56 protein-coding genes and 6 pseudogenes (1 of these 62 cut by a window edge) are annotated in these 54,712 nt (G+C 69.2%); 19 read left to right on the top strand and 43 right to left on the bottom strand.

What is annotated here, in order from left to right:
* From ACIDOCELLA78_RS000000107210 to ACIDOCELLA78_RS000000107195, 4 genes are all read left to right on the top strand, one after another.
* Positions 1-378 carry the 3' portion of a hypothetical protein gene (locus ACIDOCELLA78_RS000000107210; RefSeq protein ID WP_201729004.1) on the top strand. It extends 30 nt beyond the left edge of the window, so only the last 378 of its 408 coding nucleotides appear in the window; its start codon lies beyond the left edge, outside the window; the stop codon is at positions 376-378.
* Positions 379-434: 56 nt separating this feature from the next.
* Positions 435-1,181, top strand: a complete 747-nt coding sequence (locus ACIDOCELLA78_RS000000107205; protein WP_201729003.1) for a C39 family peptidase — start codon at positions 435-437, stop codon at positions 1,179-1,181.
* Positions 1,182-1,385: 204 nt separating this feature from the next.
* Entirely contained in the window at positions 1,386-2,012 is a 627-nt protein-coding gene (locus ACIDOCELLA78_RS000000107200) for a hypothetical protein (RefSeq protein WP_249676067.1), read from the top strand.
* Entirely contained in the window at positions 1,990-2,304 is a 315-nt protein-coding gene (locus tag ACIDOCELLA78_RS000000107195) for a hypothetical protein (protein WP_201729001.1), read from the top strand. The genes ACIDOCELLA78_RS000000107200 and ACIDOCELLA78_RS000000107195 overlap by 23 nt, the downstream gene beginning before the upstream one ends.
* A 6-nt stretch (positions 2,305-2,310) precedes the next feature.
* Here ACIDOCELLA78_RS000000107195 and ACIDOCELLA78_RS000000107190 read toward each other — a convergent pair whose 3' ends face one another.
* A complete protein-coding gene (locus ACIDOCELLA78_RS000000107190; RefSeq protein WP_249676063.1) occupies positions 2,311-3,240 on the bottom strand; it encodes an SDR family NAD(P)-dependent oxidoreductase in 930 nt (309 codons plus the stop codon).
* Positions 3,241-3,277: 37 nt separating this feature from the next.
* Positions 3,278-4,147: a MaoC/PaaZ C-terminal domain-containing protein gene (locus ACIDOCELLA78_RS000000107185; RefSeq protein ID WP_201729000.1), complete on the bottom strand. Its 870-nt coding sequence runs from the start codon at positions 4,145-4,147 to the stop codon at positions 3,278-3,280.
* A gap of 179 nt (positions 4,148-4,326) precedes the next feature.
* Here ACIDOCELLA78_RS000000107185 and ACIDOCELLA78_RS000000107180 point away from each other — a divergent pair, with 179 nt between their 5' ends.
* Entirely contained in the window at positions 4,327-5,130 is an 804-nt protein-coding gene (locus ACIDOCELLA78_RS000000107180; RefSeq protein ID WP_201728999.1) for an IclR family transcriptional regulator, read from the top strand.
* A gap of 83 nt (positions 5,131-5,213) precedes the next feature.
* The gene (locus tag ACIDOCELLA78_RS000000107175) at positions 5,214-5,837 is read left to right on the top strand and encodes a trimeric intracellular cation channel family protein (RefSeq protein ID WP_201728998.1); all 624 of its coding nucleotides are present in this window, start codon (positions 5,214-5,216) and stop codon (positions 5,835-5,837) included.
* Positions 5,838-5,890: 53 nt separating this feature from the next.
* Here ACIDOCELLA78_RS000000107175 and ACIDOCELLA78_RS000000107170 read toward each other — a convergent pair whose 3' ends face one another.
* From ACIDOCELLA78_RS000000107170 to ACIDOCELLA78_RS000000107115, 12 genes are all read right to left on the bottom strand, one after another.
* Positions 5,891-6,562, bottom strand: coding sequence for a class II aldolase/adducin family protein (locus tag ACIDOCELLA78_RS000000107170; RefSeq protein ID WP_201728997.1), 672 nt, complete (start codon positions 6,560-6,562; stop codon positions 5,891-5,893).
* A complete protein-coding gene (locus ACIDOCELLA78_RS000000107165; RefSeq protein ID WP_249676060.1) occupies positions 6,562-7,119 on the bottom strand; it encodes a DedA family protein in 558 nt (185 codons plus the stop codon). The genes ACIDOCELLA78_RS000000107170 and ACIDOCELLA78_RS000000107165 overlap by 1 nt, the downstream gene beginning before the upstream one ends.
* A gap of 67 nt (positions 7,120-7,186) precedes the next feature.
* Entirely contained in the window at positions 7,187-8,119 is a 933-nt protein-coding gene (gene cysK / locus ACIDOCELLA78_RS000000107160; RefSeq protein ID WP_201728996.1) for a cysteine synthase A, read from the bottom strand.
* A gap of 100 nt (positions 8,120-8,219) precedes the next feature.
* Positions 8,220-9,239 (bottom strand): ketol-acid reductoisomerase, encoded by a 1,020-nt coding sequence (gene ilvC, locus ACIDOCELLA78_RS000000107155; RefSeq protein ID WP_201728995.1) that lies wholly within the window; start codon positions 9,237-9,239, stop codon positions 8,220-8,222.
* 168 nt (positions 9,240-9,407) lie between these two features.
* Positions 9,408-10,469: an RIP metalloprotease RseP gene (gene rseP, locus ACIDOCELLA78_RS000000107150; RefSeq protein WP_201728994.1), complete on the bottom strand. Its 1,062-nt coding sequence runs from the start codon at positions 10,467-10,469 to the stop codon at positions 9,408-9,410.
* Positions 10,470-10,540: 71 nt separating this feature from the next.
* Positions 10,541-11,716, bottom strand: coding sequence for a 1-deoxy-D-xylulose-5-phosphate reductoisomerase (dxr, locus tag ACIDOCELLA78_RS000000107145; protein ID WP_201728993.1), 1,176 nt, complete (start codon positions 11,714-11,716; stop codon positions 10,541-10,543).
* Positions 11,707-12,402 carry a phosphatidate cytidylyltransferase gene (locus ACIDOCELLA78_RS000000107140; RefSeq protein ID WP_201728992.1) on the bottom strand — a complete coding sequence of 232 codons (696 nt, stop codon included), beginning with the start codon at positions 12,400-12,402 and terminating at the stop codon, positions 11,707-11,709. The genes dxr and ACIDOCELLA78_RS000000107140 overlap by 10 nt, the downstream gene beginning before the upstream one ends.
* A complete protein-coding gene (gene uppS / locus ACIDOCELLA78_RS000000107135) occupies positions 12,399-13,166 on the bottom strand; it encodes a polyprenyl diphosphate synthase (protein ID WP_201728991.1) in 768 nt (255 codons plus the stop codon). Before uppS ends, ACIDOCELLA78_RS000000107140 begins: the two co-directional genes overlap by 4 nt.
* Before the next feature lie 9 nt (positions 13,167-13,175).
* Positions 13,176-13,742, bottom strand: coding sequence for a ribosome recycling factor (frr, locus tag ACIDOCELLA78_RS000000107130; RefSeq protein ID WP_174503631.1), 567 nt, complete (start codon positions 13,740-13,742; stop codon positions 13,176-13,178).
* A 9-nt stretch (positions 13,743-13,751) separates the two neighbouring features.
* Complete coding sequence (gene pyrH / locus ACIDOCELLA78_RS000000107125; protein WP_201728990.1) at positions 13,752-14,492, bottom strand: UMP kinase; 741 nt, start codon at positions 14,490-14,492, stop codon at positions 13,752-13,754.
* Between the two features lie 9 nt (positions 14,493-14,501).
* A complete protein-coding gene (locus tag ACIDOCELLA78_RS000000107120; protein ID WP_201728989.1) occupies positions 14,502-15,395 on the bottom strand; it encodes a D-amino-acid transaminase in 894 nt (297 codons plus the stop codon).
* Positions 15,392-15,721: a hypothetical protein gene (locus ACIDOCELLA78_RS000000107115; RefSeq protein ID WP_249676058.1), complete on the bottom strand. Its 330-nt coding sequence runs from the start codon at positions 15,719-15,721 to the stop codon at positions 15,392-15,394. The genes ACIDOCELLA78_RS000000107120 and ACIDOCELLA78_RS000000107115 overlap by 4 nt, the downstream gene beginning before the upstream one ends.
* A 265-nt stretch (positions 15,722-15,986) precedes the next feature.
* Here ACIDOCELLA78_RS000000107115 and ykgO point away from each other — a divergent pair, with 265 nt between their 5' ends.
* The 6 genes from ykgO to ACIDOCELLA78_RS000000107085 all read left to right on the top strand — a co-directional run bounded on the left by ykgO (position 15,987) and on the right by ACIDOCELLA78_RS000000107085 (position 22,111).
* Positions 15,987-16,112 carry a type B 50S ribosomal protein L36 gene (gene ykgO / locus ACIDOCELLA78_RS000000107110; protein ID WP_201728987.1) on the top strand — a complete coding sequence of 42 codons (126 nt, stop codon included), beginning with the start codon at positions 15,987-15,989 and terminating at the stop codon, positions 16,110-16,112.
* Positions 16,113-16,278: 166 nt separating this feature from the next.
* Entirely contained in the window at positions 16,279-17,739 is a 1,461-nt protein-coding gene (locus tag ACIDOCELLA78_RS000000107105; protein WP_201728986.1) for an FAD-linked oxidase C-terminal domain-containing protein, read from the top strand.
* A complete protein-coding gene (locus ACIDOCELLA78_RS000000107100) occupies positions 17,736-18,233 on the top strand; it encodes an FAD-binding protein (protein ID WP_249676055.1) in 498 nt (165 codons plus the stop codon). Before ACIDOCELLA78_RS000000107105 ends, ACIDOCELLA78_RS000000107100 begins: the two co-directional genes overlap by 4 nt.
* Complete coding sequence (locus tag ACIDOCELLA78_RS000000107095; RefSeq protein WP_249676053.1) at positions 18,233-18,913, top strand: FAD-linked oxidase C-terminal domain-containing protein; 681 nt, start codon at positions 18,233-18,235, stop codon at positions 18,911-18,913. Before ACIDOCELLA78_RS000000107100 ends, ACIDOCELLA78_RS000000107095 begins: the two co-directional genes overlap by 1 nt.
* 39 nt (positions 18,914-18,952) lie before the next feature.
* Positions 18,953-20,269: a glycolate oxidase subunit GlcF gene (gene glcF / locus ACIDOCELLA78_RS000000107090; RefSeq protein ID WP_201728985.1), complete on the top strand. Its 1,317-nt coding sequence runs from the start codon at positions 18,953-18,955 to the stop codon at positions 20,267-20,269.
* 96 nt (positions 20,270-20,365) lie between these two features.
* A complete protein-coding gene (locus ACIDOCELLA78_RS000000107085) occupies positions 20,366-22,111 on the top strand; it encodes a hypothetical protein (RefSeq protein WP_249676050.1) in 1,746 nt (581 codons plus the stop codon).
* Between the two features lie 96 nt (positions 22,112-22,207).
* Here ACIDOCELLA78_RS000000107085 and clpA read toward each other — a convergent pair whose 3' ends face one another.
* The 3 genes from clpA to ACIDOCELLA78_RS000000107070 form a co-directional block, all read right to left on the bottom strand.
* Entirely contained in the window at positions 22,208-24,535 is a 2,328-nt protein-coding gene (gene clpA, locus ACIDOCELLA78_RS000000107080; RefSeq protein ID WP_201728984.1) for an ATP-dependent Clp protease ATP-binding subunit ClpA, read from the bottom strand.
* A 220-nt stretch (positions 24,536-24,755) separates the two neighbouring features.
* On the bottom strand, positions 24,756-25,085 hold the full coding sequence (gene clpS / locus ACIDOCELLA78_RS000000107075; RefSeq protein ID WP_201729024.1) for an ATP-dependent Clp protease adapter ClpS: 330 nt from the start codon (positions 25,083-25,085) through the stop codon (positions 24,756-24,758).
* 98 nt (positions 25,086-25,183) lie between these two features.
* On the bottom strand, positions 25,184-26,179 hold the full coding sequence (locus ACIDOCELLA78_RS000000107070; RefSeq protein ID WP_201728983.1) for a lipid A deacylase LpxR family protein: 996 nt from the start codon (positions 26,177-26,179) through the stop codon (positions 25,184-25,186).
* 202 nt (positions 26,180-26,381) lie between these two features.
* On the opposite strand from ACIDOCELLA78_RS000000107070, the gene ACIDOCELLA78_RS000000107065 reads away from it, so the two are divergent.
* Positions 26,382-26,945, top strand: coding sequence for a DUF2147 domain-containing protein (locus ACIDOCELLA78_RS000000107065; protein WP_201728982.1), 564 nt, complete (start codon positions 26,382-26,384; stop codon positions 26,943-26,945).
* A gap of 52 nt (positions 26,946-26,997) precedes the next feature.
* Here the strand turns inward: ACIDOCELLA78_RS000000107065 and ACIDOCELLA78_RS000000107060 are convergent.
* Positions 26,998-28,505 (bottom strand): annotated as a pseudogene (locus ACIDOCELLA78_RS000000107060) (Ppx/GppA family phosphatase).
* 182 nt (positions 28,506-28,687) lie between these two features.
* Between ACIDOCELLA78_RS000000107060 and ACIDOCELLA78_RS000000107055 the strand changes: the two are divergent.
* Together ACIDOCELLA78_RS000000107055 and argF are read left to right on the top strand one after the other, a co-directional pair.
* Entirely contained in the window at positions 28,688-29,884 is a 1,197-nt protein-coding gene (locus tag ACIDOCELLA78_RS000000107055; RefSeq protein WP_201728981.1) for an aspartate aminotransferase family protein, read from the top strand.
* Complete coding sequence (gene argF, locus ACIDOCELLA78_RS000000107050; RefSeq protein ID WP_201728980.1) at positions 29,881-30,822, top strand: ornithine carbamoyltransferase; 942 nt, start codon at positions 29,881-29,883, stop codon at positions 30,820-30,822. Before ACIDOCELLA78_RS000000107055 ends, argF begins: the two co-directional genes overlap by 4 nt.
* A 251-nt stretch (positions 30,823-31,073) precedes the next feature.
* Here argF and ACIDOCELLA78_RS000000107045 read toward each other — a convergent pair.
* The 5 genes and pseudogenes from ACIDOCELLA78_RS000000107045 to purM all read right to left on the bottom strand — a co-directional run.
* A pseudogene (locus tag ACIDOCELLA78_RS000000107045) lies at positions 31,074-31,604 on the bottom strand (EamA family transporter); the annotation flags it as partial.
* Complete coding sequence (locus ACIDOCELLA78_RS000000107040) at positions 31,577-31,762, bottom strand: hypothetical protein (protein ID WP_249676042.1); 186 nt, start codon at positions 31,760-31,762, stop codon at positions 31,577-31,579. The gene ACIDOCELLA78_RS000000107040 and the pseudogene ACIDOCELLA78_RS000000107045, both read right to left, overlap by 28 nt.
* A gap of 70 nt (positions 31,763-31,832) precedes the next feature.
* Positions 31,833-31,994 carry a hypothetical protein gene (locus ACIDOCELLA78_RS000000107035; protein ID WP_201728979.1) on the bottom strand — a complete coding sequence of 54 codons (162 nt, stop codon included), beginning with the start codon at positions 31,992-31,994 and terminating at the stop codon, positions 31,833-31,835.
* A 138-nt stretch (positions 31,995-32,132) separates the two neighbouring features.
* A pseudogene (gene purN, locus ACIDOCELLA78_RS000000107030) lies at positions 32,133-32,752 on the bottom strand (phosphoribosylglycinamide formyltransferase).
* Positions 32,749-33,817, bottom strand: a pseudogene (gene purM, locus ACIDOCELLA78_RS000000107025) (phosphoribosylformylglycinamidine cyclo-ligase). The pseudogenes purN and purM overlap by 4 nt, the downstream one beginning before the upstream one ends.
* A 154-nt stretch (positions 33,818-33,971) precedes the next feature.
* On the opposite strand from purM, the gene ACIDOCELLA78_RS000000107020 reads away from it, so the two are divergent.
* From ACIDOCELLA78_RS000000107020 to ACIDOCELLA78_RS000000107010, 3 genes and pseudogenes are all read left to right on the top strand, one after another.
* Positions 33,972-35,066, top strand: a complete 1,095-nt coding sequence (locus ACIDOCELLA78_RS000000107020; RefSeq protein WP_201728978.1) for an AI-2E family transporter — start codon at positions 33,972-33,974, stop codon at positions 35,064-35,066.
* Positions 35,059-35,811: a DNA replication protein gene (locus ACIDOCELLA78_RS000000107015; RefSeq protein WP_249676039.1), complete on the top strand. Its 753-nt coding sequence runs from the start codon at positions 35,059-35,061 to the stop codon at positions 35,809-35,811. The genes ACIDOCELLA78_RS000000107020 and ACIDOCELLA78_RS000000107015 overlap by 8 nt, the downstream gene beginning before the upstream one ends.
* Before the next feature lie 30 nt (positions 35,812-35,841).
* Positions 35,842-38,024 (top strand): annotated as a pseudogene (locus ACIDOCELLA78_RS000000107010) (RNA degradosome polyphosphate kinase).
* A 280-nt stretch (positions 38,025-38,304) separates the two neighbouring features.
* On the opposite strand, the gene ACIDOCELLA78_RS000000107005 reads toward ACIDOCELLA78_RS000000107010, so the two are convergent.
* The 11 genes and pseudogenes from ACIDOCELLA78_RS000000107005 to ACIDOCELLA78_RS000000106955 form a co-directional block, all read right to left on the bottom strand.
* Positions 38,305-38,700, bottom strand: a complete 396-nt coding sequence (locus ACIDOCELLA78_RS000000107005; RefSeq protein WP_201728977.1) for a hypothetical protein — start codon at positions 38,698-38,700, stop codon at positions 38,305-38,307.
* A complete protein-coding gene (locus ACIDOCELLA78_RS000000107000; RefSeq protein ID WP_201728976.1) occupies positions 38,688-38,927 on the bottom strand; it encodes a hypothetical protein in 240 nt (79 codons plus the stop codon). The genes ACIDOCELLA78_RS000000107005 and ACIDOCELLA78_RS000000107000 overlap by 13 nt, the downstream gene beginning before the upstream one ends.
* A gap of 12 nt (positions 38,928-38,939) precedes the next feature.
* Entirely contained in the window at positions 38,940-39,293 is a 354-nt protein-coding gene (locus ACIDOCELLA78_RS000000106995; protein ID WP_201728975.1) for a hypothetical protein, read from the bottom strand.
* A 5-nt stretch (positions 39,294-39,298) separates the two neighbouring features.
* Positions 39,299-41,437, bottom strand: a complete 2,139-nt coding sequence (locus ACIDOCELLA78_RS000000106990) for a hypothetical protein (protein WP_201728974.1) — start codon at positions 41,435-41,437, stop codon at positions 39,299-39,301.
* Between the two features lie 2 nt (positions 41,438-41,439).
* Positions 41,440-43,323, bottom strand: a complete 1,884-nt coding sequence (locus tag ACIDOCELLA78_RS000000106985; RefSeq protein ID WP_201728973.1) for a collagen-like protein — start codon at positions 43,321-43,323, stop codon at positions 41,440-41,442.
* Positions 43,324-43,350: 27 nt separating this feature from the next.
* Positions 43,351-44,004, bottom strand: coding sequence for a hypothetical protein (locus ACIDOCELLA78_RS000000106980; protein WP_249676036.1), 654 nt, complete (start codon positions 44,002-44,004; stop codon positions 43,351-43,353).
* A 5-nt stretch (positions 44,005-44,009) separates the two neighbouring features.
* Positions 44,010-45,044, bottom strand: coding sequence for an IS630 family transposase (locus tag ACIDOCELLA78_RS000000106975; RefSeq protein ID WP_201727480.1), 1,035 nt, complete (start codon positions 45,042-45,044; stop codon positions 44,010-44,012).
* A gap of 32 nt (positions 45,045-45,076) precedes the next feature.
* Positions 45,077-46,999 carry a right-handed parallel beta-helix repeat-containing protein gene (locus tag ACIDOCELLA78_RS000000106970; protein ID WP_249676033.1) on the bottom strand — a complete coding sequence of 641 codons (1,923 nt, stop codon included), beginning with the start codon at positions 46,997-46,999 and terminating at the stop codon, positions 45,077-45,079.
* A 9-nt stretch (positions 47,000-47,008) separates the two neighbouring features.
* Positions 47,009-47,500: a hypothetical protein gene (locus tag ACIDOCELLA78_RS000000106965; RefSeq protein WP_201728972.1), complete on the bottom strand. Its 492-nt coding sequence runs from the start codon at positions 47,498-47,500 to the stop codon at positions 47,009-47,011.
* Positions 47,501-47,514: 14 nt separating this feature from the next.
* Positions 47,515-47,736, bottom strand: a complete 222-nt coding sequence (locus tag ACIDOCELLA78_RS000000106960; protein ID WP_249676030.1) for a hypothetical protein — start codon at positions 47,734-47,736, stop codon at positions 47,515-47,517.
* Positions 47,721-47,990 (bottom strand): annotated as a pseudogene (locus tag ACIDOCELLA78_RS000000106955) (glycine-rich domain-containing protein); the annotation flags it as partial. The pseudogene ACIDOCELLA78_RS000000106955 and the gene ACIDOCELLA78_RS000000106960, both read right to left, overlap by 16 nt.
* Before the next feature lie 559 nt (positions 47,991-48,549).
* Here ACIDOCELLA78_RS000000106955 and ACIDOCELLA78_RS000000106950 point away from each other — a divergent pair.
* Positions 48,550-48,750: a hypothetical protein gene (locus ACIDOCELLA78_RS000000106950; protein ID WP_249676027.1), complete on the top strand. Its 201-nt coding sequence runs from the start codon at positions 48,550-48,552 to the stop codon at positions 48,748-48,750.
* A 108-nt stretch (positions 48,751-48,858) separates the two neighbouring features.
* On the opposite strand, the gene ACIDOCELLA78_RS000000106945 is transcribed toward ACIDOCELLA78_RS000000106950, so the two are convergent.
* From ACIDOCELLA78_RS000000106945 to ACIDOCELLA78_RS000000106905, 9 genes are all read right to left on the bottom strand, one after another.
* Positions 48,859-49,536: a hypothetical protein gene (locus tag ACIDOCELLA78_RS000000106945; protein WP_201728971.1), complete on the bottom strand. Its 678-nt coding sequence runs from the start codon at positions 49,534-49,536 to the stop codon at positions 48,859-48,861.
* Positions 49,537-49,539: 3 nt separating this feature from the next.
* Positions 49,540-50,664, bottom strand: a complete 1,125-nt coding sequence (locus ACIDOCELLA78_RS000000106940; protein WP_201728970.1) for a baseplate J/gp47 family protein — start codon at positions 50,662-50,664, stop codon at positions 49,540-49,542.
* An 18-nt stretch (positions 50,665-50,682) separates the two neighbouring features.
* Complete coding sequence (locus ACIDOCELLA78_RS000000106935) at positions 50,683-51,036, bottom strand: hypothetical protein (protein WP_249676023.1); 354 nt, start codon at positions 51,034-51,036, stop codon at positions 50,683-50,685.
* A 14-nt stretch (positions 51,037-51,050) separates the two neighbouring features.
* The gene (locus ACIDOCELLA78_RS000000106930) at positions 51,051-51,599 is read right to left on the bottom strand and encodes a phage baseplate assembly protein V (RefSeq protein WP_201728968.1); all 549 of its coding nucleotides are present in this window, start codon (positions 51,597-51,599) and stop codon (positions 51,051-51,053) included.
* The gene (locus ACIDOCELLA78_RS000000106925; protein ID WP_249676018.1) at positions 51,596-52,576 is read right to left on the bottom strand and encodes a hypothetical protein; all 981 of its coding nucleotides are present in this window, start codon (positions 52,574-52,576) and stop codon (positions 51,596-51,598) included. Before ACIDOCELLA78_RS000000106925 ends, ACIDOCELLA78_RS000000106930 begins: the two co-directional genes overlap by 4 nt.
* Positions 52,569-52,763 carry a hypothetical protein gene (locus ACIDOCELLA78_RS000000106920; protein WP_201728966.1) on the bottom strand — a complete coding sequence of 65 codons (195 nt, stop codon included), beginning with the start codon at positions 52,761-52,763 and terminating at the stop codon, positions 52,569-52,571. Before ACIDOCELLA78_RS000000106920 ends, ACIDOCELLA78_RS000000106925 begins: the two co-directional genes overlap by 8 nt.
* Complete coding sequence (locus ACIDOCELLA78_RS000000106915; protein ID WP_201728965.1) at positions 52,760-53,446, bottom strand: hypothetical protein; 687 nt, start codon at positions 53,444-53,446, stop codon at positions 52,760-52,762. Before ACIDOCELLA78_RS000000106915 ends, ACIDOCELLA78_RS000000106920 begins: the two co-directional genes overlap by 4 nt.
* Before the next feature lie 16 nt (positions 53,447-53,462).
* Positions 53,463-54,245: a hypothetical protein gene (locus ACIDOCELLA78_RS000000106910; RefSeq protein ID WP_249676016.1), complete on the bottom strand. Its 783-nt coding sequence runs from the start codon at positions 54,243-54,245 to the stop codon at positions 53,463-53,465.
* A 151-nt stretch (positions 54,246-54,396) separates the two neighbouring features.
* On the bottom strand, positions 54,397-54,712 hold a 316-nt coding region (locus tag ACIDOCELLA78_RS000000106905), incomplete at its 5' end, for a hypothetical protein (RefSeq protein WP_307850912.1).

Genomic DNA, 54,712 nt, shown 5'->3' with positions numbered 1-54,712 from the left:
ACGGCGCGCCGGCGCAGCTCCCGGATCGGGCATGCGCTGGCCATGGCGGCAATTGCCCTGATCGCCGGCGCGGCAGGGCCCGCACGGGCCGGCACGGCGGGCCCAGGCGCGCCGGACCAGGCGCTGAGCCGCGCATTGCAGGGCAGCGAACTGCACGGCGCAGCACTCGGCCGGCTACGCGGCAGCGGAATCGTGATCCAGGACGCCAATACCAACGGCACCATCAGCGGCGCGAGCGTGGGGCACGGCAGCGTGACCGGCCCGGTCAGCGCCAGCAACGCGATCAACGGCAATGCCGGAATCACCACGGTCTTCCAGAACAGCGGCAACAACGCGCTGATCCAGAACTCGATGACCATCAACGTGACACTGCACTGAAGACAGCCGCGCCGCCGCAGGCAACCGGGACGGCGCGACCGGCGGAAAGGACGACGATGAGCGGGACACAAAGGCACGAGAGGCGGCATCCGGGCGGAATCCCGTGGCGGCGCGCGCTGCTGGCGTTGTTCGGCATCGCCTGCCTCGCGGGCAGGCCGGCGCTCGGCGGCGGCATCCCGGTCAACGGGCTGAGCCTCGGGGCCGGCAGCGTCCGCGTGCCGGTCGAGAGTTTCCAGGCGATGCGGTTCGCGCAGACGATCCACCAGGCCTACGATTTCTCCTGCGGCTCGGCGGCGCTCGCCACCCTGCTGACCTACAGCTATCACCGCAACGTAACGGAGAAGCAGGTCTTTCTCAGCATGATCCGGCACGGCAACCGCCAGGCGATCGAGCGATACGGCTTCTCCCTGCTCGACATGAAGACCTATCTGGCGCGGCAGGGCATTCCCTCCGGCGGGTTCGACGCGCCGCTCTCCCGGCTGGCCGGGCTGCACGTTCCGGCGATCGTGCTGATCAACGACCATGGCTATCGCCATTTCGTCGTGCTGCGCAGCATCGGGGCGGGGCGGGTGCTGCTGTCGGACCCGGCGGTCGGGTTGCGCTCGGAGAGCGTGGCGCGGTTCCGCCGGCAGTGGAGCGGCGTGTTTTTCCTCATCATGAGCGAGGCGGCACGGGCGCAGCGGAGCTTCGAGAACCCGCACCTGTGGCGCGGCAGCCCGCCGGCCCCGACCGACATCGCGCGCTACGCGCTCGGCCTCGCCCGGCTGCAGGAGGTGACAATCCCGATCGCGAACCGGTTCTAGTGTCCCGAACCTGAAATCCTCCGGATTTCAGATTCAAAGTGGACACTAGGAAAATCAATCAATCAGTGTCCTGTTCCTGAAATTCCCCCACGAATTTCAGGGACAAGACACTAGAGCATCATCCGATCAGGTGGATCGGAAACTGCTCTGGCGTCCTGCCCGGAAAGCCCGGCGCGCAGGACGGATCTTGAAAGGAGCCAGATGATGAGACGACTTTGCTCGAGTCCTCGCGCGCTGCTCGGCGGCGGGCTGCTTTGCACCCTGCTGGCAGGCAACCCCGCCATCGCGAGCGCGGCGGCGCCGGCCCTGGCCGGCAATTTCGGCGCCCTGCTGAGCGATGCGCAACTGAGCGATGCGCGGCTCGGCGGAATCCGTGGCGGGTTCGATGTCACGCCTCAGCTGACGGTGGACTTTGCCTATCAGCAGGTGACCAGCGTGAACGGCACGGTGATCGCGGCCATCGCCGTGCCGCAGATCCAGCTCACCTTCGGCGGCGCGGGCGGGCCGCAGCCGGCCAGCGTCATCGCCAGCGCCGCACCCGCGACATCGTCGTTGACGGCGCAGCCTCGGCCGGTGACGGTGACAACGCCATCGCCGGCCGGGCCGGCACTGCTCGCCGGGGTCGCCCACTACGGCGGGGCAAGCGTGGCGACGAGCCTGACCTCCGGCGGGCTGGCGACGGTGATCGCCAATACCGCGAGCAATACGCTGATCCAGAACCAGATCGCGGTGGATGTCGGCACCACCGGCATGCCGGCGCTGCTGTCCACCCAGGCGCACGCGATGATGATTTCACAGGCGATGACCGATGCGAACCGCCGGATGCGTTAGCCTGATCCGCACCGCGGCGCTGCTGGCCGGCCTCGCGGCAACGCTGTGGCAGCCCGGCGCCGCACGCGCCGCCGCGCCCGCGGCGCCGGACGGAAAGCTGGCCGGATTGCGCCTCATCGCCCTGCCGGATGCGGCGCTTGCCCGGGCCACCGGCGAGGGGTTCGCAGCGCCGGCGATCGCGATCCGGTTGCCGGATCGCGGGCGGGTCACGCTATGGGACGAACTCGTGGCGCGGCCCGGCGATGCGGGACTGCCGTCCGGCCTGGTGACGGTGACTGTCAACAGCCGGTAGGGTAGCTCAGACCGGGTCCCAGCAGAACACGTCGCCGCTGAGATCGAGCGGCGTCAGCGCCCCGCGCAAGGCGGGGAAGGCATGATCTCGGATCAGCTCCGGCGTCCAGCCGCCGTTGCGCTGCACCGAACGGGCGGGGCGGCTCTGGTCCATCACGAAAATCTCGTTACGACGGATCGCGAAAATCTGACCCGTGACGTCACCTGAAGCCGCCGAGGCCAGAAAGACCACGAGGGGCACGTTATGGTTGGGGTCGATCTGCTGCAGCCGGGAGACCCGGATCTGTTCCGCTCCCTCGTCCGCGCCGGGCCGGGGCGTGCCGGTCATCCGCGTCCAGGCGCAGGGGGCGACGCAGTTCGAGCGGACATTGTAGCGCCGCATGTCGATCGCGATCGAGCGCGACAGGCCGACGATGCCGAGCTTGGCCGCGGCGTAGTTCGCCTGTGCCTCGCCGCCGATCAGGGCGGATGCGCCGGTCATGTGCACGAAGACACCGGATTGCTGGCGGCGGAACTGCGCGGCGGCGGCGCGGCTGACGAAGAAACTGCCGTTGAGATGCACGCCGATGACCGATAGCCAGTCTTCCGGCATCATTTCGTGAAAGGCGGCGTTGCGCAGGATGCCGGCATTGTTCACGACGATGTCGATCCGCCCGAAGGCGTCCAGAGCGGTCTCGACGATGCGGCAGGCGGAATCCCAGCGGCTGACGGTTTCGCCGCAAACCACGGCGCGGCCGCCGCCAGCCTCGATGATCATCCGCGTCTGCTCGGCGGGAATCGGCGAGCCACCCTCGCCGCCGACCGAAACGCCGATATCCACGATCACCACCGCAGCGCCGGCGGCGGCCATGCCGGCGGCGACGGCGCGGCCGATGCCGCTGCCCGCCCCGGTCACGATGGCCACCTTGCCATCGAGCATCGGCGGGCCCTGGCTCATCGGCCGCCGCCAGCGCGTCGCGGGCAGGCAAGCCGGATCATGCCGCCGCCCCCGGCGCCGCGAAGCGGGCTCGGCCATGATCGACCACGACCAGATCGCGCTCCGCCACCCGGGCGCGGAAGGCGCCGTCGCGCCAGATTTCGGTGCGGATCGTCTCGCCCGGCAGGACCGGGGCGGTGAAACGGAGCGACAGCCCGCGAAATCTTGTTTCGTCGTAATCGCCCAGAACGCGGAGCAGGGCGTGCGCGACCACGCCGAGCGTGCAGAGCCCGTGCAGGATCGGCCGTTCGAAGCCGGCGGCGGCGGCCATCTCGGGGTCGGCATGCAGCGGGTTGTCATCGCCGTTGAGGCGGTAGAACAGCGCCTGTTCCGGCCGAGTCGGCAGGTCGACCACCGCATCCGGCGCACCTGAGGGCGGCGGCGGTGGCGGCGGCACCGGCCCGGGGTCGCCACCGAAACCGCCGTCAGCGCGCAGGAACGTGGTGCTGCGCGTGGTGGCATAGAGGGCGCCGGTGCCGGCATCGCGGAGTTGTTTTTCGGAAAACAGCAGCGCGCCGCGGCCCTTGCCCTTGTCCACCAGTCGGGTGCCCCGGGTGCGCCCGATGATCTCGCCCTCAGCGGGTAGAGGTTGGTGCTGTTCGAGCGCCTGTTCGCCATGGACGAGGCGAACGGCATCGACACCCGTGCGTGGATCGGCCAGCCAGAAGCCCGGATGCCCGAGCACCAGCGCCATCCATGGCAGAACATGCGGCCCGCGATGCGGATCGGCATAGGCGAGCTGGCGCGGATCGGTCGGGTCCTGCCCCATCCCGACCGAGAGCGCATAGAACGCCGCCTCGCGGCCGGTGATGCGCTGGCGAATTTCAGGGATCGGGAAATTCAGCAGAATTTCGGGATCGATCGTCACAAATCCTCCTGAAGTCCGCAGCAGGCCGCCAGATCCGGGCTAATCTCCCGCCGCGCGCCTCGCGGGCACCATATATGGCAACGACGCGAGTCTGCCCCCGGCATTCATCTGTTATCAATTACTTTGCGTTAGCAAAGCGAAATAGCATTCGGAGTCCGGAATGACAATCACTATGGCGAATGTCGATCGCTGAGCGTGAGGCGCGGGACGTGGGCGCCGTGGTTCATGCGGTCCGCATCCTGCGCTACCTGTCGGCCACAGCGACGCCGCGCGGCGTCGCGGCGATTGCGCGGGACACCGGGATCAGCCCGAGCAGTTGCTTCGCGATCCTGCGGACCCTCGCACGATTGCGGTTTGTCGCGTTCGATGCGGTTACCAAGACCTATGCGCCCGGGCTCGGGATCGCGGAAATCGCCGCCGGTTTCGTCGGGCTCGGGCTCGCCGAGGCGATCCGGCCGGATCTCGAACGCCTCGCACGGGACCACGGCGTTCCACTCGTGCTCTGGCGGGTGACCGAGGATGGACATCTCGTGGCGGCGGACCGTGCGCATGGCGGCGTCACGGTGCGGGTGGATATCGCCCCCGGGCTGCGGCTTCCGGCACTGCTCGGTGCCGCGGGGCGCTGCGTCGCCGCGGCGCTCGACCTGCCCCTGACCGAACTGGAACAGCGCTTCGCCCTGCTGCGCTGGCAATCGCCGCCCGACTTCGCGCAATATTGCCGCGAGGTCGCCCTGGCCCGTGCGCGCGGCTGGGCGATCGATGCCGGCAACGCCTATTCCTGCCTGCACGCGGTCGGTGCCGCCATCGTCGATCGCGCGGGGCGTCCGCGTCTTGCGCTGAGCGGCATCGGGCTCGCGGGCCAGCAGGATGGCGCGGCTCTGGAACGGCTCGGCGACGATCTGGGCCAACTCGCGGCCAGTGTCGGGGCGGTGCTGTTTCCGGCCGCCGGCGTGCCTGTGGCATCCACCGGCGAAACCGGCTAGATCGGCGGCGCCTCTTCCTTGCCGGTGTCGCCCGTGATCTCTCCCACGTTCCCCATGCCTGCCCCAATGACGGGATTTCGCGCATGAATCCCGCCGGAATCGTGCATCCGCTGGTTGCCGGGCTCGACATGACCGGCACGCTGGTCTTCGCGATGAGCGGGGCCGCGCGCGGCGTGCAGGAGCGGATGGACCTGTTCGGCGTGCTGGTGCTCGCCTATGTCACCGCGGTGTCTGGCGGCATCCTGCGCGACGTGATGATCGGCGCGGTGCCGCCGGAATCGGTCGCGAGCTGGCACAACCTGGCCATCGCGCTGGCAGGCGGCCTGTTCGTCTTCAGCTTTTTCCGGGTCTTCGCGCGGCTGTCTCATCCTGTGATGTTTTTCGACGCGATCGGGCTTGGCATGTTCGCGGTGGCGGGAACCAGGAAGGCGCTGGACTATGGGATCAACTGGCCGATGGCGGCGATTCTCGGCATGGTCAGCGCGATCGGCGGCGGCATGGTGCGCGACGTGCTGACCATGCGGGTGCCGACCGTGCTGCACGCCGATATCTACGCCGTTGCCGCCCTGGCGGGCGCGCTGGCGGTGGTGTCCGGCGCTGCTCTCGGCATCTCCCAGCCGCTCGCCGCCTGGAGCGGGCTCGCGCTCTGCGTGTTCCTGCGGATGATGGCGATCTATCGCGGCTGGCGCCTGCCCTCGGCGCGGTGATCCTTCGCGCCGGGCGGTGACGACGCTCATCCGCCATGGCGGGGATGATTATTTCATCCGGCGTCGTCATGCAGGCCATAGCCGACGAACTGGGCTATGGCCGCGTCGATCTCGGCGGTGCTGAGAATATGCGGATTGCCGAGCAGCAGCGCGTGATAATATTGCCTGGCGATGGTTTCGAGCTCGACCGCCCGCCACATCGCCTTGTCGAGGGTTTCGCCCAACACGATCATGCCGTGATTGGCGAGCAGGCAGCCCATTCGTCCCTCCAGCGCCGTCAGCGCATGATCCGAAAGCTCCTTCGTGCCGAAGGTGGCATAGGGCGCGCACCGCACATCGGCCCCGCCGAAGGCCGCGATCATGTAATGACAGGCCTCGATGTTGCGCCGGGCGATGGCCAGCGTGGTGGCGAAGGTGGGATGGCTGTGAACGATCGCGTTGACCTCGGGCCGGGCGCGCATGATGTCGAGATGGAAGCGCCATTCGGTCGAGGGTTTCCGCGTGCCCTGCCAGGCGCCGTATTCGCCCGCGATGGGCATGGCGGCGACCATGTCCGGCTCGATCAGGTGATAGGGCGTGGCCGAGGGCGAGATCAGCATCTTGCCGCCATGGCGGACGCTGATATTGCCCGCATTGCCCTGGTTGATGCCGAGCGCGTTCATCTGCCGGCAGGCGGCGATCAGGGCGCGGCGGCTTTCCTGCTCGCTGTCGCCCGGCACGCGCATCAGCCGGCCCGCCCGGCCGGGTGATGATCGCGCCAGAGCTTGCGCGCATACCAGGCAATGAAGACGACGATTGCCAAAGCGGTGAACGCGGTGAAGCCATGCATGAACGATTGCAGTCGCAGTGAGCTGTCCCAGGCGCGGCCGAGTCTGAGCCCGGCATAGGCGAGGCCCAGGCACCAGGGCAGCGAGCCGATGAAAGTGTAGAGCTGGAACGTCCAGAAATTCATCCGCGCGATCCCCGCCGGCAGGGCGATATACGTGCGCACGATCGGCAGCATCCGGCTGATCAGCACGGTCACCGCGCCGAAGCGGGCGAAAAACCGCTCGACCAGCGCGAGTTCGCCGGCATCCAGCAGGATGTACCGCCCCCAGCGCTCGACCAGCGGCCGCCCGCCGGCATAGCCGACCGCCCAGGCCAGGGTCGAGCCGAGATTGCAGCCGATCGCACCCGCCAGCGCCACCGGCCAGAGCTCGAAACGCCCGGTCGAGACCAGATAACCCGAAAACGGAAGAATGATCTCGGAGGGCAGCGGAATGCAGGCGGATTCCAGCGCCATCAGCGCCGCGACCCCGGCATAGCCGAGGTGGAGATGACCGCGGTGATGAGATGCGCGAGCGCGGCGATCAATCGGCCAATCCGGCAAACAGGGCGGTGGAGAGATAGCGCTCGCCATAGGAGGGAATGATGGCGACGATCATCTTGCCGGCGCTTTCGGGCCGCCGCGCCACCTCGACCGCCGCATGCAGCGCCGCGCCCGAGGAAATGCCGACCAGCAGGCCCTCCTCGCGCGCCGCCCGGCGGGCCATGTCCAGCGCCTGGTCGTTGGTCACGCGCACGACCTCGTCGTAAACCCCGGTGTCCAGAATGTCGGGCACGAAGCCGGCACCGATCCCCTGGATCATGTGCGGTCCCTTCTCGCCGCCGGAGAGCACCGGCGAGGTATCCGGCTCGACCGCAACGCAGCGGAACGACGGCTTGCGCTCCTTCAGCACTTGCCCGGTGCCGGTGATGGTGCCGCCGGTGCCGACGCCGGCGACCAGGATATCCGCCGCGCCATCGGTGTCGCGCCAGATTTCCTCGGCGGTGGTGCGGCGGTGGATGTCGGGGTTGGCCGGGTTCTCGAACTGCTGGGGAATGAAGTGATGGGGCCCTGAAGCGGCGATTTCGCGCGCCTTCGCGATCGCCCCGCCCATCCCCTCGGCGCCCGGCGTCAGCACAACTTCGGCACCGTAGCCGCGCAGCACCGCGCGGCGCTCCTTGCTCATCGTCTCCGGCATGGTGAGGATGCAGCGATAGCCCTTCGCCGCGCAGACCATGGCGAGGGCGATGCCGGTATTGCCCGAAGTCGGCTCGACGATCACGCTGTCCGCGTTCAGCAACCCGTCGCGCTCCGCCGCCTCGATCATGGCGACGCCGATGCGATCCTTCACCGAATTGGCGGGATTGAAGAATTCGAGCTTGGCGAGAACCGTGCCGGGCAGGCCTGCGGCGAGGCGGTTGATCCGGACCAGCGGGGTATTGCCGACCAGTTCGGTGGCGTCCTTGGCGATTCTCATGCTTTGCCTCCCTCGAAACGAAAGATCCCCGGCCGCAGCAGCGGGCCGGGGAGCTTTGTAGTGAAGAAGCGCGCGGCGCGAAAGCCGGCCGCGCCCTCGATCAGTTGCGGGTCTTGTCGACCAGCGCGCCCTTCTTGATCCAGGGCATCATGGCGCGCAGCTTCTCGCCGACCTCCTCGATCGGGTGCGCGGCGTTGGCGCGGCGCATCGCCTTGAAGTTGGTCTGGTTCACCTTGTTCTCGAGCATCCAGTCGCGGGTGAAGCGGCCCTTCTGGATATCGTCGAGCACGCGCTTCATCTCGGCCTTGGTCTCCGGCGTGATCATCCGCGGGCCGGTGACGTATTCGCCGTATTCGGCGGTGTTCGAGATCGAGTAGTTCATGTTGGCGATGCCGCCCTCATAGATGAGGTCGACGATCAGCTTCACCTCGTGCAGGCACTCGAAATAGGCCATTTCCGGCGCGTAGCCGGCCTCGACCAGCGTTTCGAACCCGGCCTTGATCAGCTCCACCAGGCCGCCGCACAGCACCGCCTGCTCGCCGAACAGGTCGGTCTCGCACTCTTCCTTGAAGGTGGTCTCGATGATGCCGGCACGGCCGCCGCCGACCGCCGAGGCGTAGGACAGCGCGATGTCGAGCGCATTGCCGGAGGGGTTCTGCGCCACCGCGACAAGGCATGGCACGCCGCCGCCGCGCTGGTATTCGCTGCGCACCGTGTGGCCGGGGCCCTTCGGCGCGATCATGAACACGTCGATATCGGCGCGCGGCTCGATCAGGTTGAAATGGATGTTGAGGCCGTGGGCGAAGGCGATCGCCGCACCCGGGCGCAGATTCGCGGCGAGGCTGTCGCGGTAGAGATCGCCCTGGCCTTCATCCGGCGTCAGGATCATCACAACGTCGGCCCAGGCCGCGGCCTCTTCCGGCGTCATCACCCGAAGCCCGGCGGCTTCGGCCTTGGCCACCGCGGCGGAGCCCTTGCGGAGTGCTACGACAAGCTCCTTCACCCCGGATTCCTTGAGGTTCAGGGCATGGGCGTGGCCCTGGCTGCCGTAGCCGACCACGGCGACCTTCTTCGCCTTGATCAGGTTCACATCGGCATCACTGTCGTAATAAACGCGCATCTCAAGCCTCCCTCGGGCGCTGGGTAACCGGTCCGGCGGATCGAATGGGGGAAAACACGCCGCTTGGCAACCACCCCGGCGCAACATGGCTGGCGTGACGCCGGCTGGCGACGCAATTTTCGGCCTGCCGCGCCCGCCCGGCCCGCATTTATCCGCGTGCCCGCCGCCTCAGCCGACGAGATGGGCGATGTCGTGCCAGGTGACGAAAACGATCAGGCAGACCAGCAGCGCGGCGCCGAATTGCAGCGCGATTTCCTGCACCCGCCGCGGCAGGGCCCGGCCGGCGGCGGCCTCGGCCGCGTAGAACAGCAGGTGGCCGCCATCCAGCACCGGGATCGGCACGAGGTTGATAAGGCCGAGATTGACCGAGAGCAGCGCCATGAAACTCAGCAGGTCGGTCAGGCCATGCGCCACCGCCTGGCCGGAGATCTGCGCGATCCTGACCGGGCCGCCGAGCTGGCTGAGCCCCTTGTGATGGTCGACCAGCTGCCAGAGCCCGTGCAGCGTCGTCACACTCGCCTGCCAAGTCACCGCCACCCCGCGGAGCAGCGCCCGCGGCGGCGAAAGGAGGCGCATCCGCACATCGGCGCCCTCGATGCCGAGCCGGCCGATCTGCCGCCCGCCTTCCGTCACGCTGCCGAGCGACAGATCAAGGCTCCGGGTCTGGCCGCCGCGCTCGTAGCTCAGCGCGATCCGGCCGCCGGGATGGGCGGCGACCATGGCGCTCAGCTGATCGAACGTCGAGATCGGCGCGCCGTTCATGCTGACAATCCGGTCGCCCTTCGCCAGCCCCGCCGCCTGCGCGGGCGAGCCGGCCAGCACCTTGCTGACCACGGGCAGCACCGTCGGCACACCGGCGGTGGCGAAGATCGCGCTGAACAGGACGATCGCGAGCAGGAAATTCGCCGCAGGCCCGGCGGCGACCACCGCCGCCCGGGCCGCCAGCGGCTTGGCGCCGAAACTGCCGGGATCGGCGGCGCCATCGGGCTCGGCGCCGAACTCCGCCCAGCCGCGCATCCGCACATAGCCGCCGAGGGGAATGGCGGAAACCTTCCAGACGGTGCCGTGGCGATCGGTGCGGGAGACCAGGGTCGGGCCGAAGCCGAGCGAGAATACCTCGACGGTCACGCCCCGCCAGCGGGCCACGAGATAATGGCCGAGCTCATGCACGGTCACCAGAACGCCTAGAACGACGATGAAGCCGAGAACGGAACGGAGAAGATCGGTCATGTCGCCTTCGTGTCTGCTGCCGCGGAACCCGCGTCACGATATGGGATTTCCCCGGTTCCGCGATAGGGGGGTCACGCCGCCCGGGTTCCCGACTTTGTCCGCAACTCGGCCTCGGCCACGGCGCGGGCCTCGGCATCGAGGGCGAGCACCGCGGCGAGATCGCCGATCGGCGGCGCGCCGAGGCGCTGCATGGTCCGCTCGACGACGGCGGCGATGTCGAGAAAGCCGATGCGCCGGCGCAGAAACGCCTCGACGGCGATTTCATTGGCGGCGTTGAGCACGGTCGAGGCGCCCTGACCGGCCTCCAGCGCCTCGCGCGCGAGGCGGAGGGCGGGAAACCGCACGGGATCGGGGGCCAGGAAATCGAGCCGGGCGGCCGCGGCAAGGTCAAGCCGGGGCGAGGAGGTCGCGAGACGCGCCGGCCAGGCCAGCGCATGGGCGATCGGGATCCGCATGTCCGGCGCGCCCATCTGGGCGAGCACCGAACCGTCGCGGTAGCAGACCATGCCATGCACGATCGACTGCGGATGCACCAGAACCTCGATCTCGTGCGGCGCGAGGGCGAAAATGCGCGCCGCCTCGATCACCTCCAGCCCCTTGTTGAACAGGGTGGCGGAATCGATCGAGATTTTCGCCCCCATCGACCAGACCGGATGCTTCAGCGCGCTCTCCGGCGTGGCCTCGGCCATCTCCGCGAGACTCGCCTCGCGGAACGGGCCGCCGGACGCGGTGAGGATGATCTTCTCCAGGGCGTCGCGGTTGCCATCGGCCAGCGACTGGAAGATGGCGTTGTGCTCGGAATCGACCGGCAGCAGCGTCGCCCCGGCGGCGGCGATCGCGGCGAGGAACACGTCGCCGGCGGAGACCAGCGCCTCCTTGTTGGCCAGGGCGATGGCGCCGCCATTGCGGGTGGCGGCAAGGGTGGGTTCGAGACCGGCGGTGCCGGTGATCGCGGCCATCGTCCAGTCCGCCGGCTCGGCGGCGGCGGCGATCACGGCGGCGCGTCCGGCCTCGGCGCGGATGCCGCTTCCGGCCAGCGCGTCGCGCAGGGCGGGAAAGGCGCTCTCATCGGCGATCACGGCGATCTCGGCGCGCAGCGCGCGGGCCTGCGCCGCGAGCAGGGCGGCATTTCGCCCGGCGATCAGGGCGCGGACCCGATACGTCGCGGGATCGGCCTGCAGCAGGTCGATGGTCTGGGTGCCGACGCTGCCGGTCGAGCCGAGAATGGTGACGGTCTTCACTGCCATGGCAGTCCCCCTCCGTGGGCGAGCAATGCGAGAGCGGCGGCCACCGGTGCGGCGGCGAGAACGCCGTCGAGCCGGTCGAACAGGCCACCATGGCCGGGAATCGTCCGGCCGGAATCCTTGACGCCAAGCCGGCGCTTGAGCGCGCTTTCCGCGAGGTCCCCGGCCTGGGCGACGGCGCTGAGCACCGCCGCCGGCAGGATGGCCGCCGGCGTGCGGGCAACCAGCAACCCGGCCAGCACGCCAACGGCAAGCCCGCCCAGCGCGCCGCTGATGGTCTTGCCCGGCGAAATCGCCGGGGCGAGCCTGGGCCCGCCGATGAGGCGACCGGCCGCATAGGCACCGATATCGGTCATCCAGACCACCACGAGCAGGAACAGGACGCCGGCAAGGCCGCGCGGCCCGGCCCGCAGCCAGACCAGCGCGAGGCCAGGCACCGCGGCATAGACGACGCCGGCAAGCAGGAAGCGCCGCCGCGCCGCCGGCGCGACGCGACGGCCAAGCCCGATCCACTCCCGCATCAGGCCGGCAAACAGCAGCGCCAGCAGCGCCACCCAGATCAGCCCGCCCCAGGCGAGCGCGCCCAACGCTACCGGCACCAGCACCGCGGCCGAGGCGGCGCGCAGGCCGAGATCGTGGAAGCGTCCGGGCGTGCCGCCGGGCGAGGGCATCGGCGATATCGCGCTCATCCGCCCGCGCCGGCCGCCGGCGGGGGGACCGGTTCGGGGCGGGCGCCGAAACGGCGTTCGCGCCGGGCATATTCGGCGATCGCCTGGCCAAGATTGGCCGCGCCGAAATCGGGCCACAACGCCTCGTCGAACACCAGCTCGGCATAGGCCGCCTGCCAGAGCAGGAAATTGGAGAGGCGCTGCTCGCCGCTGGTGCGGATCACGAGATCGGGATCGGGCATGCCGGCGGTGGCGAGGTGGGTGGCGAAAAGGGTTTCGTCGATCGCCGCCGGGTCGAGCGCGCCGGCCGCGACCGCCGCGGCGATGCGGCGCGCGGCGGTCGCGATTTCCGCGCGGGCACCATAGGACAGGGCGATGACGAGGTTGAGCTTGCGGTTGGCGGCGGTGCGCGCCTCGGCCTCGGCGAGTTCGGCCTGCAAGGAGGGGCCGAAGCGGTCGCGCTCGCCGATCACGTGAAGGCGAACGCCAGCCTCGGCGAGTTCGCGCAGCTCCGCGCGCAGATAGTGCCGAAGCAGGAAGGTGAGATCCGTGACCTCCTCGATCGGGCGCCGCCAGTTTTCCGAGGAAAAGGCGAAGAGGGTCAGCCATTCGACGCCATGGCCGATCGCCGCCTCGATGGTGCGGCGGACCGCCAGCACACCCTCGCGATGCCCTGCCGCGCGCGGCAGGCCGCGCCGCGCCGCCCAGCGCCCGTTGCCATCCATGATGATGGCGATGTGCCGCGGCGCCGGGGCTGGCCGCGCGCCCTGGAAGGGGGAGGACATAGGGGCGGCTCAGACCTGCCGGATGTCCTTTTCCTTCTCGACCAGCAGCTCGTCGATTTTCTTGATCGTCGCGTCCGTCAGCTTCTGCACGCGGTCCGCCCAGTCGCGGCCCTGGTCCTCGCCGATCTGGTGCTTCTTCTCGAAACCCTTGATCGTCTCCATGCCGTCGCGGCGCACGCCGCGCACCGCGACGCGCGCGCCCTCGGCATATTTGCCGGCGGCGCGGGCGAGTTCGTTGCGGCGCTCCTCGGTCAGCAGCGGCAGCGGCACGCGGATGATCTGCCCGTCCGGCTGCGGGTTGAGCCCGAGTCCGCAATCGCGGATGGCGGCGACGGTCGCGTTCACCATGCCGCGATCCCAGACCTGGACGGTGAGCATGCGGCTTTCCGGCACCGCCACGGTCGCCACCTGGTTGAGCGGCATCAGCGTGCCATAGGCCTCGACCTTGACCGGATCGAGCAAAGCGGGGTTGGCGCGGCCGGTGCGCAGGCCGGAGAATTCGCGCTTCAGCGTTTCCATCGCGCCGTCCATCCGGCGTTGCAGGTCGGCGAGCAGGGTATCGAGATCGGCGTCCATGGGAGGCTCCTAGCGCTGTTCCACGATGCGGGTGAACTTGCCTTCGCCCCGCATGACGCTGGCGAAGGCGCCGGGCGCGTGGATGTTGAAGACGATGATCGGCAGGTCGTTCTCGCGGGCGATGCTGATCGCGGCCGCATCCATCACCGAAAGATCGCGGGCGAGAACGTCGTGATAGGTGAGTTCGGCATAGCGTTCGGCGCCGGCCACCTTGCGCGGGTCGGCGGAATAGACGCCATCGACCTGGGTGCCCTTGAGCAGCGCGTCGCACTTCATCTCGACGGCGCGCAGCGCCGCGGCGGTGTCGGTGGTGAAGAAAGGGTTGCCGGTGCCGGCGGCGAAGATCACCACGCGGCCCTTTTCCATGTGCCGCTCGGCGCGCCGGCGGATATAGGGCTCGCAGACGGCGGACATCGGGATGGCCGACTGCACGCGCGTCGCCACGCCGCGCTTTTCGAGGGCGGACTGCATGGCGAGCGCGTTCATCACGGTCGCGAGCATGCCCATGTAGTCCGCCTGGGCGCGGTCCATGCCGCCGGCGGCGCCGGAAATGCCGCGGAAGATGTTGCCGCCGCCGATGACGAGGCAGACCTCGACGCGCATGGCGACGACATCGGCGATGTCCTGGGCGATGGCGGCCACGGTATCGGTATCGAGGCCGTAATCGCGCCGTCCCATCAGGGCTTCGCCGGAAACCTTGAGCAAAACGCGCCGGTAGCGCGTGTGGTCAGTCGGGTCTTGCGGGGTCATGAGGGCGTTTCATCCGATTCCGCTGAAAGACGCAAGGCGGGAGACGTTGTGCGCGGCGCCGTCGGCATGGCGGGAGAACAGCTCGAACAGGCGGCGGGCCACCGGGCCGGGCGTGCCATCGCCAACCGCCGCGCCATCGAGCCGGACCATCGGCTTCACGTAGGAGGTGGCGCTGGTCAGAAAGATCTCGCGCGCCGCGCGCAGTTCCGCCTCGGTCAGGCCGCGTTCCTCGAAGCGGATGCCGGCGGCCTCCATCAGCGCAATCACCGCGGCGCGGGTGCAACCGGGCAGGATGTGATGGTCGAGATGGCGGGTGCGCAGCACTCCCTCGGCATCGACAGCCCAGACGGTGGTGGACGAGCCTTCGGTGACATTGCCGTCGCGGTCGATCAGGATCGCCTCGTAGGCGCCGGCCTCGCGCGCCTTCTGCTTGGCCAGGCAGTTGGGCAGCAGGTTCACGGTCTTGATGTCGACCCGGCCCCAGCGGATGTCCGGCACGGTGACGGCGGTGCCGGTCCAGGCGTCGATATCGCGCGGGAAGGCGGCGCCGTGCCGCGCCGTGATGACCAGCGCCGGCGCTGCGTCGCGCGGGAAAGCGTGGTCGCGCCGGGCGACGCCGCGGCTCACCTGCATGTAGACGATCCCCTCGCGGATGCGGTTGCGGCGCACCACCTCGCGCAGCACGGCGAGCAGGGCGGCATCCTCCATCGGTCTCGCGATGGCGAGTTCGCGCAGCGAGCGGGCGAGACGGGCGAGATGCAAATCGGTATCGATGAAGCGGCCGTCATGAACGTGGATCACTTCATAGACGCCGTCGCCGAACTGGTAGCCACGGTCCTCGACATTCACCGCGGCGTCGCGCTGGGGAACGTAGCGGCCATTGACATAGGCAATGCGACTCATGGTTCAGGTGCCTTCATGATGGTGGGGGTGGGCCGGCTCTCGCCAATCCCGAGCAGGGCAATGCCGAACAGCGCCATCAGCACGCCGATGATGATCACCAGCAGCCGTAGCCGATAGGAGACGAGATTGCTCGCCAGACCCGCATCCTTCGCCACAAGCGCGGCGGCGCGGCTGAGCCCGGCGCGGTCGGGGGCGAGGGTTGCCAGCGTCTTGCGCGCGCTCACGCCCAGCAGCGGGCGCGCGGCGGCGAGGGCCGAGGCCATCGACGCGGGGTCGCCGGAGGCGGCGGCGCGGGCGATCGCCTGCTCGGCGAGAACGCCACGCATGGCCGGAATCGGCGCCGCGAAGGTGGCGAACACGCCGATCAGCGTGATCATCAGGAAGGCGGTCAGCATCAAGCCGATCCGCTGGGCCGAAATCCGCATCCGCTCCGCCATCGTCACACTCCTTGCCGGCCCGTGCCGGTTTCCGTTCCATGCGGCCCGGCCGCCGCCGCGTCAATCGGGGCGGATCTGCGCCGCGGCGGTTGACAGGGGGCGCGGCTCTTTCCATAAGCCGCTGCAACATCCTGAACAGCTCGAGAACCGTGTCATGAAAGTCCGCAATTCACTTCGCTCTGCCAAGACCCGCGACAAGAACTGCCGCGTGGTGCGTCGGCATGGCCGGGTCTACGTGATCAACAAGAAGAACCCGCGGATGAAGGCCCGCCAGGGCTGAGCCGCCGCGCCGGTCCGCCGGCGCCACACCGCTCGAGGAACGACGCCCGGACCGCAAGGCTCCGGGTGATTTCGTTCCGTATCCCCGGCGTATGCCTGAGGATACCCTCTTTCCGTTTCGGCCTCGCGGTATTATTTCACGCGCGGGTGATGGGGAGTGAAAAGCCGTGATAGCCTTGCCGCAGCCGAAGACCGATGTGCTCGACCGGCGCGATGCCGTGCATGAGGGGCTGCGCGCCCTGCTGCCCGCCCGGGCGGTGATCACCGATCCATCCCGGCTCAAACCCTATGAAACCGATGGCCTGTCCGCCTACCGACAGATGCCGCTGGCCGTCGTCCTGCCGGAATCGACCGAGCAGGTGGCCGCGGTGCTGCGCTTCTGCCACCAGAACGGGGTGCGGGTCGTCCCGCGCGGGGCCGGAACGTCGCTCGCGGGCGGCGCGCTGCCGCTGGCCGACGCCGTGGTGGTCGGGATGATGCGGATGAACCGCATTCTCGATGTGAACTACGCCGATCGTTACGCGGTCGTGCAGGCCGGGGTGACCAATCTTGGCATCACCAAGGCCGTCGAGGCGGATGGCTTCTTCTATGCCCCCGACCCCTCCAGCCAGCTCGCCTGCATGATCGGCGGCAATATCGGCATGAATTCGGGCGGCGCGCACTGCCTGAAATATGGCGTGACCGCGAACAACGTGCTCGGCATCAAGCTGGTCACCATCGAAGGCGAAATCCTGGAACTCGGCGGCGCGCATCTGGATACCGCGGGCTATGACTGGATGGGCATCGTGATCGGCAGCGAGGGCCAGCTCGGCATCGCCACCGAAATCACCGTGCGCCTGCTGCGCGCCCCGGAAGGCACAAGGGCGATGCTCGCGGCCTTCAAATCGAACGAGATTGCCGGGCGCTGCGTCGATGCGATCATCGGCTCGGGCATCATTCCGGTGGCGCTGGAATTCATGGACCGCCCGGCGATCCACGCCTGCGAGGCCTTCGCCAAGGCCGGCTATCCGCTCGATGCCGAGGCGATGCTGATCATCGAGGTCGAAGGCTCGGTCGAGGAACAGGATTCGCTGCTCGGGCGGATCAAGGAGATCTGCGGCCGGTTCGACCCGATCAGCCTCAAGGTTTCGCAATCGGCCGAGGAATCGGCGGCGATCTGGAAGGGGCGCAAGGGCGCGTTCGGCGCGATCGGACGGATCAGCCCTGACTATCTCTGCATGGACGGCACGATCCCGACCAGCACGCTGCCCGAGGTGCTGCGCCGCATCGGCGAGATGAGCGAGCAATACGGGCTGGGCGTCGCCAACATCTTCCACGCCGGCGATGGAAACCTGCACCCTCTGATCATGTTCGACGCCAACAACCCCGAGAGCATGCACAAGGCCGAGGCCTTCGGCGCCGATATTCTCAAGCTCTGCGTCGAGGTCGGCGGCTGCCTGACCGGCGAGCATGGCGTGGGCGTCGAGAAGCGCGATCTGATGAGCGTGCAGTTCACCGAAACCGAGCTGGACCAGCAGCGCCGGGTCAAGACCGCGTTCGACGCCGGCTGGCTGCTGAACACGGCGAAGGTGTTTCCGCTCAAGCCCGGCACGGACACGGCGCCGGCGCCGATACCGCACGCGGCATGATCGCCCCCTCCGACGAAGCCGGGCTGGTCGCGGCGATCGAGGCGGCGGCGGCGGCCCGCACACCGCTGACCATCGAAGGGCTCGGCTCGAAGGCCGGTTTCGCCCGCCCGGTGCAAACGGCCGAAACCCTGTCCACCCGCAACCTCACCGGGATTCCGCTGCACGCGCCGCAGGAACTCATCGTCTCCGCCCGTGCCGGCACCACCCTGGCAGCACTCGAGGCGAAGCTGGCCGAAGCCGGCCAGCACCTGATCGCCGAGCCGCCGCATTACGCCTTTCTCGGCGCCGAAGCGCAGACGGTCGGCGGCATAATCGCCACCAACCTGTCCGGCCCGCGGCGGATCGCCTGGGGCGCGATGCGCGACCACGTGATGGGCATCCGCGCCGTCACCGGCCGGGCGGAGGTAATCCGCTCGGGCGGGCGCGTGCTGAAAACGTCACCGGACTCGATCTCTGCAAGCTGTTCACCGGCTCCTACGGCACGCTCGGCGTGATGAGCGAGGTCACGCTGAAAGTGCTCCCCGCACCGGAAGCGACCGGCACCGTGCTGCTGGCCGGGCTTGATGCGGCAACCGCCGTCAAGGCGCTGTCGGCGGCGCTCGGCTCGCCCTTCTCGGTGACTGGGGCAGCACACCTGCCACAGGCCGCGGCGGCGGCGCTGGGCCATGCACGCTCGATCACCATCGCACGGATCGAGGATTTCACCGACTCCGTTCACTACCGCATCGGCCGCCTCGCCGGGATCTGGAGCGGGTTCGGCGCGGTCGAGCAGCTCGATACCACGGCGAGCCTCGCCCTGTGGCGCGCGGTGCGCGATGCCGCGCCGCTTGCCCTGCGCGACGGCGATGCGGTCTGGCGCGTGTCCGTGCAACCCTCCGCCGGACCCGCGATTCTCGACATGGCTCGCGGCGCCGGGCTCGACGGATATCTCGACTGGGGCGGCGGCCTGGTGTTCCTGAGCGGGCCGGGAGGCGAGACGGCGCACGCCGCGATTGCCGCCGCGACGCGGCGGGCCGGCGGCGAATGGTGGCTGCTGCGCGCCCCGGACGCGCTGCGCCATCGCCCCGACGCCTTGCCGCCCGAACCCGAGGCGATGGCCGCGATCCGCCGCCGCGTCGCCGCCGCATTCGACCCGGCCGGGATTCTCAACCCCGGGCGGCTTCACGCCGCCTGAGCAGGAGCAGCGGGCGCCCGCGCCCGAGGACGAGGACACATGCAAACCAATTTCACGCCCGATCAGCTGGCCGATCCCGACATCGCGGTGGCCGACCGGATCCTGCGCTCCTGCGTGCATTGCGGCTTCTGCACCGCGACCTGCCCCACCTTCGTGACCGTCGGCGACGAGGATGACAGCCCGCGCGGCCGGATCTACATGATCAAGGACATGCTGGAGACCGGCGCGCCGGCGAGCGAGCCGGTCGCCTTCCATCTCGACCGCTGCCTGTCCTGCCTGTCCTGCATGACGACCTGCCCCTCCGGTGTCGACTACATGCACCTGATCGACCATGCCCGCACGCGCGTCGAGGAAACCTATGAACGCCCGGCCCACGACCGGGCGCTACGCAGCCTGCTCGCCGCGATCATGCCCTATCCCGCCCGCCTCCGCATGGCCCTGCGCGCCGCCTCGCTCGGGCGGCTCGGCCGCGGCCTCGTCCGTGGCGAGGGGATGCTGATGCGCCGGCTGCGCGCGATGCTCGATCTCGCCCCCGCGCAACTGCCGCCGCCGAGTCCGACCGAGCGGCCCGGCATGTTCCCCGCGACCGGCGAGCGGCGCGCCCGCGTCGCCCTGCTGGCGGGCTGCGCGCAGCAGGTGCTCGATCCCGGCATTCACGACGCGACGATCCGCCTGCTCAACCGCATGGGCGTCGAGGTCGTCGTTGCTGCCGGGGCGGGATGCTGCGGCGCTCTCACCCACCATCTCGGCCGGCATGACGAGGCGCTGGGATTTGCCCGCGCCAATGTCGCCGCCTGGACGCGGGAAATCGGCGCCGGCGGGCTGGATGCGGTGGTGACCGACACTTCCGGCTGCGGCACCGTGCTGAAGGATTACGGCTTCCTGCTCCGCGACACCCCGGAAGCGAAGGACGCCGCGCGGATTTCCGAACTCACGGTCGATATCACGGAACTGCTGCTCCGGCTCGATTACCAGCCGAGCCGGACACCGAAAACACCGCTCACCGTGGCCTATCACGCGGCCTGCTCGCTGCAGCACGGCCAGCGCGTGACCGACGCGCCGAAGACCCTGCTGCGGCGCGCCGGATTCAGCGTTGCCGAGCCAAAGGACCCGCATCTGTGCTGCGGTTCCGCCGGCACCTACAACATCCTTCAGCCGGAAATGGCCGGGCAGTTGCGCGCCCGCAAGCTCGGCACGCTGCACGCGCTGAAGCCGGACCTGATCGCCGCCGGCAATATCGGCTGCCTTACCCAGCTTGCCGGCGATGGACTGCCGACGATCCACACCGTGGAACTTCTCGACTGGATGGCCGGCGGGCCTCGCCCGGCGCGGCTGCCGCAAGGCGCCGGCGGCTGACACCAGCCCGGGCTCGCCGCGTTCATCATGTATTAGGGTCCAGCATGGCATATGCCGGACATGCGCGCTTCGGCTGAGTCTTCGGAGGAGAGGAGAGTGCCGGCGGCGTCCGCCTATGCCGGCATGGCGCTGGCGGCGGCCGCGCTCACCGTTCTCGCCTCCGCCGCGACCATCCCCGCCGTCCTGCACGGAACGCTGATCGACCCTGACAGCTACATGCGGCTGGTGCGGCTCCGCCAGGGGCTGCAGGCCGGTCATCTGCTCAATGTCGTCCGGCGCGACGATTCAGGGCAATTGCTGCTGGTCGAATGGTCGCGCCTGTTCGACGCCTGGATCGTGGCACTCGCCGCGCCACTGGCCCCGCTGATCGGCTGGCACCGCGCGTTGTTCGCGGCAGGCGTCGCCACCGGCCCGCTCTCGGCGGGCCTGCTGGCCGCCGCCCTCGGATTCGCCGCCGCGCCGCTGAGCGGGGGGCGCTGGCTCTGGGCGCCGGCGATCATCGCGCCGCTTTTGCCCGGCATTCGCAGTTTCAACGGCTTCGGCGTGGTGCATTACCATATCGCGCAGGTGGCTCTCGCCGCGCTTGCCCTCGGCTGCACGCTGCGGGCCGGCCTTGGCGCCCGCCGGATGGCCTGGGCCGCAGGGTTGAGCGGCGGTCTTGCCATCTGGCTGATGCCGGAGACGATGCCCTTCGTCATGCTGGGCTATGGCGCGCTGGGCTATGCGTGGCTGTTCCGCCCGCTCGGCGCCACTTTCGCCCGTCTCGGCGCCGGTTTCGCGGCGACCTTGTGGTTCGCGCTCTGGATCGACCCGCCACATGGCGGATGGCTGTCGCCGGAAATCGACCGGCTGTCGATCGTCTATGCCATGCTCGGGCTTGCCGTCATGGTCACGGGCGCCTGCCTTGCCGGGCTCGACCGCGAGGCGCGCGGCAAATGGCGGCTGGGCCTTGGCGTTCTCGCCGCGGGCGCCGCTTTCGCAGCGTGGCTCGCAACCTACCCGACCGTGGCCCTCGGCCCCTATGCGCTGATCCCCATGCGGGAAATGCACGCCTTCTTCGGCGGCATCATCGAAGACCAGCCGGCCACGACGCTGTCGCTGGCAGCAAGCCGCCTCGGGCCGGGATTGCTCGCATTCGCCTATGCCCTGCACCGCGCCTGGCGCTGCCGCCGCGCGCCGGACATTGCGGGGCTCTGGCTGATCTTCATGGCCGGCCTCGCCCTGGCACTCGGCCTCACTGCGCGCATGATGATTTTCCAGCAATATCCTGCCGCCTTTGCCGCGGCGCTGGCGCCCCTCGCGCTGGAGGAGATTTCGCGGCGTTTCGCCGCCCGTCCCAGCCGCGCAGCCCTGCTGCGGGTGGGGCTGGTCTGGGCCCCGGTTGTCCTGGTCTATGTGCCGGGCATGGCCGCTGCGGCGCTCGTGCCGGGAACGCCGAAGCCCGCCGCCCGCTGCTCGCTCCGGTCGGCCACAAACCTGCTGGCGCCAACGGCCGGCCGGGTCGTGCTGACCGATCCGGGTCTTGTGCCTGAACTGCTATACCGCACCAGCGCCATCGGCGTAGGATCGCTCTATCATCATGGGCTCCGCGCCTTCATGCGCGATCGCGCCGCATGGCGGACGCCGGCAGGGTCCACCGAACCGCCAGCGGTGCGGGCGACCCGGGCGGAATTCGTTCTCTTCTGCGCCGCGAAAGGCGATGATTCAGCCCTTGTGCAGGGCGCTCCGCGCGGTGCGCTGTGGCGCGGCCTGGCCGCAAACGCCCCTCCGCCATGGCTCATACGGATGGGGCAGGCAGGTGGTTACCAGCTTTACCGGGTTCGACGACGCGCCGCCCCATGATGGCTGGAAAACTGGTTCATCGCCTCTGAAAGTCACGAATGACTTTCAGAGGCGGATGCTTTGGCGCCGTCCGATCCGGATGGATCGGAACGTGCTCTAATCGACTTCCTGAGGTGGTGCGGATTCTTCCTGATCGCCATCCGGCTTCGGCAGGGCCGGCTTCGGCGCCTCCGCAATGTCAAAGGCGAGTTCGCCGTCGCGGACCGTCACCTTCACCGCGCCGCCGGTGGCGAGACGGCCAAACAGCAGCTCTTCGGCCAGCGGCTTCTTGATTTCCTCCTGGATCACGCGGGCCAGAGGCCGCGCGCCATACAGCGGGTCATAGCCGCGTTCGGCAAGGAACTCCTTCGCCGCCGAGGAAAGCTCGATGGTGACGTTGCGATCGGCGAGCTGGGCCTCCAGCTGCATCACGAACTTCTCGACGACACGGGCGACGATTTCCGGCGTCAGCCCCGAGAACGGGATGATGGCATCGAGGCGGTTGCGGAATTCGGGGGTGAAGAGCCGCTTGATCGCCTCCTCATCCTCGCCGATGCGAACCTCCCGGCCGAAGCCGATCGCGGTCTTCGCCATGTCGGCCGCACCCGCATTGGTTGTCATGATCAGGATGACGTTGCGGAAATCCACCGTCTTGCCATTGTGATCGGTCAGTTTGCCGTGGTCCATGACCTGCAACAGGATGTTGAACAGGTCCGGATGCGCCTTCTCGATCTCGTCGAGCAGCAGGACGCAGTGCGGGTGCTGGTCGATCGCGTCGGTCAGCAGGCCGCCCTGATCGAACCCGACATAGCCCGGCGGCGCGCCGATCAGGCGGGAAATCGAGTGGCGCTCCATGTATTCGGACATGTCGAACCTGGTCAGGTCGATGCCGAGCGTGGAGGCGAGCTGCCGGGCGACTTCCGTCTTGCCGACGCCGGTGGGGCCGGAGAAGAGGTAGCAACCGATCGGCTTCTCGGCGTCGCGCAGGCCGGCGCGCGCCAGCTTGATCGCGGCCGAAAGCGCCTCGATCGCCGAATCCTGCCCGAACACCATCGATTTCAGGTCGCGTTCCAGCGTGCGCAGCGTTTCCTTGTCATCGGCGGAAACCGATTTGGGCGGAATCCGCGCGATCTTCGCGACGATTTCCTCGATATCCCGCAGCGTCACCGTCTTGCGCCGCTTGTTCTCGGGCAGCAGCATGCGGGAAGCCCCGACCTCGTCGATCACGTCGATCGCCTTGTCCGGCAGCTTGCGGTCATGGATGTATTTCGCCGACAGCTCCACGGACGCGCGGATCGCCTCTTCGGTGTAGCGAACCTTGTGGTGCTTTTCGTAGGTCGATTTTAGGCCGCGCAGGATCTTCACCGCATCGTCGATCGTCGGCTCGTTGACGTCGATCTTCTGGAACCGGCGGACCAACGCCCGATCCTTCTCGAAATAGGAGCGGAATTCCTTGTAGGTGGTCGAGCCGATGCAGCGCAGCGCCCCCGAGGACAGCGCCGGTTTGAGCAGGTTGGAGGCGTCCATCGCGCCGCCGGAAGTTGCGCCCGCGCCGATCACGGTATGGATCTCGTCGATGAACAGCACCGCGCCGGGCGTGTTTTCAAGCTCGGTAACGACAGCCTTGAGCCGCTCCTCGAAATCGCCGCGATAGCGTGTGCCGGCCAGCAGCGCTCCCATGTCGAGCGCGAAGATCGTCGCCTTGGCCAATACTTCGGGGACCTCGCCATCGACGATGCGCTTGGCCAGCCCCTCGGCAATGGCGGTCTTGCCGACGCCGGGGTCGCCCACGAAGAGCGGATTGTTCTTCGAGCGGCGGCAAAGGATCTGGATGGTCCGCTCAATCTCGGTATCGCGGCCGATCAGCGGGTCGATCTTGCCAGCCTGCGCCTTTTTATTGAGGTTGACGCAGTAATTCGACAGCGCATCCTGCCCGCGCTTGGGTTTCTGCTCAGGCTCGGCCTCGCTGGACTCCGCACTGCCCGAGGGCGTCCGCGGGACGGAGCGCCCCGGCGACTTCGCGATGCCGTGGCTGATGAAATTGACCGCGTCCAGCCGCGTCATGTCCTGCGCCTGCAGGAAATACACCGCATGGCTCTCGCGCTCCGAGAACAGCGCGACCAGGACATTGGCGCCCGTGACCTCGTCCCGCCCGGAAGACTGCACATGGATCGCGGCACGCTGGACCACGCGCTGGAACCCGGCGGTCGGCTTCGGATCGCCCCCCCGGTCGGTGGCGAGGCCGGCCAGCTCCTTGTCGAGGAACTCGGTCGTCTCGCGGCGCAGCCTCTCGATATCGACACCGCAGGCGCGCAGCACGGTGAGTGCATCGGCATCGTCGATCAGGCCGAGCAGAAGATGCTCCAGCGTGGCGTATTCGTGCCGGCGTTCCGCGGCGAAGCCAAGGGCCCGATGCAGCGTCTGTTCAAGGTTGCGAGACAGCATATCCGAAACTCTCCAAGTCGGACTTCCGTCGGGCCGCCCTTGCCGCCCTGGTCAAGCCCGATGCGGCCGAAACCGCGTTTACATCGCCGGACCAGAGGTTCTGGCCCTCCGCCCGGCCTGTCGCACTACTGACATGATAGACCGAAAAACTTTCGCAATGGTGACTGCGGACAACACGCCCATGCCACAGCCGCGACCCGGAATGGCGGCATCAAGCGCGCTATTCCTTCTCGATGGTGCATTGGAGGGGATGCTGGCTCTGGCGGGCGAGATCCATCACCTGCGTCACCTTGGTTTCAGCCACCTCGTAGGTGAACACGCCGCAGACCCCGACGCCGCGCCGATGCACATGCAGCATGATCCGCTCGGCCTCCTGGCGGCTCTTGCCGAAGAACCGCTCCAGAACGTGCACCACGAATTCCATCGGCGTGTAATCGTCATTGAGCATCAACACCTTGTAGAGCGACGGCTTGCGCGTTTTCGCGCGCGTCCTGGTCGCCACCCCGGTGCCCAGCCCGTTTCCAGTGCCTCTGCGATCCGCGCCTGACATGAACGTATTCTCGAACCTCACACGCTTATCCTATCCACACGTCCCGGCGCTGGGAAAGAGAAAATTTTCGGCCCGACGCCGATTCTGCCGGCCCGCCCTCAGAACCGGACGGATGCGGCCAGCGAACCATATTCATGAATGCCGCCGGTCTGACCATGAAAGCGCTCGGTCTGGAACACCTGTGTATAGGTCAGGCGAACACCGCGCCAGATCACCGCCGCCCCAGCCTCGAAGGAGCCGACGACACGGTTCGGCCGCACCGAACGGCTGGGCTGATAGAGCGCGCCTTGGAGGTATTCGTCATGCGCGACCAGCTTGGCCCCGGCACCGGCAAAGACATACCATGCGAAATGCCGGGCGCTGTAGGCGTCGCCGCCGGACGGCCCCGGGCTGAGCAGGGGCGCCCCGAAATCGGCGTCCAGCCCCTCGCCAATGCGGAAGACCACCCCCGGCTCCGCATAGATTTCGGTCGTGCCGGCCATGGCGGACAGCTGCGGCAGGGCGTCCGCCTGCAGCCCGGCGCCCGATCCGGCCAGCTTCAACCGCCAGATGCGGCTGGCGAACACGTCGAAGGCGGGCTCGCTCGGCAACTGGTAGGCCCAGCCATGGGTCCGTCCCTGGCCGATGATCGCATGGGTGGTATTCTGCACGATCTCGGCCCCGGCATCGCGGCCGAACACGCCGGTGTCGAAACCCATGATCGTCCGGCTGCCGGCGGTGTCCTGAATCAGGCTGAAGCTCGCCAGCAACGAACCCGCATAAGGCTCGTCGTTTGCCGGCGGATTGATGAGCGTTGTCGCCGCCGGGGTGAAGATTTTCTGGGTCAGGCTGATGCTGATCCGCTGCCGGCCCTGGCCGAGCACCGCATGGCCGAACGCGGCGACCGCGCCGGGAACCTCCCCCGCATTCGAGGTCCAGCCGAGATGCACGCCGTTCACATAATAGCGATCGGTCAGGGCCTGCGTGCTGATCGAGGCGTTTTCGTCCTGAATCGTCCAGATGCCGCCCGGAAACGAACCGTCCGCACGGGATGTTGCCGGGATCAGGACGGACAGCGAGGCGGACATGGCAAGAACGGCCAGGGTTCGGTTCATCAGCTTGATCCTGCGTGGAATGCGGGCCGCGGAAGCGGTCCGGCGTTGAAGGCCTGAGCTCAAATCGTCTCAGGCGGGGCGATTGCAAGTCAAGTGCAGGAAATGGGATACAGCCGGCCGGGCAATGCCAGCGGAGACTGCATGGGACATATGACGACGGTTTCAGAGCAAAAGCATCCCGCGGCAACCATGTAAGCGAATAATGCTTTCATCATTCTCAAATATTATACGACGCGATTTACGAAGCTGGGCGAGGCTGTGCTGCCTGTCGGCCGCAGCACTCGCGTGCCTTGCCGGCATTGCCGCCGCAGCACCCGCAACGCAGGCCGTCTCACCCATCGGTGACTGGCTGACGGGCGAAGGCGGCGCCGTTGTCAGGATCGCCCGCTGCCCCGGCGTGAATCATGGCAACCACGCGCTGTGCGGGCATATCGTCGGCATTCTGCTCGATCGCGGCAGCCCGATGCCGACCGACTGGCAGGGCCGCAGCCAATGCGGCTTCGAACTGATCCGCCCCTCGGCGCCGCGCCCCGGCGGCAAGGTCTGGCACGGGCGCATCATCAACCCGCACAACGGCGCGCGCTATCATGCGGAATTCCATGTCGACCGCACCGGATCGCTGGCGCTGCGCGGCTATGTCGGCCTGCCGATCTTTGGCGAAACGCGGCACTGGCTGCCCTTCCACGGCGCAGTGCCGGCATCCTGCCGGCTCGACCAGGCGGCGATCGCCTCGGTCGGGCGCAAAGGGCACGCCGGGGCGCAATAGGGCACTTTCCGATCCATCCTGATCGGATGTGGCGCTCCATGAGATTGATCGGTCACGGCGGAGCGATGCGGGTTTCCGTCTCCAGCCCGACGAGCGAGCCTAGCCGGGCGAGCCGCCGCTCGATCGGATCGCCGGCAAACACCCCGCTCTTGGCGTCGAGAAACAGCACCAGCCGGTCGCGGTCGCGCACCAGGCGGGTGGCGGCGAGCAGGGCCGGAGTGCCGGCCGACAGCGTATAGGCGAGGCGCAGCGCCGCCCCCAGGGTTTCGGCGCGGCGGGCCGTTGCCATGTCGAGCAGGGCGCGCGAGGGCGCGAGGAACGCGCTTTCCACCGGCGCCTCGTAGCGCAGGGCAAGGGTGAGGGCGAGAAAGGCGCGGGCATGATGATCGAGCCCGACGCCGGTCTGCCGCAGGACGCGCAGGAAGGCCTGCTCGGCGCGGTATTCGGGATGCTCGTGATTGCCGATATCGGAGAACCAGCACGCCGCCTCGCGCAGCCGGCGGTGCGAGGCGGGCTCATCAGGGAACAGCGCGGCGGTCCAGGCGATCAGCGCCCCCGGCAGCGCCGGGTCGCGCAGCAACCCCACCGTCAGGTCGCGGCCGGCGGCGATCAGCGGGTCCTGCTGGCGCATCGACTCCGGCAATTGCCGCAGAAACCAGCCCTCGCGCAGGCCATTGGCGCTGAACACGACGCGGCCAGCCCCGGTCGCCCGCAGCAGGCGGCGCAGGATGAGCGCGGCATAGGGCAGATCCTCGATCCGCTTGCGCGCCACTCCCGGCATCCGCTCGATGAGCTTGCGGCTCGCATCGCCGATCACGGCGGAGAGGTCACGCGCCTCGTCCCGCCCGACCGTGTAATGATGGACCATCGCCAGTGGATAACCGGTCTGGGCGATATGGATGCGCGCCAGCGCCCGAAACGCGCCGCCTGACACATACAGATCGCCCCCTTCGCCCTCGCCGAGAAACGGAACGCTGGCCAGTTCATCCGCGACGATCGCCCGCGCCCGGGTCCGGTCCTCGAGCGCGCGCTCGGCAAGGCGGATCACCCCGACCGGCACCGTCGCGGCCGGGCCGATCCGCCCCTCGGACAGACGGACGAGTTCGAGCGAGCCGCCGCCCAGATCGGCCAGAATGCCATCCGCGCCCGGAATGCCGCACAGAACCCCTCGGCGGAGAGCCGCGCCTCCTCCTCGCCGCTCAGCACGATGACCCTGAGGCCCGGAATTTCAGCCTCGAGACGGGCAACGAACGCCGCGCCATTGGCCGCATCGCGCACGGCGGAGGTGGCCAGCGCCTCGAACGGCGCCGCACCCATGGCGCGGGCAATGGCGCCGTAGCGGCGCATCACCGTCACCGTCTCGTCCATCGCCGCGTCGTCGAGCCGGCCGGTGCGGATCAGGCCGCGGGCCAGGCGCGGCACCGCCTTCTCGTTGAAAATCTGCATCGGGTTGCGGGATTCGCCCTGAAAAACGACGAGGCGGACCGAATTCGACCCGAGATCGACCACGGCGCGGCGGCGCGAACTGTCCGGTGCCGTCTCGTGAGACATGCGCGTCATGAGGCCTGCGTAGCGCAGCACGGGCGCGGGCGGTAGAGGGGGATCGGCCCGCCGCGCAGCCCGCCGCAAAGTGCAACCCTGCCGCGCCCGAGGGGTTTCATGCGCCGATATCGCCCCCCGGCGTTTGACTTGGCGGCCCGCCTTCGCACAATAGCGTGGTTGCGAGAGAAAGTGACCACGACATGATCCCTGCCCTCATGCCGAATTACAACCGGATCGACGTGTCGTTCAGCCATGGCGACGGCGCCTGGCTGATTGCCGATGACGGCCGACGATTCCTCGATTTCGGCGCCGGCATCGCGACGTCGTCGCTCGGCCACGGCCATCCCGGCCTGACCAGGGCGATCGCCGAACAGGCGGCGAAGGTGATCCACGTCTCGAATCTCTATCGGGTGCCGCAGGCGGAGCGGCTCGCCGCCCGCCTCGTCGCGGCGAGCTTCGCCGACAGCGTGTTCTTCTGCAATTCCGGCGCCGAGGCCAACGAGGCGCTGGTGAAAGCCTTCCGCAAGACCATGGCGCGCGAGGGCAAACCCGAGCGCTATCGCGTCATCTGTGCGCAGGGCGCGTTCCACGGCCGCACGCTGGCGATGATCAGCGCGACCGGCAACGCCAAGTATCTCGAAGGGTTCGGCCCCGCGGTCGACGGGTTCGACCATGTGCCGTTCAACAATCTCAACGCGCTGCGCGACGCCATAACGCCCGAGACCGCCGGCATCCTGGTCGAACCGATCCAGGGCGAAGGCGGCATCCGCCCGGCCACGGCGGACTATCTGCGCGGCCTGCGGGAGGCGGCCGACGAGTTCGGCCTGCTGCTCGGCTTCGACGAGGTGCAGTGCGGCATGGGCCGCACCGGAAAGCTCTTCGCCCATGAATGGGCCGGAATCGCGCCCGATGCGGTCAGCACCGCGAAGGGCATCGCCGGCGGGTTTCCACTGGGCGCGCTGCTCGCGGGCGAACGCGTCGCCGCGAGCCTGGTGCCGGGCAGCCATGGCACGACCTATGGCGGCAGCCCGCTCGCCTGCGCCGCCGGCAATGCCGTGCTCGACGAAATTCTGGCGCCCGGCTTCCTCGACGCGGTGGCGCGGGCCGGAGCACGGCTGCGCGCCGGGCTCGATGCACTCGCGGCGCGTCATCCGCGGGTATTTTCCGGCGTGCGCGGCCAGGGGCTGATGCAGGGTCTGGTGTGCGCCGTGCCGAATGGCGAGGTGCAGAGCGCCTGCCTCGCCGAGGGTCTGCTGGTGGTCGCCGCCGGCGACAACGTGGTGCGCCTGGTGCCGCCGCTGATCGTGCGGGATGCCGAGATCGACGAGGCCCTCGCCCGGCTCGACGCAGCCTCCCGGCGCTGCGCGCCCTCCGGCGCGCAGGACGCCGCGCAATGAGCGCCGCGATCGAGACCGGACGGTCCGCGCCGGCGCCGCGCCATTTCCTCGACCTGTCGCTCATCGACGCGCCGACGCTGCGCCACATGCTCGACACCGCCGCGCGGTTCAAGCGCGCCGGCCGCGCCCTCGGCCAGCCGCTCGCCGGGCGGGCGCTGGCGCTGATCTTCGAGAAGCCCTCCACCCGCACCCGCGTCAGCTTCGAGATCGGCATGCGCCGGCTCGGCGGCGAGGTCATAATGCTGTCATCGCGGGAAATGCAGATCGGCCGGGGCGAGACGGTGGCGGATACCGCCCGCGTGCTCTCGCGCTATGTCGACGGCATCATGCTGCGGACCGACCGCGAGGAAAAGCTGCGCGAACTCGCAGCACACGCCAGCGTGCCGGTGATCAACGGGCTGACCGAGCGCTCGCACCCCTGTCAGGTGATGGCGGACGTGATGACCTTCGAGGAAAAGCGCGGCGCGATCGCCGGCCAGCGCATCGCGTGGATCGGCGATGGCAACAACATGGCCAAGAGCTGGATCGAGGCTTCGGCGCGATTCGGCTTCCAGCTCCGCCTCGCCTGCCCGGAGGAACTGCCGCCGGACGCGGAAGCCCTGGCCTGGGCGCGCGCGCAGGGCGCCGACATCCTGCTCACCGCCAGCCCGGCCGAAGCGGCCGAGGGCGCGCGCTGCGTGACCACCGATACCTGGGTGAGCATGAGCGACGAGGATGCGGAGAGCCGGCACGCCATCCTCGCCCCCTATCGCGTGGACGAGGCGCTGATGGCCCGCGCCGCGGCAGATGCGATCTTCATGCATTGCCTTCCCGCCCACCGCGGCGAAGAGGTCAGCGCCGGGGTGATCGACGGCCCGCAATCGGTGGTGTTCGACGAGGCGGAGAACCGGCTCTTCGCCCAGCAGGGGATTCTCGCCTGGGCGTTCGGCGCGGCCTGACCAAAGCTCAGGCCGGGTAAACTCAAGCCGGGTAAGCTCAAGCCGGGCGGGGCAGCCGCGCCGCCCGCCAGCGCGGGTAGAACACACTGATCGCGAGCCCGGCGATGACCAGCCCGGCGGCGGCCAGTTTCCATCCCGGCATCGGCTCGCCAAGCCAGACGACGGACGCCGCCATGCCGAAGACGGCACAGCAGCGCCATCGGGCTGACCGTGGCGGAGGGATAGCGCGCCAGCAGAAACGCCCAGCTGCCATAGCCGAACCAGCTATTGCCGACCGACTGCCAGATCACCGCGACCCATCCGGCGGGCGTGGCGTGGGTTATCGCGTGCAGCAGCACGGCCGGCCCCTGGCGCAGCAGCGCGACCAGAAGCAGCGGCGGCGCGGCGAACAGGCTCGACCAGACCACATAGGCCAGGGCGTTGCGAGCGCCGCTCTCGCGGGCGACGATATTGCCCACGGCCCATGAGGAGGCGGCGAGCAGGACGAGCAGCAGGCCGAACAGGGTCGTGGTACCGCCATGCAGGTGCAGCATGATGACGCCGATGCCCGCCACGGCGAGGAGGCAGGCAACAACCTGGAATCCCCGCAGCCGTTCGCCGACCCGCGCCATCGAGAGGAAAATCGTGAAAAAGACCTGGGTCTGGATCATCAGCGAGGCCAGGCCGGGGGAAATCCGCCCATCCATCGCAAAGAACAGCAGGCCGAATTGTCCGGCGCCGATCAGCAGCCCGTAGGCCGCGAGGTTGGGCCACTTCACCCGCGGCCGGGGCAGAAAGAACACGCCCGGCACGGCCGCCAGGGCGAAGCGAAGCCCGGCGAGAAGAAAGGCGGGAACTGATCCAGCGCAAGGCGGATCACGACGAAATTCGTTCCCCACACCGCAACGACGGCGAGGGCCAGCAGCGCATGGCGCGGACTCAGAACTGGCGATTCACTCACGACCGAACCTGTCAGACAGATGACGGCACGGGCGGACGCGCCAGGGGAAGCCGGCCGCCTCGGCGGGTCGTCAGCTCCAGACGGTGAACGCGGCGATCAGCAGAACCGTGACGACCACGCAGATCGTGGTGACGGTGATGAACCGCGAGAAACTGTTCCAGCCCGTCTGGCTGGACTCCTCAAGCTGCTCCAGACTGATTCGCAGCTTGTTCGGGTGTTCCGTGTCAGCCATCATTCCTGCCTTGAACCTTTCTTGCCGTCGCCACCTTGCGTGACCATTCGAAGTCCTGTCCGGTCACACGGAACGTGACGCGCCCTTGACGACGCTACACATCCTTGTGACCTTGGAAGTTGCTATAACGTCCCGACATCAAACGCAAGGGTTGAAAAGCCTGGCCGCCGGGTCGGCCGGAACCGCCGTACCGCGGATGAGATCGCGCAGCGCCATCGGATAGAGAACATGTTCCTGGGCAAGCACCCGGGCGGCCAGCGCGGCCTCGGTGTCACCGGGCAGCACGGGCACGGCCGCCTGCGCGAGGATCGGCCCCTCGTCCATCGTCTCGGTCACCAGATGCACCGTGCAGCCATGCAGCCGCACACCGGCTTCCAGCGCCCGGGCATGGGTATCGAGCCCGGGAAAGGCGGGCAGCAGCGAGGGATGGATGTTCAGCATCCGCCCGCCCAGCGCCCGACGAGAAACGGCGTCAACAGCCGCATGTAGCCGGCAAGGCAGACCAGCTCGCATCCGGCCTCGCGGAGCGCGGCATCGATCGCCGCCTCGTGCGCCGCACGATCGGCACCGAACTCCCGCCCGGGAATCGCGGTGGCCGGAATGCCGGCGCGCCGTGCGGCCGCGAGCCCGGGCGCCGCCGCCCGGTTCGACAGCACGATGGCGATTTCGGCGGGATAATCCGCCGCGGCCGCCGCACCGATCAGCGCCTCCATGTTCGAGCCACGGCCCGAGATCAGGATGCCGACGCGGCGCTTCATGCGAACAGCGTGTCCGCCGGCCCGATCGTGACCGCCGGCGCGCCGTCACCGGCCGTGATCCGGCCAAGATGGTGCGCGACGACCCCCGCGCCGGCGAGCAGGTCGAGCGCCGCCGCCTCATCCGCCGGGCGGACCACCAGCACCATGCCGATGCCGCAATTGAACACCCGCAGCATTTCCTCCGGCGCCACATTGCCGGTCCGCGCCAGCCAGGCGAACACCGGCGGCACCGGCCACGCCCTGTCGATCATGGCCGCGGTGCCCTCGGGCAGCACCCGCGGCAGATTGCCCTGCAGACCGCCGCCGGTGATGTGGGCGGCGGCGCGCAACAGCCCCGCCCGCGCCAGCGCCAGCACCGGCCGGACATAAAGCGCCGTCGGCGCCATCAGCGCCGCGCCGAGCGTCTGTTCCGGCGCGAAGGGGGCGGGCATGTCGAGCCCGATCCCGCCAGCGTCGATGATCCGGCGGACCAGCGAAAACCCGTTCGAGTGCACGCCGGTGCTGGGCAGGCCGAGCAGGATGTCGCCGGGCGACACCCCCTCGGGCAGCAGGCGCCCGCGCTCCGCCGCGCCGACCGCGAAGCCGGCCAGGTCATAATCCCCCGCGCCATACATGCCGGGCATTTCCGCCGTCTCGCCCCGGTCAGCGCGCAGCCGACCTGCCGGCAGCCCTCGGCGATGCCGGCGATGACGCGCGCCGCAATCGCGGGGTCGAGCCGCCCGGTCGCGAAATAATCGAGAAAGAACAGCGGCTCCGCCCCTGCACCACAAGGTCGTTGACGCACATCGCCACGAGGTCGATGCCGACGGTGTCGTGAATGCCGGTATCGATCGCCAGCCGGAGCTTGGTCCCCACCCCGTCGGTCGTCGCGACCAGGATCGGGTCGGCGAACCCCGCCGCGCGCGGATCGAACAAGGCGCCGAACCCGCCGATGCCGCCGAGCACGCCCGCCCGCGCGGTGGCCTTCGCCAGCGGCTTGATCGCCTCGACCAGGGCATCGCCGGCCTCGATGTCCACCCCGGCGGCGCGATAGGTTTCGCCGTTCGACCCGTCCTTGCTGGTCATGCCCGCCTCCGATGCGCTAATCTCGGTTCATGAAAGCTTCGGCCACACTGCTCAGCGGCACCCGCCCGCCCGCCGGGACATTCCCGGCCATCGCGTTGGCGCGGTTATCACCACAGCGCGCGCCTCAAGGCAACACAGCCGGCCGCCATCGCTCATGACCGGCGAACCCCAGGCCGGCTTCCGCTGGCAGCGCTTCGGCTGGATCGTGGCGGGGATCGTCCTCGTCGTCCTGTTCCTGCGGCTGTTCTCGGCGATCCTGCTGCCCTTCGTGGCCGCCGCCGGCATTGCCTATTTCCTCGATCCGGCGGTCTCCGCCCTGAACCGGCTCGGCCTGCCGCGCTCGCTCGGCGCGATCATCATGCTGCTGGCGATGATTGCCGGCGTCGGCCTCTGCGCGCTGCTGCTCTATCCGCTGATTTCCGCCCAGATCAGCCTGCTCGCCCAGCAGCTGCCCGGCATGATCGCGGGGCTCCAGCAATTCACCACCCACCAGATCAGCCTGATCCAGGCTCGCTTCGGCTCCGGCTTCGTCTCGAACAAGCTGCAATCGCTGGTCAGCAACGAGGCCGGCGCGATCGTGAATTTCGCGGGCTCGGCGGCGCGGCAGGTGCTCGGCACCGGCTTCGCGCTGTTCAACATTCTCACGCTCCTGGTGATCACGCCGATCGTCGCCTTCTATTTCCTGCGCGACTGGCCGCTGGTGATGGGGCGGCTCGATTCCTGGCTGCCCCGCTCGTATGAAAGCGTCATCCGCAACCTCGCGCGCGAGATCAGCCGGATCCTGAATGCCTGGCTGCGCGGCCAGGCGATATGCTGCCTGTTTCTCGGCGTGTTCTACGCGCTCACCCTGACGATCGCCGGCCTCAATCTCGGCCTCGTGGTCGGCCTGACCGCCGGACTGCTCTCCTTCATTCCCTATGTCGGCACGATCGTCGGCGCGGTCTCCTCCATCGTGCTCGCGCTCGGCCAGTTCAGCGGGCTCGACCACGTGCTGATCGTCGGCGGCATCTTCGTCGTCGGCCAGTTGCTCAACGACTATGTGGTGGCCCCGCGCTTCCTCGGCGACCGGCTCGGCCTGTCCTCGGTGTGGGTGATCTTCGCCCTGTTCGCCGGCGCCGAAACCTTCGGCTTCCTGGGCGTTCTGCTCGCCGTCCCCGTCACCGCAACCCTTGGCGTGCTCGCGCGGTTCTGGCTGCGCCACTACCTGCAGAGCCCGCTCTATCTCGATCCGCCCCGGCACGGTGCGTAACGAGGGGTACGAGCCGCGGCAGATGGCGCTGCCGTTCGACGAACCGGAGCGCTTCGCCGCGGCCGATTTCGTTGACGCGCCATCGAACGCGCGGGCGCGCGCCGCCCTCGCCGCGCCGGAGAACTGGGTGAACCGCCGTCTTGTCATCTGGGGCGAGGCGGGCGGCGGCAAATCCCACCTCGTCTGGCTCTGGGCCGCCCGCACCGGCGCGATCCGGCTCGACGCCGCGCGCCTGCGCGCGCCCGCCAGCCCAGGGGAAGCGCCGCTGGTGATCGAGGATATCGACGCCGCGGCGGCGCCGCTCGCCCTGTTCGCGACACTCGAACGCGCCACCCAGGCCGCCGTGCCGGTGCTGATGACCTGCCGCACGCCGCCCGCGCGCCTGCCGATCGAGCCACCGGATCTTGCAAGCCGTTTGCGCGCCAGCCTGACCATCCGCATCGAGCCGGCCGAACCGGCCCTGCTCGATGCGCTGTTGCACCGCCTCGCCGCGGCACGGCAGATGAACCTGTCGCCCGCGCTGCACCAGTTCCTGCTGAACCACCTGCCGCGGCGTCCCGCCGTGCTGCGCGAGGCCATCGCCCGGCTCGACCGCTATGCTCTTGCTCTCGGCACGGCCCCGTCGCGCCGGCTCGCCGAACGGCTGGTCGACGAACTCGCCGACCCGGACGAAGGCGCGGCGCAGACCGACCCCGCCGCCCGCATGCCCGACCCGCCGGCCGCCGCCATCACATCTTTGCTTTAGCTGTCAGGGCTTTCATGGCAATGTGCCGGCATGGACGAGGAAACCCTGCCCGAGATCGCCGTTGAGCCGACCCTGGCCGATGGAACGTCGCGCTTCATCAACCGCGAACTGTCATGGCTGGCCTTCAACGCCCGGGTCGTCGCCGCCGCCGACAACCCGCGCTACCCGTTGCTCGAACGCTTGCGCTTCGTCTCGATCAGCGCCTCCAATCTCGACGAATTCTACTCCGTCCGCGTCGCCGGGCTGATCGGCCAGGCCCGCGCCGGAGTCGCCCTGCGGTCATCGGACGGGCTGACGCCCACCCAACAGCTCGCCGAAATCAACCGCTGCGCCAGGACCCTGATGGAAACCCAGCAGCGCGTTCTTGGCAGCGTTCTCGCCGAGCTTGCCGGCGCCGGCCTGACCGTGATCGCCCCGCACGAGCTGAACGAGGCCGACCGCGCCTTTCTCGACCAGCATTTCATGGAGCGGGTCTTCCCCGTCCTCACCCCGCTCGCGATCGACCCCGCGCACCCGTTCCCCTTCGTGCAGAACATGGGACTCGTGCTTGCGCTCAAGCTGATCCGCCAGGACGATTCAGGCGTGATGCGCGCACTCATCCCGCTGCCCGCGCAGATCCGGCGCTTCATCCGCCTGCCCGACCCTCGCCGGCCACGATCCGCTTCATCAAGCTCGAGGATCTGGTGATCCTCTTTCTCGACCGCCTGTTTCACGGCTTCCGCCTCGCCGGCTCCGGCCTGTTCCGCGTCTGCCGCGATACCGATGTCGAGTTCGAGGAAGAGGCGGAGGATCTGGTCCAGTCCTACGAAACCGCGCTGAAGCGCCGCCGCCGCGGTGCCGCGATCGAACTGACCCTGGCCGCCAACATGCCGGACGATCTGCGCAGCCTCGTCATCGACGAGGTGGAAGCGCCGGAAAACCATTTCTTTATCGAATCCGGCATGCTCGGCCTCGTCGATCTCAAGGAAATGATCGTCGACGACCGGCCCGAGCTGCTGTTTCCCGCCTACACGCCGCGCTTCCCCGAGCGCATCCGCGATTTCGGCGGCGACTGTTTCGCCGCGATCCGCAACAAGGACATCATCGTCCACCACCCGTTCGAGAGTTTCGACGTGGTGGTGCAGTTCCTCCGCCAGGCCGCCTCCGACCCGAACGTGGTCGCCATCAAGCAGACGCTGTACCGCACCAGCCGCGATTCCCCGATCGTCGGCGCGCTGATCGAAGCCGCCGAATCGGGCAAGAGCGTCACCGCGATGGTGGAACTGCGCGCCCGTTTCGACGAGGAGGCCAATATCCGCCTCGCCCGCACGCTGGAAGCCGCCGGCGTTCAGGTCGTCTATGGCTTCCTCGGGCTGAAGACGCACGCCAAGCTCTCGCTCGTGGTCCGGCGCGAGGGCAGCGCCATGCGGTCCTACGCGCATTTCGGCACCGGCAACTACCACCCGATCACCGCGCGCATCTACACAGACCTGTCCTTCTTCACCTGCGACCAGCAACTGACGCGCGACGCCGCCCGCCTGTTCAACTACATGACCGGCTATGCCCGGCCCGAACAGATGGACCAGCTGGTCTACAGCCCGATCACCACCCGCCGCGCCATCGGCGCGCTGATCGACGCCGAGATCGAGGCGGCGCGCGCCGGCCGCCCGTCGGGCATCTGGCTCAAGCTGAACTCGCTGGTCGACGAACGGCTGATCGACCATCTCTACCGCGCGTCCGCCGCCGGCGTGCCGGTCTCCTGCGTGGTGCGCGGCATCTGCTGCCTCCGCCCCGGCGTGCCCGGACTGTCGGAGAACATCCGCGTCAAGTCGATCATCGGCCGCTTCCTCGAACACGCCCGCATCGCCGTCTTCGCCAACGGCGCGCGAATGCCCGACCGCGAGAACAAGGTCTTCATCTCCAGCGCCGACTGGATGGCCCGCAACATGGACTGGCGGGTGGAAACCTTCGTGCCGATCCACAATCCCACGGTCCACGCCCAGGTGCTCGACCAGATCATGGCCGTCGATCTGCGCGACGACGTCGATTCATGGGCGCTCGGCCCCGATGGCGCCTGGTCGCGGGTGACGCCGGGCGAGGCGCCGGTCTCCGCGCACGACTATTTCATGACCAACCCCTCGCTGTCCGGCCGGGGCTCGGCGCTGCGCGGCCCGCTCACCCAGCAGCAGCGCGACCAGATCCGCTATCGCAAGACCTTCCTGACCAACGACTGATGGCGCGGCGCTGGCGCCGACAAGGCACCCGGCCGGCGCAGAACGCCGGCCACCGCCGCCAGATGATTGCGGCAGATCTCGCCCGCTTCCCATAATTCCGCGACATAGGTTGCAACCGTCGACTGGCGCCGCGCCACCGGCACAGAAGGCGCCGGCGGGCATGAGAGCAGGGAGGGCGGCACCAGCGGCGTCACGACCCTGATGCGGGTAACGACCCGCGGCGGCGGGGCCGCGCATCCGGCCAGCAGCATGGACGCCACGAGGATGAACCCACCCCGGATCATGGCTTCGCCCCCGCGCCCTGCGCCGCCCCGAGTTGCGAGAGCGCGCCATCCAGCACCGGGGCCACGGGACCATCCTGTTTCGGCGGCGCGGCGGCCACGCTCGTCAGAATCCGCTGCGAAAGCGCGACGCCCCGCGCATCCGCCGCTGCCGCCGTCGTCAGCGCGGTCTGCCAGGCCGCCTCGTCGGCGCGCAAGCGGGCGAGTTCGGCGCGGTTTTCCGCATTCGTCGCCATCAGCCGTGCGATCGTGCCCTGCCCGTCCCGCACCGCGATCCGCGCGGCGCGCAGCGCGACCTCCAGATGCCAGCCATAGAGCAGCAGCCCCGCCACGAGCAGGCCGCCCAGAATCCACGGCGCGAACCGCCCGAGCACCGACAGCATCACGGCTGGCATCGCGCACCTCCGGCGAGCCTGGCCTTCAGTCCCATCCCGAAGGCACCGGCAGCGATCGCCGACCCGAGGCCCATGCCATAGGCATCGGGTTCGAAAGGCTGGCCGCGCACCACCACGGCGAACACACCGAGAAAAATGTAGCTGAGCACGCCCAGCACCGAGAGCAGGGCCATCCCGTCGGATCGCCCCGCGGCGTCCGAGACGATCTCCAGCAGAAAACGTCGCATCCGAATGTCCTTTCAGCCGATGAAACGCAACCAGTGATCGGCGACGCTGCCGATCACCGCCGAAATCACGCCGATCACCACCATGATCACCCGATGGCTGCCCGATTGTTCGCCGCGGAACTGCGCCAGTTCCGAGCGGAACTGCGCGAAGGCCTCCACCAGCTCGTCCGATTTGTCGATGAAGCGCTCCTGCGTGCCGGCCACCTGCAGCTCGAAGCGGTTGCGCCAGGCCTCGAGCGCCAGATGCCGCGCCTCGATCGCGGCGATTTCACGCCGGGCGGAGGCGATCTCGGCCTGGAGCATGCCGACATCCGAACGCAGATCCCCGAGCGCGTCCCGCAAGAAGGCAATCGTGTCTTCCGCCATGGCGCTCACCCGGGCGCGGTCGAAAGCGGAACGCCGTAGGCGGTCGCCTGCAGCGGCATGTCGATGGCGAAAGCCTCCCCCAGATCCGCCGCCATCGACCATCCGGCCGGCGGCGCGAGGCTGGCGAGATTGTCGGTCACCGCATCGCCCCGGCCGATCTGCGTACTGCCATAGGGATAATAGAGCAGGCACGACGCTGCCGGGTTCACCGGCGCGCGCTGCAACGTCACCGCGACATGCGTCGCATCCACGCGCGTGGCGGCGATGGCCGGGATCATCGGACCCGGATTTGCCACTGTGCCGCCATCCATCACCGCGAACCCCGCGCCGTTCGCCGCCTGCAGATTGATCTTCAGATCGGTGCCGGCATCGTGCCGGATGGTCAGGACGATCTGATCCGGCGCCGCCTGATACGCATGTGCGATCGCCGGCCCGCCCGCCACCGGCAACCCGCTCGCCGGCACGGCAGATGCCGGAATGGTGTCCGAAAGCCCCAGCGCCAGCGCCGCCCGCGCCGCCGCATGCGCGCCGATCCGGCCATAGCGCAGCAGGTCCGGCTGGTCCCGATGCTGCGGATCGCCACCGGAAAAAAGGCCGGTCGCCGGGTTCCAGGCCGCGTTCAGCGGGTTGGAATCCGCCGTCTGCGCGGCGAAGATCACGGCGTTCCCGGTCGGGTCGAGCGACAGATCGAGCACGCTCTCGCGCACCATCTGCACCCCCTGATCGGTCTCGTAGGGAATGGCGCTCCAGAGCAGCAGCGGCAGCGAGGCAACACTCCGCCCCAGAATCTGCCGCGTCAGCGCTGCGAGCCGGCTGACGCTCTCCTTGTAGAGCGTCTTGTTCGCGTAAGGCATCGTGCTGTCCTGCTCGCTCCACGGCCAGAGCAGGAAGGCGATATCCGCCTCGTCCACCGCCGAGACCAGCGCCTGCGCGCCGGTCAGATAGGCCGCGAGCGCCTGCCCGTCCGGCCCCGGCGCCCAGGTCGCGGGTGAGGACCCGTCGCCGGGATTGGTCAGGAACGTGCCGTTGCCCGCACCCGGCGGGAACAGCGGCGGCGAGGAGTTCGACACGGGATGCCCCGCAATCATCGAATACCGCGCCGGGCTGACGACATTCCCCGCCGGCAGCGACGTCGCCGCCCAGGCGGCCGCTCCCAGATACCAGGCCACGCCCTGCGCCAGCGCCAGCGCGCCGCCAGCCTGCACGAACCACTCGGCGTTCGACTGGCCCATGACCAGCAGGTTGACGCCCCGCCGCGCGCCCAGCACCCACCGCCCCTGCGCGGCCAGCAGCGTCACGATCTCCGCCGCATCCAGCGCCCGGGTCCAGCACGCCGCCTCGTGAAACCAGCACTGCGCCGAGCCCTGCACCGTATTGTCGTGGAACAGCAGCACGTTGCCCGCCGCCGCCGCCGGCAATGGATTCGCGGCAGCGCTGGCCACCTGTGTGCCGTCGAGCCACACATCCACACCGGCCCCCGGCGTGTTGCGCAGGATCAGCGCATGGGTATGCCGCCGTTCGATCGTCGTGGTGATGCCGCGACTCGCGGCGGTGCCGGGAAACAGCGTCAGCCCGCCGCCGCCCGGCCCGCCGGCCTCGATGATCGTCGTTCCCGTCGCCATCGCATGGATCAGCGGGATCGGCGCATTGTCGACCTGGATCGTGCCCTGCCGCCAGTTCGGCCGGGTCCAGACGAGATAGAGCGTCCAGGCCGTGTCGCTGCCGAGGTCGAACCCCGCGAGCGTCAGCCCCCAATCCGGATCGAGCGTCGGTCCGTACTGCGCGATGGCCGGGTCCGGACTGCCCGCCGCACCGAGAAACCCGTTGACCCGCGGCACCGCCATCATCGCCGCCGGCGCGGTATCCGCCGCGATGTGAAAGGGCAGCAGGGTCCGTCCATTGCCGGACTTGTCGGCCAGCGCCGCCGCCGGGGCGTTCCAGGCGCCAAGCGGATTGCCATTGGCATCGAGAACGGCGCCGAGCGCGCCGGCATCCCACCAGCCCGCCAAACCGGCAATCGCGGCCGGCGTCGGCCCGGCGAAGGCGCTCCCCACCGGCACCGAACCCGCTGTCTGGGCGCGGGCGAACAGCCGTCCCGTCCCGTCGCGCAGCGGCGCCGCCGGGCGTACCGAAATCAGGTTCATGCTCAGGTCACCGTGATCGTGAAGCCGGACACCGAAGCCGCCTGCCCCGTCGCGGTCTCGACCCACACGTAATAGGCCCCCGGCGTCGCCGGGACCGTCGCATAGACCGCCCAGAGTGCGTTGTTGTCGATGATCGAGGCCGCCTGCCAGCCGCTCGCAGGCGGCGCGGCGTTCGAGGTCGAGAACGCCACCTGGGTCGCGATCGCCTGCGCCGGGCTGACGCCGCCATTCAGCGCCAGCGTGCCCGATCCGGCGGCGACCGAAACGGCCGCGGGCTGGTTGATCGTGTACGTCACGACAGGCGCCGCGGCCATCACCGCGATCGCGCCGGACACCGCCTTCACGGCTGCGTCCGCCGTCTGCTCGGCCCATAGATAGACCGTTCCCGCCGCGCTGCCCGCCGGCAGCGTGGCCGACCAGGTGCCGCCGCTCACCGTCGCGGCGATAAAGCTTGCCGGCGGCGTGGCCGCGCTCGCCGAAAGCCCGACCTGCACCGCGGCGCCGGCCGGGGCCACGGTGCCACTGACCGCGATCGTGCCACCCGCCACCGCGCTGGCCGGCACCGCCGCGAGCGCGACCGCCGCCGTCGCCACGCTGAACGGCGCGCTCCGGCCAACCACGCCGGTCGCGTTATGATCGCGCACCGAGATCGTGTAGCTGCCCGCTGGCAATCCCGGGACCTGAAAGGAATACGACCCGGCCCCGATCATCGGCGATGCCGCAGCGGTCCACGTCACCCCGTCCGTCGAATAGTCCAGCGCGGTCGGGGCCTCATCGAACAGGGCGCCACTCAGCGTGAACACGGTGTTGGCCGTCAGGCTGCCGGGCGCGTTCACCGTGATGGTCGGCGCCGGCAACGCGACCCCATCCCACCAGACCAGCGATCCGCCGGAATAGGTCAGCGCCGTCAGCTCCGCCCCGGTGCCGGGCGGCAGCGCGGTCACCCCGGTGCCGGAGCTGATGCCGGTGCCCATCGTCACCGGCCCGGCGGCGAGGTTGATCACCCGGCAGGTAAACCCGCTGCCCATATTGGTGAAATTCGCCGTCAGGGTGATCGGCTGGCTGACCACCAGAATCCGCTGGTTATGCGTCGTCGCGTCAAGCACCGTGTTGCTGTTCAGCTCGACGACCTGCCGCCGCATGGTCGGAATTTTCTGCGCCACATAGGTCCAGATCGCCGCGAAGCTCTGGCTCGCCAGCGCGTTGCCGCCCTGCGCGACCAGCAACAGGTCGGAATCCGCCGCCGGCCCCGCCGCGGGCAGCTGGTCGATCGTCTGCCCGCCCACCAGCTTTTCGTAGGATATCCAGGCATTGGCGCCATTCTGCCAGATCGCGACGAAGTCGGCGCCGCCGATCGTGCTGGCCGAATTCGCAGCCCCCGGCGCGCTCAGCCCGGAACCGGCAGGCCCCGCCGGCCCCGCAGGACCGGCAGGGCCGGCAGGACCCGCAGGCCCGGTCGCCCCCGCGATCGCGCTGGCCGTGACGCTCAGCGTGCCGTTGGCATCGATCGCAAGGCCGGTCCCCGCTGAAAACAGGCCGCGCAGGGCCGCAACCGGAAGCCGGCCCGGCGCGCCCTGGGCATTGACCACCACCTCGTCGGTCGTCGAAAGCGCGCCGAGCAGCGGAAAGCCGAGATGATCGGCCCCCGTGGCCGCAAGCGTGCCGGCGCCGAGCGCAAGCCCGGTCCCCGGCGTCACCGCCTCCGGCGTTCCCGCCCCGGCGCTGTTGCGCCCGAGCAGATCGCCGGTCGGCAGGCTGATCTCCCGCTGTAGCCCGGCGGTCACCTGGGCGACGCTCGCGGCATAGAGCATGCCGTTCTGCGACAGCGCCAACAGGTCGGTCGGCCCCACGCTCGCGGCGGTGGGCAGTTGCGGTATCGTCGTCATGGTTCGGGAATGTCCTCTCGCGCTGCCTCAGGCGATCGCGGTCCAGCCGGTCGCGTCGGTCGCGGTCTGCTTGATCCAGAAGGTTGCCCCGGCGCCGCCGTCGAGGTTGCGATAGCTCGATCCGGGCGGCGCGGTCACCGCACCGAGCGGCGAGCCCCGCCCGATCAGCGCCACGCACCCGGTCGGCTCGGTCGGCGAGATCAGCCGGACCGCGCCACCCGTCGCCGGCCCGAGCCGCACATCCCCAGCCTGGCTGCCGAGCGTGACGCTGCCATCGGCGGACGGCGCCAGATAGTCCGACTGGATGAACCGCGCCGCCTGCCAGGCCCCGGCATGCCCCCGCCACTCGATTGTCGCGCCGGCCGGCACGGTCAGCGGCGCACCGGTCCAGTTTTCCTGCGCCGGCACGCTGCCGGCGGAAGCGAAACGCACCGGCGCAAGACATTCGATCTCCAGCCGCCGGCTCTCGAGCACCGGCAGCCCGACCTGCACGCTCGCCGTCGCCCCGGTGCCGTCGCCGCTGATGTTCACCTGCGTGCCCGCGCCATAGCCGCTGCCGGCCGCGGTGATATACACCCCGATGACGGCGCCGTTGGCGATCCAGGCGCCCGCCGCCGCCCCGCTGCCCGTCCCACTGATCGAGACGGTGGCGGTGGTGTAGTTCGCTCCGCCGCTGGTCACCTTACTCAGCAGTCGGTAATATAGGCGACAGTTGGTGCTTTGAAGAATGATTGCACGAGACGTGGTTTGCGCTTGATGGCGGCGAGTTGGGCTTCGATTTTGTCCTGAAGCTTTTCGCCTTGGCGTAGCGGAGTCCGGGCGACGCCCGTCCGCTTCATGTGGCTCCAGACCAGTTCATCTGGGTTCAGGTCAGGGGCGTAGCCTGGCAGAAAATGCAACGTCAGCATTCCATTGGTCGACGCCACGTAGGCTTTCACCAGCGCTGTTTTGTGGGCAGGCAGCCCGTCGAGGACCAGGTGCACCGGCCTCGTGCGGTGCCGCATCATCCGGCGTAGCAGCGCTACGAACAACTCAGCATTCAGGCCGCCTTCATAAGTGCAATACCAGAACCCGCCGCGGGCTGTCACCGCCGAGGCGGCGCTGATCGATTGCCGTTGGCCCGGACGCTCGACGATCGGCGTCTGTCCCTTCACGCCCCAGGTCTTGCCATGCACGGCGTCGGCCCGAAAGCCGGACTCGTCCCAGAAAAAGACCTCGCCGCCACAGGACTTGGCCTGCCTGGCGATTTCAGGAAACCGCTCACGTCGCCATGCCTCGATCGCCTCCGGATCGCGCTGATAGGCACGCTGCAACGGCTTTTGCGGCGTCAGGCCCAGTTTCGACAGCAGTTCGCCCACAGCCGTCACACCGAGTTTGATACCAAACTTGCGCTCGATCAGTTCGGCCACAACGTGCCGGGTCCACAGCCCGAAATCCAGGCCGTATTGGCGCGGATCGCGGCCATTGATCCAACGCAACACCTGCTGCTCCTGGCGCGGCGTCAGACGCCGCGGCCGGCCGGTTGCCGGCCGTGACCGCAAGGCTTTCACCCCGACCCCAGGCTTCGATGCCGCGCTGAGCCATTTATAGATTGTTGTGCGGCTGAACCCGTATGAGGCAATCACCAAAGAGGCCGCTTCGCCCTCGCGCACCCGCTCTACAGCCATCAGCCGGATGGTTTCCAGGGTGCGATGATCAAATCTGCGACCGTCCCGTTTCATGCCAGAATTATATCATCCCCGCAAACATACGACTAGCAAAATGTCGTCTTAATTACCGACTGGTGAGTAATATAGCTGATCGTGCCCGCGCTCCGCTGCGCGGTGGCGCTGACGATCGACTGCACCTCGCCGGTGCCTTGCGATACCGTCAGCCGGTCCACCAGATCGGGATAGACCAGCGCGTTCAACCCGTTCGATACCACGGGATTGACCGCGAAACCGTCCGCGAAATTCAGGATGTTGTTCCGCAGCACGACCGAATCGGTATAGGCCAGCAGCGCGTTGAACGGATCGCCCCCGGTGCCGGAGGAGACGATATTGTCCCGCACCACGACCAGCTGCGGCGCGTCCTTCAGAACGATGCCATAACCGCCGGGGCCGTAATTGATCCGGTTTCCGGCAATCTCCAGATTGTTGCAGGCGATGCCGAAATTGGTTCCCCGCCCGTCGGATTCGACGTTCAGCGCCTCGATTCCGGTCGTGCAGTCCTGGATGAAATTGCCCCGCACCGTGCAGTTCTGGCTGCCGCCGATACCGATGCCGATGGTCTGGCCATCGCAGTAATTGCCGGACAGCTCGACATAGACCGACCCGCCCGCATCGATCCCGAACCCGCCCGAATTGGTGATCATGTTGTCGGCCACGCGGCAATAGCCGGAATTTACCAGCATCCCGCCGCCGGCCGGCCCGTTATCGACCAGCAGGTTCCCGGTCGCCAGGATGTTCCGGCCCGAAATCGAGATGCCGTAGCTGGTGTTGGCAAAGGCGCAGTTCTGCGCGACCAGCGCACCGAGCACGTCGGGATTGGCATTGCCGTAGGTGCCCGGCTGAAGGTTCGTCTGGTTGAAATTGCCGACCACGATGCCGGTCTGGTTGTTCCAGCACGTGTTGCCGACCACCTGCACATCGCGAATCTTCAGCGTCAGCGTCGGGTCCTGGTTATCGACATAGATGCCGTTGCGGGCGTTGTCGTGCGCCCGGCAGCTTGTCACCGCCACCGCGTCGGTCGCCGCGATCCAGAGCCCGTCCACCGCGTTGGCGGTGAATTCGCAGTCATGCACGTGATGCTGCGTCACCGCCGGATCGCTGGGCGCGATCGCGAGGCCCCAGCCAAAGATCGATCCCTTGGCATTGCGGAACTGCGAGCGCGTGACGATCGACGCCGTGCAACCTGCCTGGATCACCACGCCCCAGGTCTGCGCCGTGATCGCGGCATTGGCGTCGAAGATGATGCCATCGGCGGTGAAGGTCGCAGCATTCACGCTGATCCACGCCGCCTGGCTCGATGTGCCGGCAACACTCTGCGCGCCGCGCGTCAGCACCGTCTGCCCCGGCACGCCGATCAGCGTCGCGGCGGCGCCGGCAATGTCGCACTCGCCGTCGATCCGATAGGTTTTCGGCCCGAACCTGACCGCGCTGCCCGCGGCGAGTGCCGCGCGCAACGCCGGCGCGTCGTCGGTCACCCCGTCGCCCTTGGCGCCGAAATCCTCGATCGCGACGGCGTTGGCCGCCAGTGCGGCGACCGATCGCACCGCGCTCGCGCCCGCCGCGACCGCCTCGAACCCGTCCGCCCGCACGCCCTGCACGGATGATATCCCGCCCATGAAGGCGCCATAGCTCAGCGCGACATTCGCGCCTCCCTGGCCGAGCGGCACGGAATCGCCACTGGCAGGAGCATTCCCCGCCGGCAGCGCCGCGATCTCGAACGGCGCGGCGGTGGCGGTGAGTGTGGTGCCGCTGAGCGACAGGTTGGCGCCGATCGTGACCGGCACCGGCGCCGCCACGCCGGGGCCGACGCCGCCGAGCAGCGTGCCCTGCGGCAGGGTGATAAGCTGCTGCATGCCGGCGAGAAACTGCGCGCGCGTCGCCGCCACGGTCTGTCCGGCCTGATAAAGCGGCAGTTCGTCGCTGTCCGAAACCGAATTCGCCGCCGGTAGCTGTCCGATGGTGGGCATGCCGCCTCCTCAGGTTGCGGTGATGGGCTGGCCGAACGGGCTGGTGATCGGCGCGCCGTCCGGCGTGGTGAGCGCGCTTGCCGGCGCTGGCACCGATGCCAGCGCAACCACCGGCAGCGCGATGCTTCGGGCGAGGTTCCGCCCGGCCAGCGTGGTGATGGAAACCGTCACCGTATAGGTCGTGCCCGGCTGCCCCCCGGCGAGCCACAGCACCGCCCTGGTGCCGTCGATCGCGGTCGAGGCCAGGGTGAGATCGCCCGGATTGTCCGGGCTCAGGCTGGCCGAGACGGTGGCGATCGCGTCCCCCGGGCTGCCCGCCAGCGCGGGCGCCACGTCGAACGTGTAATCCAGCGTGTCGCCGGGATCCTTTTCCGGCCAGGCCAGCGGTCGCGGCGGCAGCAGCGCGATCCCGCGCGGTGTCGGAATGAACCCCTCGATCTCGATCAGCCGTGCCGAGGCCGCCTGCCAGATCCGGCTGGCCGGTGTCATGGTTGCGCTCATCTGGAGGGCTCCGCTCAGTATTCGACGATGACAATGCCAGGCGCGCCCGCGCCGCCCGGGCTGCTGGTGGGCGCAGCACCGATCGAGGCGCCGCCGCCGCCGCCGCCGCCGCCAAAGCCAGTCGCCGGCAGCCCCGGCAGAGGGCCGCTCGCGCCCCGCCCGCGGCCCGGCCCGCCGCCATCGCCGCCACGCCCGGCAACGACGATGCCATCGCCGCCCATCGCCCCGCCCTGCACGATCCGCGCCCCGAGCCGATGCCGCCCGCACCGCCGGCGGTGGCGAAGAGTGTCGCGGTGCCACCCTCGCCACCGCCACCGCCGGTCGCCGAAAGGTAACCGCCAAAGCTCGACGTGCCGCCGCTGCCACCATTGGCCGGCGCGCCCGGCGCGATACCTCCCGCGCCCACCGTCACCGGAATCACTTGCCCCGGCGCGAGACCGGTGACGATGTCGATCGCCGTCCCCCCGGCGCCACCGCCACCACCCGGCATCGAGGCGTGATATCCCGCCCCCCCGCCGCCGCCGACCACCGTCACCTTCGCCTGCGTCACGCCCGGCGGCACGACGAAATTGCCCGAGCTGTCGAACACCTGCATCTGCGAGAAGCCCGGCCGCAGCTGCGGCAGCTTGAACGGCAGGAACGGCGCCTGCGGCAGCGTGACGATATCGCCCGCGGCAATCGCGGTCTGCCCGTAATTGACGGTGACGACATAAAGCCCCACCCATCCCGCATCCACCGGCGGCGTCACCTGGGTTCCCGCCGCCGCCGCGGCACCCGGCTTGACCTGAAGCTGAACCCGCTGCTGCCGCTGGGTGTTCTGCGCCCCGCCCGAATTGCCCGGCCCGGAATACGGCACCGAGGGATCGGCGGCGTTCACATAGGGCAGCACCACCGGGTCAGCATCCGCCTCCGAAAACGTGGCCTCGATCAGATAATTCACCGACTGGCCGGAACTAGGCGGTGCCGCCAGGGTGAACGTGACCGGATCGAGATTGATGCCCATCCGCACCGTCTGCTGGCCGGTATCCTGCGGCAGGCTGCCATAGCTGTTGGCATCGACCGGCCCGAGCTGGGTGATCGATCCCGGCGCCACCGTCACCGTCAGCGAGGCCGGCACGGTTGGCGTGCAGGCCAGCCCGTCCGCGACCATGCCGCCGCCGAGCATCGCGGCATTGAGCGCGCCGATCGCGACCATCACGTTGCGGTTGAGGTTCAGAATGTCCGTATCCAGCGGGATCGCCCCGGGATAGACGATGGTCCTGTCCATGAAGATGTCCTTGTCATGAGGCCGCGCGACGGCGCCCGCCGCATCAGGGCGGCGTCCGTCCGGCAGGAAGGAAAAGGCGCGGGATGGCCGGTCAGTTCAGCAACCGCGTCCAGGCGATGGCGTTCACCGGCAACACATCGGCGATCGTGGCGTAGATGTCGGCATCGGTAGCCAGCCCCACATCCTGCGCCAGATCGCTCCAGGCCAGCGGCGCGGTCGAATAGCCGCCCGGCCCGTAGCCGAACCCGCCGGAGGCGCCGCTGCCGGCCACGCGCGGACGATAGGCCGTCACGAAGCACTGATAGGGCAGAGCAAGGCTGCCATAGCCGCCACGCACGCCATACCCGAGCGTGCTGGCGCCATAGCCGCCGGTATCGCCGGTATTGGCCGGCTCGAAAATCATCGGCTCCCGCCCGGTCTCGGCGGCAATGGCCGCCACCAGCGCCGCCCGCGTTGCCTTCGGCGTCAGCAGATTGGCGCGGAGCCGCGCGCTAAACGCGGCATCCGTCTCGCCCGCCCGCCGCGTGAGGCGCCCGCCCAGATAATCCCGCGCGGCGATGTCCAGCATCGCCCCCGTCGCGGTCGCGATCCGGGTCTGCCGCCGCACGGTCCCGATCAGCGCGTAAAGCGCCGCCCACAGCGCGCCGAGGCCACCGAGAACCAGGTCGAGCACCGGTGTCGCATCGGCGAACCAGCCGGCCGGCAGCGCCATTTTCAGCCGCGCCGCCATGTCGGCCGCGCCGCCGGGGGGATTGGTCGCTCCGCTCATGGCTCAGCTCACGCCGATCGTGCCGGCCCGCACCACCCCGAAGGCGGGCGGCGCCAGATCGGCCGTGCCGCCGTTCAGCACGGCGTCGGTCACGTTCACCACCGCGTCGGACGCGTCATAGGCAAGCTGCAGCAGTTTCGAATAAGGCAGCGCGGCACCCACCGACAGCCCGCCGATATAAGCCGCGATCGCGTCCGTCACCGCAGCGGTCGCGGTCTGCGGCACCGTGCCGGGCGCGAGCACCAGCGTCATCGACACGTTCGCCGCCACCACGCTCGGCCCCTGCACCGCGAACCGCGTGCCCACCGGCCGCACCGCATCCACCGCCCGGCCCAGCGTCGCCAGCAGCGCGGCCGGCGGATGGCCGGTTCCGTCATCCACCGTGACGATGAAATTGCCCATGCTGACCGCGCCGGTCTGATCGACATTCTCGCTGACCGTCACCGAAAGCCCCTGCTGCACCCCGGCCACCGCCTCCTCGATCGCGCCGGTCGTCGCGCGCGAGAGGCTGGCGAGATAGTTGCCGAACCGCGCCTTGAACGCGGCGTCGCTCTCCGCATCCACACCGCCGCCCATCGGCGCCGCGTTGCTCACCGTATCGATCCCGGCGATCGCCGTGGTCAGCAGCGAGATGGCCCCCGCCATCACATTGCCCGCAGCCCCCGGCGCCACGGCACTCACCGGCAGATCGATCGCGGCGACACCCGCCGCCAGCGTGTATCCGCCTTGCGTCGCCGAAAAATCCGGGTTCGCCGGGTCGCCCGTCACCGCGAAACTCTGGCTGCCATCGGCCGTCATCGCCGTCGCGCCGACCGGCACGAAGGCCGACAGCACAGGGGCGAACCGCGCGAAGGTCACGCTGCCGGCCGCCGCCACCGCCGGCAGCCGGGCAAAGCCGAAATCCGCGCCGAAACTGTCGCAGTCGGCCCCGGTGCTGGTGGAAAGCCGCGTGGTCAGCAGCACCTGCACGATCATCCATTGCAGCCAGAGGCCGAGCGAGGCATTCGCCTCCAGCAGCGCCCGCAGGACCGACCCCACGGTCAGGTCCAGCGCCTGGCTCGCCGCCCCCTGCAGGGCGGCCGCCATCTGCTCCACCATGGCGGTGAAGCTTTGCAGCGATAATTGCATCGGAATTCCCTGTGATGATCAGACGGAACCCGGCAGCGCGAGTACGCGCGCCCGTCCCGTCGCGGCGTCCTGATAGGCAATGGTCATCGCCAGCCCGCCCGGATTGCCCTGGCTGAGCGTAATCTGCGGCGGCGGCGCACTCGCCACCCGCGCCTCGCCGCGCATCTGCGCGCGCGCCAGCGCGCCGGCCGCACCCGCCGCCCCCGCCGCGCCCACGAACTGGCCGAGCCCCGCGCCATAGGAAAGCTGCCAGACATACCCGCCCGGATTGGTCAGCAGCCGCCGCAGCACACGCTGCTCGGTCAGCGCCGCCGCCCCGGCCAGAGCGAGATCGCCGGAATTGCCGAATGCGAGATCGCCGCCAAAGGTCAACGCCAGATCCGCCATCACACCACCGCCGAGGGCGTGCCGGTCGAGCCGCCCTGCGGATCGGGATGGGTGTGCCCGTCATAGGCCTGCCGCAGCGTATCGAGACTGCCATGCGTCCCGCTCCGGTCCGAAACCTCGCCGCTCACCATCAGATCCCCCTCGATCGAAACCGTCGTCGCCTTCATCGCGATCGTCCCGTCATTGCGCAGCCGCAGGAACGAGCCGCTCTGATGCACGAGCCACAGCTCGCCCACCGCCGCCTGCGGCGCCGGATCGCGGTCGGACCACAACCGACCGAGCACCACCGCCTGTTCGGCGTCGCCCTCCTGGCCGAGCACCAGAACCTGATCGCCCGGCGACAGCGGCGCCGCCATGCCCCAGCCGGCGCCGACCCATCCCGCCAGCACCGGCAGCCAGCCCGAGAGCACGCCCTCCGGCTGCAACGTCACCCGCGCCGCGTAGGCGGCCGGATCGAAACTCGCGACCACGGCGAACCGCGCCTGCGCCGAAAGCCCGTCGAGCGCCGCCGCCCGGCCTTTCACCGCGTTCCAGAAATGCTCCATCATGCCGTCCGCATCGCCTCGAAATGCTGCAGAAACCCGATCCGCCCGTCGATGATCCGCTCCACGCCGCGCACCACATACGCGCCGTCGAGGGCCGTCTGCGTGCCCTGGAGCAGGATCGCGGTCCCCGGCGCCATCGACGTCTCGCCCGGCATGCTCGCCTGCAACCGCACCGCCTGCGCGGCCAGCGCCGCCTGCGCCGCCGCCGCAACCCGCTCCGCCTCGCCCTGGGTCAGGTTCGGGCGGATCAGCGTCGTCCCGCCGGAACCGCCAGCGCTCGAACTGAACGCCGCCTTGCTCTTCGGGTTCCAGCTCCGCACCGTCACTTTCGGCGCCGCCAGCGCCAGCGCGCGGTCGCAGCCCAGCGTCATCAGGTCCCGCCCATAGGTCAGCAGCATCGGCGCGCCCGCCGGCGGCGCCGTGAAATTCAGCGTCGTCCCGGTCACCGAAAGGCTGAACTGCTCGCGCATCGCGAGTGCGGCCAGCAGGTCCCACCGCGTCGCGTGCCGCGAATGCAGGCCAAGCCCGGTCTGCGCATGCGCCAGCTCGTAATACTGGCCGATCCGCGTCGTCGTCGCGTCCACATTCGCGGCAAGCCCAGCCTGGCCTGCAAACGCCGTCGCCACCTGGCTCGCGGTCAGGTTGGAAAAGGTCTGCTCCACCTCGGCGTCGATCAGCCGCGCGGCCAGATCCCGCCCGCTCAAAGTCGCGACGCCGAGATCGAACCGGATCGCGACATTGTCGATCTGCCCGGTGACCAGCGCCGTCCCGCTGCCGGTGCCGGCGGTCACCACCCCGCCCTGCAATCCCGCGAACCAGGCAGCACCACCCGGCACCGCGCCGATCGCGAATTCGAGGGCGAAACACGCCGCCTCGAACGAGCCCGGCTGGCGGATTTCCAGCCGCTCCAGCCCCGGCAGCAGGGTTCCGTCGAGCTTCGCGAACGGCGCGATCGCCCGCACCGTCACCGCCTCAGACACGCGGCACCCCGCCGCCCGCATTCGGGTCCACCGGCGGCAGCAGCAGCGTCACCAGCCCGACCAGCACCGGATCGGACAGATCGTTGAGCTGCGCGATGCGGATCCACTGCGTCGCATCGCCCAGATGCCGCGCGGCGATCTCGTAGAGATTCCCCCCCGCGACCGTGATCGTCGTCGTCCCGCTCATGCCGCCCCCAATGAAGCATTGCCGGCGGCGCGGCCGAGATAGGCCGCGGCCCCGCCGAGCGCCGCGAGCGACAGGCTCGCCGTGCCCATCGCCTGCAGCGCCCGCGTCGCCGTGGACGCGCCAGCGCTCGCGCCGAACGCGCCATGCGCCGCCGCCAGCCCGTTTTCTGCTGCCCTCAGCGCGCCACCCACAACACCCTGCGCCGCGGCGATGCTCGCGGGCGCCGTCGCCGCCATCGAGCCGAGCGAAAGCCCCGCCAGCCCGGCCAGCCCGCCGGCGCTGACGAGGTCGAGCCCCGCCTGCGCCAGCGCGTCCGGCACCGCCGTCACCAGATTCTGTGCCTCGACCAGTTCGATCGAGAACGGAATCCACCAGGGTTTCTCGTAAACAGCGACGAAATCCGCGATCACCACCTCGAAGGCGAAGCCGCTCCAGGCCAGCGGCAGTATCGCCCCCGCCATCCGCGCCGCATCCAGCAATTGCGCCCGCGCCTCGGCATCAGGGCCGGAGAACGTGCCGCCGAAGCGGATGCTCCCCGCCGCCGCGCCAAGCGTGTCGATCACGCGGCCGCCGCCGACCAGCTCATGCACCGCCAGCCTCTGGCTGCCACCGAACTCGATCGCCTGCGGCACCTCGAAATCCCGGAAGGCGACGCCGCCCAGCATCACCATGATAGCCGCCATCTTCCGCCTCCCGTTGTCAGAATCCCGGCTTGCGGCCCGGGAACACAGGCGACATGCGCGTGTCGTATCCGGTCACGCCCGAAGGCGGCCGCCGCGCCTCGTCGCCGAACAATCCGCCGAGCCAGCGGCCAAGATCGATACGCTCCGGCGCCGCGAACCGCGCCTCCGGCCGCACCGACGCCGCAGCCGCAGCTGATCCCCCATGAACCGCCCGCTCCGGCACGATCGGCGCCACCGGCCGCGCCCACGATGCCGCCGAAGCACGCCCGCCGTTCCCGGCGCCTGGCCCGAAGCGACGTGAGGACACGTACGGAGCCATCCGCCGGCGCGAAGCCCCGAGCGCCGGATCACCGGCCCGCAGAGCGGTGCGGCTCGGCCGCGCCTCCCGCACCGGCGCATACCTGGCTCCCGCCGCCGGCGCCCGATGCGCGGGCAGATGCCCGCCCGCCCGCCGGATCTCCGGCGCGAAGCCATCCGCCACACGCCGCCCCGTCACGGGCACCACCCGCACCACGGCGCGCGACGGCACGTCGCGCCACACACGCCACGCGAGCCGCATCCGGCCCGTCGAACGGCGCGCGGCATGTTGCCATCCACCAGGCCGTGCCGACGCCGCACCGCCACGAGGGCCGATTTTCGGCAACACCACCCGCGCCTCATGCAGGGCGGAGGTCACCGCTCGCCGCAGTCTCCGCGCCACTGTCCGCGGCCGCCGCGGCGCGATCCGCCCGAACCCGCCACGCACAAGCCCGGCGAACCGCGCCCCGGCGCCATCGCGCCATGTCACTCCTGCACCCACGCCATCGCCTTCCAGTCGAATGTCAGCCCGTCCAGCTCCCCGCACGCGACGACGAAGGCGATCCGCTCCGCCTCGCCGAGCGTGAAGGCCACCTCGAACGGCACCCCGCGCCCGACCAGGTAGAGACAGTCGATCAGCGCGGAGTGCCGGCTCAGTTTCCCGCGAGCACCTTCACCGTGTCGGCATCTTCCGGCTGCAATGCCGCCGCCGCCGCCTCGATGCCCGCCTCGCCCAGCCGCTCGACGGCGTTTTCCACCGCCGCCTCGCTCGCCGGAAACGGCAGCGGCACGCCATCGATCGCGCTGACCGACGCCGCCAGCGAGGCGACGCCGAGATACGCGTCGTTCATCGACAGTTCCGGCCCGAGCGCCTTGAACAGGCGCAGCCGGTCGAGCATCGTCAGCGGCCGCAGCGCGAGCACCCGCCCGCGCGCGTCCTCCACCGTGCCGCCGCTCATACGCGCCTGC

The organism is Acidocella sp. C78 (assembly GCF_907164655.1).
The sequence above is the reverse complement of the archived record's forward strand: the minus strand, read 5'-3'. Positions and strand labels throughout refer to the sequence as shown.

Excerpts from the sequence above, each read along its gene's own strand:
- ACIDOCELLA78_RS000000107195 (WP_201729001.1), top strand. The coding sequence starts at position 1,990 with ATGCGAACCGCCGGATGCGTTAGCCTGATCCGCACCGCGGCGCTGCTG.
- ACIDOCELLA78_RS000000107065 (WP_201728982.1), top strand. The coding sequence starts at position 26,382 with ATGCTTTCATCATTCTCAAATATTATACGACGCGATTTACGAAGCTGG.
- ACIDOCELLA78_RS000000107200 (WP_249676067.1), top strand. The coding sequence starts at position 1,386 with ATGAGACGACTTTGCTCGAGTCCTCGCGCGCTGCTCGGCGGCGGGCTG.
- ACIDOCELLA78_RS000000107020 (WP_201728978.1), top strand. The coding sequence starts at position 33,972 with ATGACCGGCGAACCCCAGGCCGGCTTCCGCTGGCAGCGCTTCGGCTGG.
- ACIDOCELLA78_RS000000107115 (WP_249676058.1), bottom strand. The coding sequence starts at position 15,721 with ATGCGTGGCGTTCTCGCCGAGCAGGCGATCGCCCGCGCCGCCGCCTCC.
- rseP (WP_201728994.1), bottom strand. The coding sequence starts at position 10,469 with ATGACCGATCTTCTCCGTTCCGTTCTCGGCTTCATCGTCGTTCTAGGC.
- uppS (WP_201728991.1), bottom strand. The coding sequence starts at position 13,166 with ATGTCCTCCCCCTTCCAGGGCGCGCGGCCAGCCCCGGCGCCGCGGCAC.
- ACIDOCELLA78_RS000000106985 (WP_201728973.1), bottom strand. The coding sequence starts at position 43,323 with ATGACGACGATACCGCAACTGCCCACCGCCGCGAGCGTGGGGCCGACC.
- dxr (WP_201728993.1), bottom strand. The coding sequence starts at position 11,716 with ATGGCAGTGAAGACCGTCACCATTCTCGGCTCGACCGGCAGCGTCGGC.
- ACIDOCELLA78_RS000000106995 (WP_201728975.1), bottom strand. The coding sequence starts at position 39,293 with ATGGCGGAAGACACGATTGCCTTCTTGCGGGACGCGCTCGGGGATCTG.
- ACIDOCELLA78_RS000000107175 (WP_201728998.1), top strand. The coding sequence starts at position 5,214 with ATGAATCCCGCCGGAATCGTGCATCCGCTGGTTGCCGGGCTCGACATG.
- ACIDOCELLA78_RS000000106940 (WP_201728970.1), bottom strand. The coding sequence starts at position 50,664 with ATGCAATTATCGCTGCAAAGCTTCACCGCCATGGTGGAGCAGATGGCG.
- ACIDOCELLA78_RS000000107140 (WP_201728992.1), bottom strand. The coding sequence starts at position 12,402 with ATGAGCGCGATATCGCCGATGCCCTCGCCCGGCGGCACGCCCGGACGC.
- ACIDOCELLA78_RS000000106970 (WP_249676033.1), bottom strand. The coding sequence starts at position 46,999 with ATGCCCACCATCGGACAGCTACCGGCGGCGAATTCGGTTTCGGACAGC.
- ACIDOCELLA78_RS000000106990 (WP_201728974.1), bottom strand. The coding sequence starts at position 41,437 with ATGAACCTGATTTCGGTACGCCCGGCGGCGCCGCTGCGCGACGGGACG.
- ACIDOCELLA78_RS000000107170 (WP_201728997.1), bottom strand. The coding sequence starts at position 6,562 with ATGCGCGTGCCGGGCGACAGCGAGCAGGAAAGCCGCCGCGCCCTGATC.
- ACIDOCELLA78_RS000000107190 (WP_249676063.1), bottom strand. The coding sequence starts at position 3,240 with ATGAGCCAGGGCCCGCCGATGCTCGATGGCAAGGTGGCCATCGTGACC.
- ACIDOCELLA78_RS000000106965 (WP_201728972.1), bottom strand. The coding sequence starts at position 47,500 with ATGAGCGCAACCATGACACCGGCCAGCCGGATCTGGCAGGCGGCCTCG.
- ACIDOCELLA78_RS000000107000 (WP_201728976.1), bottom strand. The coding sequence starts at position 38,927 with ATGCGACGTTTTCTGCTGGAGATCGTCTCGGACGCCGCGGGGCGATCC.
- ACIDOCELLA78_RS000000106915 (WP_201728965.1), bottom strand. The coding sequence starts at position 53,446 with ATGGCGGCTATCATGGTGATGCTGGGCGGCGTCGCCTTCCGGGATTTC.
- glcF (WP_201728985.1), top strand. The coding sequence starts at position 18,953 with ATGCAAACCAATTTCACGCCCGATCAGCTGGCCGATCCCGACATCGCG.
- ACIDOCELLA78_RS000000107095 (WP_249676053.1), top strand. The coding sequence starts at position 18,233 with ATGAGCGAGGTCACGCTGAAAGTGCTCCCCGCACCGGAAGCGACCGGC.
- argF (WP_201728980.1), top strand. The coding sequence starts at position 29,881 with ATGAGCGCCGCGATCGAGACCGGACGGTCCGCGCCGGCGCCGCGCCAT.
- ACIDOCELLA78_RS000000107120 (WP_201728989.1), bottom strand. The coding sequence starts at position 15,395 with ATGAGTCGCATTGCCTATGTCAATGGCCGCTACGTTCCCCAGCGCGAC.
- cysK (WP_201728996.1), bottom strand. The coding sequence starts at position 8,119 with ATGAGAATCGCCAAGGACGCCACCGAACTGGTCGGCAATACCCCGCTG.
- ACIDOCELLA78_RS000000107100 (WP_249676055.1), top strand. The coding sequence starts at position 17,736 with ATGATCGCCCCCTCCGACGAAGCCGGGCTGGTCGCGGCGATCGAGGCG.
- clpS (WP_201729024.1), bottom strand. The coding sequence starts at position 25,085 with ATGTCAGGCGCGGATCGCAGAGGCACTGGAAACGGGCTGGGCACCGGG.
- ACIDOCELLA78_RS000000107035 (WP_201728979.1), bottom strand. The coding sequence starts at position 31,994 with ATGGCTGACACGGAACACCCGAACAAGCTGCGAATCAGTCTGGAGCAG.
- clpA (WP_201728984.1), bottom strand. The coding sequence starts at position 24,535 with ATGCTGTCTCGCAACCTTGAACAGACGCTGCATCGGGCCCTTGGCTTC.
- frr (WP_174503631.1), bottom strand. The coding sequence starts at position 13,742 with ATGGACGCCGATCTCGATACCCTGCTCGCCGACCTGCAACGCCGGATG.
- ACIDOCELLA78_RS000000106945 (WP_201728971.1), bottom strand. The coding sequence starts at position 49,536 with ATGAGCGGAGCGACCAATCCCCCCGGCGGCGCGGCCGACATGGCGGCG.
- ACIDOCELLA78_RS000000107055 (WP_201728981.1), top strand. The coding sequence starts at position 28,688 with ATGATCCCTGCCCTCATGCCGAATTACAACCGGATCGACGTGTCGTTC.
- ACIDOCELLA78_RS000000106920 (WP_201728966.1), bottom strand. The coding sequence starts at position 52,763 with ATGAGCGGGACGACGACGATCACGGTCGCGGGGGGGAATCTCTACGAG.
- ACIDOCELLA78_RS000000106930 (WP_201728968.1), bottom strand. The coding sequence starts at position 51,599 with ATGATGGAGCATTTCTGGAACGCGGTGAAAGGCCGGGCGGCGGCGCTC.
- ACIDOCELLA78_RS000000107205 (WP_201729003.1), top strand. The coding sequence starts at position 435 with ATGAGCGGGACACAAAGGCACGAGAGGCGGCATCCGGGCGGAATCCCG.
- ykgO (WP_201728987.1), top strand. The coding sequence starts at position 15,987 with ATGAAAGTCCGCAATTCACTTCGCTCTGCCAAGACCCGCGACAAGAAC.
- pyrH (WP_201728990.1), bottom strand. The coding sequence starts at position 14,492 with ATGACCCCGCAAGACCCGACTGACCACACGCGCTACCGGCGCGTTTTG.
- ACIDOCELLA78_RS000000107180 (WP_201728999.1), top strand. The coding sequence starts at position 4,327 with ATGTCGATCGCTGAGCGTGAGGCGCGGGACGTGGGCGCCGTGGTTCAT.
- ACIDOCELLA78_RS000000107005 (WP_201728977.1), bottom strand. The coding sequence starts at position 38,700 with ATGCCAGCCGTGATGCTGTCGGTGCTCGGGCGGTTCGCGCCGTGGATT.
- ACIDOCELLA78_RS000000107070 (WP_201728983.1), bottom strand. The coding sequence starts at position 26,179 with ATGAACCGAACCCTGGCCGTTCTTGCCATGTCCGCCTCGCTGTCCGTC.
- ilvC (WP_201728995.1), bottom strand. The coding sequence starts at position 9,239 with ATGCGCGTTTATTACGACAGTGATGCCGATGTGAACCTGATCAAGGCG.
- ACIDOCELLA78_RS000000107165 (WP_249676060.1), bottom strand. The coding sequence starts at position 7,119 with ATGGCGCTGGAATCCGCCTGCATTCCGCTGCCCTCCGAGATCATTCTT.
- ACIDOCELLA78_RS000000106975 (WP_201727480.1), bottom strand. The coding sequence starts at position 45,044 with ATGAAACGGGACGGTCGCAGATTTGATCATCGCACCCTGGAAACCATC.